Origin of the sequence: Streptosporangium sp. NPDC049644 (assembly GCF_040675205.1) — a bacterium.
Taxonomy (GTDB): domain Bacteria; phylum Actinomycetota; class Actinomycetes; order Streptosporangiales; family Streptosporangiaceae; genus Streptosporangium; species Streptosporangium fukuiense.
This window is the reverse complement of record NZ_JBFAOJ010000070.1, coordinates 1-52,245: the sequence shown is the minus strand read 5'-3', so window position 1 is coordinate 52,245 and position 52,245 is coordinate 1. Positions and strand designations below refer to the sequence as shown.

The window sequence follows — 52,245 nt, the reverse complement described above, 5'->3', positions numbered from 1 at the left end:
CCGGTAGACGACCGGGTTGATAGGCTGGAAGTGGAAGCGCAGTAATGTGTGGAGCTGACCAGTACTAATAGGCCGAGGACTTGACCACAAAGCAACATGCTTGGTCTGTGCAGCGCTCTGTCCCTTCGCCGGGTCCGGAGCAGCGCCAGATCAAGGTCTTGCTCGCGTCCACTAGGCAATTCTGAGACAGCAAACGATGGTTTGTGTGTTTCATAGTGTTACGGCGGTTATGGCGAAGGGGAAACACCCGGTTACATTCCGAACCCGGAAGTTAAGCTCTTCAGCGCCGATGGTACTGCACCGGGGACGGTGTGGGAGAGTAGGTCGCCGCCGGACAATCTTTCATGTGGGCCCTCACCTTTCGGTGGGGGCCTTCGTGTTTTCCGGAGGACTCCAGCGGGGCTTGCAGGGTTTCCTCCTGGGGTTTTCAGTGAGTTTCCATCTCAAGGGCCGGCATCGGCTCCCACCGGTTTCGTAGTGATTTCCAGAGAGCTTCCGAACAAGGGATTGCGGCTGGACCTCAAGACCTCCGATAGGCCGCTGGAGTCTTTTTGCCACCAAGGGAGAGCCTCCGCTGAGCGGCCCCCTGCTCCACCGAACCTGCGGTGGCAGGCGGGGGCCGGACTCCGCAGCACTCCGAAATCCGGCTTCGTGATCATTTGCGGGTGCGGGAGAAGGGCGTATGGAGTTTCAATGGCTTGCTAGGCTGGAGAGGCCGGGCCACCCCACCAGCGGGTGGCCTTCGTCGCGCCAGACCACGATAGGGCGGGGCAGCGATAGCGAACGGGGCGCACCCCGCGGCCGGAGACCGCCCGCACAGCGACCGTCCCATCCGATCGAGGAGATGGGACGCGCTCGCAGAGTGAGCCAACGAATGGACCAGAAGTGAACAGTGACAACCGGCCTGAAGGCGCGGGTCGACGCGAAGAGGGCGAGAACCGCGGATCTGGCGGTCAGGGAGGTCACCGCGGCGATCGCGCAGGTGGCTACAGGGGACGTCCGGGAGACGGCCCCCGATATGGTGAGCGCCGAGAAGGGCGCCCGGGCGGTTCTTACGGCTCTCGTGACCGCGGCGACAGGCCGTCCTACAACCGTGACGACCGTGGTTCCGGTCGTCCTCCCTTCAATCGCGACGACCGGCCGGGCGGTGGGCAGAGGTCTTCGGGACCGCGTGCTGACAACCAGCGTTCCTACGGTGATCGCGACCAGTCCCGAGGCGGTTCCTACGGAGCCCGTGACCGCGGGGACAGGCCCTCCTACAACCGTGATGACCGTGGTGAGCGCAGGCCGTTCAACCGTGACGACCGTCCGGGTGGGGACAGGCCGTCGTTCAACCGTGACGATCGTGGTGAGCGTAGGCCGTTCAACCGTGATGACCGTCCCGGTGGGGACAGGCCGTCGTTCAACCGTGACGATCGTGGTGAGCGTAGGCCGTTCAACCGCGATGACCGTCCGGGTGGTGGTTACCGGGGAGATCGTCCGTCGTTCAACCGGGACGATCGTCCGGGTGGGGAGCGTCGTTCGTACGGTGACCGTGACCAGGCTCGTGGTCAGTACGGTTCGCGTCCCGATCGTGGTGAGCGTAGGCCGTTCAACCGTGATGACCGTCCCGGTGGGGACAGGCCGTCGTTCAACCGTGATGACCGTGGTGAGCGCAGGCCGTTCAACCGTGACGACCGTCCGGGTGGGGAGCGTCGTTCGTACGGTGACCGTGACCAGGCTCGTGGTCAGTACGGTTCGCGTCCTGACAGTGGTGAGCGTAGGCCGTTCAACCGGGACGATCGTCCGGGTGGTGGTTACCGGGGAGATCGTCCGTCGTTCAACCGGGACGATCGTGGTGAGCGTAGGCCGTTCAACCGGGACAACCGTCCCGGTGGGGACAGGCCGTCGTTCAACCGTGATGACCGTGGTGAGCGCAGGCCGTTCAACCGGGACGACCGTCCGGGTGGGGAGCGTCGTTCGTACGGTGACCGTGACCAGGCTCGTGGTCAGTACGGTTCGCGTCCTGACAGTGGTGAGCGCAGGCCGTTCAACCGCGATGACCGTCCCGGTGGGGACAGGCCGTCGTTCAACCGTGACGATCGTGGTGAGCGTAGGCCGTTCAACCGCGATGACCGTCCGGGTGGTGGTTACCGGGGAGATCGTCCGTCGTTCAACCGTGATGACCGTCCCGGTGGGGAGCGTCGTTCGTACGGTGACCGTGATCAGGCTCGTAGCCGTTACGGTTCGCGTCCTGACAGCGGTGAGCGCAGGCCGTTCAACCGTGATGACCGTCCGGGCGGGGAGCGTCGTTCGTACGGTGACCGTGATCAGGCTCGTAGCCGTTACGGTTCGCGTCCTGACAGTGGTGAGCGTAGGCCGTTCAACCGCGACGACCGTCCCGGTGGCGGTTACCGGGGAGACCGCGATGGCGAGGGGTCACGCACCCGTTATGGCCGGGATGACCGGCCCGGTGGCCGTGACGAGGCTCCCAGTCGCCAGCGTGAGGAATTGCCGGAGCTCGCCCCGGACATCACCGCGGAGGAGCTCGACAAGGAGATTCGCGAGGAGCTCCGTTCCCTCCCGCTCGACCTCGCGGAGCTGATCTCCCGCCACCTCGTGGCAGCCGAGAGGGCTCTGGGCGAGGGCGACGCGGAGCGGGCATACGAGCACACCAAGGTCGCCCGCCGCTTCGCGGCCAGGATCGGAGTGATCCGCGAGGCGGTCGGCATCGCGGCCTACCATGCCGGCCACTTCTCCGAAGCACTCAGCGACCTGCGCGCGGCCCGCCGGATGACGGGTTCTGACTCGTTCCTGCCGATCATGGCGGACTGTGAGCGTGGCCTCGGCCGCCCCGAGCGCGCCCTCGATCTGGTCCGCTCCAAGGAGGCCGAGCGGCTCGACCGTGTCGGCAAGATCGAGCTCGCCATCGTGGAGTCCGGCGCCCGGCGTGATCTCGGTCAGCACGATGCCGCGGTCATCACCCTCCAGCGCCTGCCCGAGCTGCGCGACACGCGTCCCCAGCCCTGGTCGGCCCGTCTCGCCTTCGCCTACGCCGACGCGCTGTTCGAGGCGGGTCACGAGGGGCCCGCCACCGAGTGGTTCGGCCGGGCGATGGCTTTCGACGAGGACGGTGAGACCGATGCGGCCGAGCGTTACGCGGAGCTGACCGGGGCCGTCATCGAGGATCTCGAAGAGGACGACGATTTCGAGGACGAGGAAGCCGACGACGACCGCTTCCTGGACGACGCCGACGCCGACGCCGACGACGAGATCGACGACGTGGCGACTCTGGACGCGGACATCGAGGACGAAGACGATCTCTACGAGGAGGCGTTCGGCACGGGAAAGCCCGTGATCGGTGATGCCCTGGACAACGGCACCGCTGACCCGAACGGAACGGCCGGTACCGAGCGGAAGATCCAGGAGGCTGTCGAGCCGGCCTTCATCGAACCTGACTTCGGCGACATCCTCCGGGACGCCCCCGACGATCGGGACGAGGACGACGAGCAGGGCCAGAATCGCCGGAGCAAGCCCGAGGAGAAGTAGTTCCCCGGGGGACTTCGCGGTATTTCGGGGGAGCGGGCAAACGGCCCGTTCCCCTGAAACGGCGATTCCAGCGCGGTCCTGGGCCGTAAGGACGCGTCCTTACGACTCCGTCCGGTCCAGCCAGTGCAGGATGCCGGCCACGTTGGACGGGGCGCCGCTCAGCAGTTCGAACTGCTCGGCGGTGGCCTCGTCCGCCTTCAGCGCCGCATAGCGGTCGCGGGTCCGCTCCCTGACCATGGCCACCGCGTGGTCCAGGTCCATGGCCTGTGAGCGGGCCTGACGGGTCAGGTCTACCCAGACGCGCAACTCCTCGGCGGAGCGTCCCAGAATCTCCTCCACGTCCGTGACCGGTCCGTAGTGGCTGAAGAGCAGCCGTTGCGGGCCCAGCGCCCTGAACAGGGCGATCGAGTCCAGCGCGGTCTGCAGGTCGAAGTCCGGCGGGGGCGTGGCGGGGCGTAGGTCGCCCGTCTCCGGAAGGTAGACCCCGGCCGCGTCGCCGACATAGAGGTCACCGGTACCGGAGTCGATGAGCCCCACGTGATGTTTGGCGTGTCCCGGGGAGTAGTGACTGCTCAGCGTGCGTCCGTTGCCGAGGTCGATGGTGCCTGTGTCGCCCAGCGCGCGAATTCGCGAGGCTTCGGTGGGGGAGAGCTCGCCGAACAGGATGTCCAGCTTGTCACCCCAGACCATTCGCGCGCTGGCCATCAGCTTGGCCGGGTCGGCGAGATGCCGGGCGCCTTTCTCGTGAACCACGATCTCCGCGTCCGGGTAGAAACCGGCGAGGTCCCCGACTCCGCCCGCGTGGTCCAGGTGGATGTGCGTGACAGCGATCGTCGCGAGATCCGCCGGGCCGACGCCCAGCGAGGTCAGGGCGTCGCGTACCACGGGGGCCGAGGTGGAGGTGCCCGTCTCCACCAGGCAGGGCCGATCTCCGAGGATCAGGTATCCGGCCGTGATACTGGAGTATCCGGCCATCCTCGTGTCGATCTCATAGACGTCTCCGCCGAGGGCGGTGATGTTGTCCACAGGTCACCTCATATCTGGAACCGGCGTCCCCAGAACGGTATTCGGCCATTCCGGCGCAGCTCACATCGTAGAGAGTCGTCCTCGTCCGCTCACTTCCGTACGTGAAGAAAGGCGTCGTCTCGGAGGTGAACGCGTGAACCCGGTCACTGTTCGGACCCCCAGGAGCCAGAGACCTCAGAGTCGCTCAAAGCCCCGGCCTGCTGAGGGGCCGGGCCGCTCGTGAGCAGACGCAGCACCAGGCCGGTGCGGGGTTTGGGGCCGAAGGAGGTGGACTTGCGGGGCACCCGTTCCCCCCGGGCCGCGATCGCGAGCACGTCCTCGACCGCCAGCGGGCGCAGCAGCACCGCAGTCCCGCCGGAGGCCCGCGCGAGCTGTACGGCGGCCTCCGGATCGTGGTGGACGACGCGCACCGAACGCTCGTCGTCCCGCATCCCCCACACCTTCGGCAGGAGGAACTCCGCGAGGATGGAGGTGTTCAGCGCCCGCCACCCGGCCGAGCGGTCGATCGGCATGGCGTGCGCGAGCCGGTCGGGGTCGGGGTCGGTGAGCAGGTAGGCGGGACCCCCGCCGGACAGCAGGTAGGCCGGTCCGGTGCTCTCCTCCAGCGCGGCCAGCCCCTCGGTCAGGCCCGCGTGCTCCCGTACCTGCCAGGAGCTCCTGGCCTTGGCCAGTGCCTCCCCGAGCGGCAGTTCGGGAATGACCCGGTGGATGGCCTTCAGGTGCGGGGGATAGGCGCTGGAGTCCACCAGGAGCGCGAGACCGAAGTCCCAGGGCCCGGGCTCGGGCCTCGCGGCGTGGTGTTCCTGCTGGAGTTCGAGGTAGGTGGCGTAGCGGTGGTGCCCGTCGGCGATCAGAGCCTGGCGAGGGCGGAGATCGGCGTTGATGGAGGCGAGCTCACCGGTGTCGGTGACGGCCCACAACCGGTGCCTGACCCCGTCGCCGGTCACCGCCTCCGCCAGCGGAGGCCGGGAGGCGGCGATCCGGTCGACGAGGCGGGTGGCGGCGCCGCCCGCGCCGTCGTAGAGCAGGAAGATCGGCTCCAGGTTGGCCTCCGTGGTGCGCATCAGCGCCAGCCGGTTGGCGACCGGTCCTGGCATCACGTTCTCGTGAGGCAGGACGATGTGCTGTTCCGGCCCCGCCAGGCCCACGTCGCCGATGAGTCCGCGCTGCAGGATCCCGGGCCCGGACTGCTCGTAGACGTAGATCGCGGGTGTCTCGTCGGCGGCCAGCACCCCGGAGGAGAGCCACTCCTGAAGTCTCTCCCGTGCCTCGGCGTACCTGGGCTGGTCGATGCCGGGAAGGATCAAACGCACCACGTTGTTGGGGTGGGTGTCGAGCAGTTCCCGTACGCCTGCCTTGTCGATGAGATCGTAAGGCGGCGAGGTGACCCCGGCCAGATCGTCGACCGTGAACCGTACGCCGTGGAACGGGCGTAGCACCAGCCCGTCGGGCACCGGCAGTTCAGGATTCGCCATAGAGGGCATGCTGCCATAAAGGCCTGAAACGGCCGGGCGCCGCCTCGAGGCTGCGGTGGTGCCCGGTCCCGTCAGGGAGTCGGCCAGATCTGTCGTCTGTCGATGAAGGAGGCCTCACACAATGGTCCAAGGACGTAGCGGTCCGTCTGATTCCCCCAACCCCGAGACGGGCGCTCCGGTCGGGGACGTCTACGAATGGTTTCAACGAGGGATGAGGCTGCTGGCCGAGGGGAGCCCGGCGGCGGCCGCCGCGCTGCTGGAGCGGGCGGCCTACGCGGAGCCGGAGTCCCGGAGCATCCGTGAGGCTCTCGCCCGGGCGCAGTTCAACTCCCGGCAGTACGCCGACGCGGTCGACAGCTTTCGCTGGATCATCGATGCGAATCCAGCCGAGGACTACGCGTATTTCGGTCTCGGGCTCGCCCTGTGGCGGACCGGGGACATGGAAGGAGCCCAGGAGCCGCTGGCCATTGCCGTCGCGATGCGGCCCGACCAGCGGCACTACGTCTCCGCTTTGAAAAGCGTGCGCGCCACGTTACGGGCCCGCCGGATGTGATCCGTATGTGATCTGTGCGAGCAATGGAACGTGGGTGATGAAATAGGTCGGTGGACACCGACGCGCTGATCGACCTGTATGACACCCTCCTCCTTGATCTCGATGGGGTGGTGTATCTCGGACGCGACGCCGTACCCGGGGCGCCCGAGGCGCTACGCCGGGCGGCGGAGCGCGGTGTGCGTCTCGCCTACGTCACCAACAACGCCTCACGCACCCCCGGCGCCATCGCCCAGCACCTGAGCGCGCTGGGTGCTCCGGCGATCCCCGACGACGTCGTCACCTCCGCCCAGGCAGCCGCACGGCTCGTGGCCGAGCGGGTCGCGCCGGGTGCCGCGGTGCTGGTGGTCGGCGGGATGGGACTGCGCACCGCGTTGCGCGCCCATGGTCTGCGTCCGGTCAGCACCGCCCTGGACAGCCCGGTCGCGGTCGTCCAGGGCATAGCCCCCGACCTCTCCTACGGCCTACTGGCCGAGGGGACACTCGCGGTGCGTGAGGGAGCGCTTTTCGTGGCCGCGAACGCCGACTCGACCATGCCGACCGGCAGAGGCGAGTTTCCCGGTAACGGCGCGATGGTCAGGGTCATCGCCACGGCGACCGGGGTGGAGCCGATCGTCGCGGGCAAGCCCGAGCCGCCCCTGCACCGGGAGTCGATGCTCCGTACCGGGTCACGGCGGCCCCTGGTGGTCGGTGACCGGCTCGACACCGACATCGAGGGGGCGACCAACGCCGGAGTCGACAGCCTGCTGGTCCTGACGGGGGTGGCGAACGCGCTCGACGTGCTGACCGCCGCTCCCCGGCACCGGCCGACCTATGTCGCCGACGATCTGTCCGCACTGCACCGGCCCTATCCCGAGGTACGGCGGGTCCGGGACGGGTGGACCTGCGACGGGTGGACGGCCCGCTGGCAGGAGGGAGCCCTCACCCTTGAGGGAGGAGGCGAGCCGCTCGACGGTCTCCGCGCCGCCTCGGCCGCGACCTGGGAGGCCGCGGGGGAGGGGCGGGCGGACGAGGACGCGGTGAAGGCGGCACTCGACTCCGCGTTCTCGCCCGCAGGCTGAGAGAGTGCCGTCCTCGTCCAGACGGACTCCCCCTCAGGTGATCCCGCCCTCGGGCGGGCCTCTCAGAGAAGCTTGCGCAGGCGGAGAAGGTCGCCGAAGCTGGCGTCGACCCTGACCCGGCCGCCGAACACGGCCCGCCCCATGTCGAGTTCCCCGTTGACCAGGGCGACGAGATCATCGCTGCCGATGGTCAGTTTCACCTCCGCCTCCCTGCCGTCGTCCGAGGGCAGATCCTCGAAGGGGCCGAGACCGCCGTGGTGGATGCGGCCGTAGAAGGTCACGCCGAGATCCTTGATGTGGCAGCTGATGCTGCGCTCGACCACGTGCTTGGCGCGGCTTGCCTGGTCAACCTCGTCGAACTGCTCGCCGAGTTTGCGCAGTGCCGCCCGGCACTCGTCGACGGTCGCCATCGCGTGGCGCTCCCTTCTCTTCCGGACCGGCCTTAATCCCTTTCAGGTACGGACGGTAGCGTTCCACATGGGTACGGCATGCAATCCGGCGCGGGGTGTGCCGGGAAAGAGGCGTACGCCGCGGCGCACGAAACCCTGAGGAGGGTGTGCCTGGGCGGCCGCCGATCTTAATGAGATGACAACGCGCGAGCCCCCGCGATAGTTCGCGCTTTGCCCAGCTTTGAAGAAACCGCACTCCCGGCCCACGCCGGGGCGGCGGGAGGCGGGAGACGACGGAACCGGGGAGGCCCGCCGGGGCGACGGGGGGCGCGGGTTCCGATACGGTCGGGGAATTCACGGGCACGGGACCGGTGAGCGTCGCGTCCGTGCGGCGGCAAGGGGCACCGGGACGGCCACGACGGCCGAGGCGGCCAGGAGAGGATCCGGAGGGGGCGCATGACGGACCTGCTTGAGGAGACGGGCGACGAGCGGGCGGACGACGCGCTGGGCGGGCTCGCCCGGCTCGGCGTCCTGCCCGTCTCCGCGCACGCGGACGTCTTCGAGGAGGTGCTCACCGGACTGGAGCAGGCGCTCGCCTCGGTGGACGACGCCCCGGACCGGCACCCGTGAGCCGGCGGGTACGCCTCGACAGCGAACTCGTCCGCAGGAGGCTGGCGCGCTCCAGGGAACAGGCGGCCCAGCTCATCGAGGCCGGCCGGGTCAGCGTCGGCGGCCGGGTGGCGGCCAAGCCGGCGACCCAGGTCGACACCGCCTCGGCCATCGTGGTGGTGGAGGAGACCGGGGGCCCGGACTACGTCTCGCGAGGGGCGCACAAGCTCCTGGGCGCGCTGGAGGCATTCGGTCCCCTCGGACTCACGGTCGCCGGGCGCCGCTGCCTGGACGCCGGCGCCTCCACCGGAGGCTTCACAGACGTGCTGCTGCGCGGCGGTGCGGCCCACGTGCTGGCCGTCGACGTCGGCTACGGCCAGCTCGCGTGGTCGCTGCGGACCGACGACAGGGTCACGGTCATGGAGCGGGTCAACGTCAGGGACCTGACGCCGGACCAGGTCGGCGAGGCGCCCACCCTGGTCGTCGGGGACCTCTCCTTCATCTCGCTGCGCCTGGTGCTGCCCGCCCTGGTGCGCTGCGCCGCCGAGCGGGCCGATTTCGCGATGCTGGTCAAGCCCCAGTTCGAGGTCGGCAGGGAGCGGGTCGGCGCGGGCGGCGTCGTCCGTGATCCCGCGCTCCGCGCGGAGGCCGTCCGGGACGTGGCCGAAACCGCGCGGGCGCTCGGCCTGGCCGTGCGAGGGGTCACCGCGAGCCCGCTGCCCGGCCCGTCGGGCAACGTCGAGTACGTCATCTGGCTGGGTAAGGGGGAGGGGGCTCCGCCGGTCGCCGACCTCGGCGCCGAGATCGAGCGAGCGGTGGCGGAGGGCCCCCGGTAGCGGGCGACCCGGAAGAACACGACCTGACATCCTGCCCGGAGCCGAAACTCGGGGCACCCACACTGGAAGAGCTGAGTTGGACTTCCTCCCCAGAGCCAGGGCTCGGGGTCTCCACGCTCGAGGAGATGAGATGACTGCCAAGCGCGTCGTGCTGGTCACCGCGCACACCGGCCGGCCGGCGGCCGTCGACAGCGCCCGGATGGTGATCCAGCGGTTCCTGGACGCCGGATTGACCGTGCGCGTCCTCAGCGCCGAGGCCGACGAGATCGCCTGCGCCGGGGCCGACGTGGTGCCCGCCGGTTCGGCGGCGGTCGACGACGCCGAGATGATGATCGTGCTCGGCGGCGACGGGAGCCTCCTGCGGGCGGCCGAGTTCGCCCGCCCGGCCGGCGTGCCGCTGCTGGGGGTGAACCTCGGGCACGTGGGCTTTCTGGCGGAGGCCGAGGTGGAGAACCTGGCGGTCGCGGTCGACAGTGTGGTGGAAGGTCGCTACGACGTCGAGGAGCGGATGACCATCGAGGTCACCGCCCGCCTCAACGGCAAGTTGCTGGCCGACAGCTGGGCGCTGAACGAGGCCACCGTCGAGAAGAGCGAGAGGATGCTCGAGGTGGTCGCCGAGATCGACGGGCGCCCGCTGTCGCGCTGGGGATGTGACGGGGTGATCTGCGCCACGCCGACCGGTTCCACCGCGTACGCCTTCTCCGCGGGAGGGCCGGTCGTCTGGCCCGAGGTGGAGGCGTTGCTGCTGGTGCCGATCAGCGCCCACGCGCTGTTCTCCCGGCCCCTGGTGGTCTCGCCCCGCTCCAGGCTCGCGCTGGAGGTCCAGACGGAGACCGCGGGAGCGGTGCTGTGGTGCGACGGGCGCCGCAGGTTCGACCTGCCCGCCGGGGCGAGGGTGGAACTGCGACGGGCCGAGCTACCGGTACGACTGGCTCGGCTGCACGGTCTGGAGGACACGGGCGCGCCGTTCACCGACAGGTTGGTCGCCAAGTTCGATCTCCCTGTACAGGGGTGGCGCGGACGTGTGAGGCCCTAGTACGGCAGGGCGGGTGACGTCTCAAGCGCGTAGGATCGTGCCCGCGCACCGCACTGATGTTCGGTGAATTCGATGTGACGGGAGGGACCAGTGCGACCCAGGGTCGAGGAGGTCCGCATCCAGGGGCTCGGCGTGATCGACGAGGCCGTCCTGGTGCTATCGCCGGGATTCACCGTGGTCACGGGCGAGACGGGTGCGGGCAAGACCATGGTGGTGACCGGTCTGGGGCTGCTGTTCGGCGGCCGGGCCGATCCCGCCCGGGTCCGTCCCGGCTCCGAGCGGGCCACCATCGAGGGCACACTGATCGTCGACCCGGCGGGACGGGTCGCGCAGCAGGTCCAGGACGTGGGCGGCGAGGTCGAGGACGGCGAGTTGATCATCTCGCGGACCGTCTCCGTCGAGGGGCGCAGCCGTGCCTGGCTGGGCGGGCGTACCGTCCCCGTCGGCACGCTCACCTACCTGGCAGAGGACCTGGTGGCCGTGCACGGCCAGATGGACCAGCAGCGGCTGCTGCAGCCCGGCCGCCAGCGCGCCGCGCTGGACCGCTACGCGGGCGAGGAACTGGTCAAGCCGTTGCGCGCCTACGAGCAGGCGTACAAGCGGCACAGGAAGATCGCGGAACAGCTGGCCGAGCTGACCACCAGAGCCAGGGAGCGCGCCCAGGAGGCCGACCAGCTCAGGTTCGGGCTCGGTGAGATCGAGAGGGTCGACCCCAAGGCCGGCGAGGAGACCGAGCTGCGCGAGGAGGAGGAACGGCTCTCCCACGCGGACTCCCTCCGGAGCGCCGCCGAGACGGCGCACCGGGCGCTGCTCGGTGACCCGATGTCCGGTGAGCAGGCCATGCCGGACGCCATCGCGCTGGTCGGCGAGGCCCGCACGGCGGTCGAGGCGGTGCGCGACTTCGACCCGGCGCTCGCCGGAATCGCCGAAAGGCTCGCCGAGGCGGGCTACCTGATCTCCGACGTCGCCACCGAGCTGGCCGCGTACGCCGAGTCGATCGACGCGGATCCGGGCCGGCTCGCGGCGGTGCAGGAGCGGCGGGCCGCGCTCATCCACGTCATCCGCAGGTACGGCCAGGACAGCGCCGAGGTGCTCGCCTGGGCCGCTCGGGCCGCCGCGCGTGTCGCGGAGCTCGACGGTGACGACGACCGCATCGGTGAGCTCACCCGCGAGCACGAGGAGCTCACCGGGCGCCTCACCGAGCTGGCCGCCGACCTGACCCGGGTCAGGTCGGTGGCCGCGGAGCGCTTCGGGCAGGCCGTGACCGAGGAGCTCACCGCGCTGGCCATGCCGCACGCCAGGGTGGTGGTCACCATCGTCGCCGCCCCCGAGTTCGGCCCGCACGGTGTCGACGAGGTCGAGCTGCGGCTGTCGCCGCACCCCGCCTCGCCGCCCCTGCCGCTGAACAAGGGCGCCTCGGGCGGCGAGCTGAGCCGGGTGATGCTCGCCATCGAGGTGGTGTTCGCCGGCGCCGACCCGGTCCCGACGTTCGTCTTCGACGAGGTCGACGCGGGCGTGGGCGGCAAGGCCGCGGTGGAGATCGGCCGCAGGCTGGCGCGGCTGGCCAGGACCTCCCAGGTGATCGTCGTCACCCACCTTCCGCAGGTGGCGGCCTTCGCCGACCAGCATCTCGTCGTGGAGAAGGCCGATGACGGGAGCGTGGTGCGGAGCGGCGTGATCGCCCTCGACAAGGACGGCAGGGCGCGGGAACTGTCCCGCATGCTCGCCGGGCTTGAGAACTCCGAGCTGGGCCGCGCGCACGCGGAGGAGCTCCTGTCGATCGCGGCCGCCGACAAGGCGTGACCGGACATCCCCGGGAGGGACGAGGGAGTAAGTAGCGGTTTGAAGGAGTAATCCGTATGTTCCGGGGGAGCGGGTGGCGGGGGTCACTGGTGACGTACCTGACACGCTGCCGACTGTTTGGCTCTCCTGGTCGTTCACTCTGGCAGGATGGTCGTGATGAAGGTGCCGATTGACGGGCTTCAAGACAGGCTCACCGGGTACCTCCGCCGCAGGAAGGTCACGGACCTTCCCGGGGTGACGGCAGTGGCGAGAATCGATCGGCGGACCAAGAGGCTGACCAAGCGCCTCAGGGCCGGGGAAATCGCGATTATCGATCACGTTGACGTTGACCGGGTCAGCGCGGAGGCGCTTGTCGCGTGCGGTGCGGCAGGCGTTGTCAACGTCGCCGCGGGCATCAGCGGCCGTTACCCCAACCTGGGCCCGCAGATCATCGTTGACGCCGGAGTGCCGTTCGTGGACAACGCCACCTCCGAGCTGTTCGAACGGATCAAGGACGGAGACCTGGTCCGGCTGCACGAGGGCGTCGTCTACCTCGACGATGAGGCGGTCGGCAAGGGCGACGTGCAGACCCCCGAGTCCGTCGAGGCCGCGATGACCGAGGCGCGGGCCGGGCTGACCGTGCAGATCGAGGCGTTCGCGGTCAACACCATGGAGTACGTCCGCCGCGAGCGTGACCTCCTCATCGACGGGATCGGCGTTCCCGACATCCGGACCGTCATGGAGGGCCGGCACGTCCTCATCGTGGTGCGCGGCTACCACTACAAGGAGGACATCGCCGCCCTCCGCCCCTACATCCGTGAGTACCGCCCGGTCATGATCGGGGTGGACGGCGGGGCCGACGCGCTGCTGGAGGCCGGCTACCTGCCGGACATCATCGTCGGCGACTTCGACTCGGTCTCCACCAAGGCGCTCACCACCGGTGCCGAGCTGGTCGTGCACGCCTACCGCGACGGCAGGGCGCCGGGACTGGAACGGGTCCAGCAGCTCGGCCGCAGCGCGGTGCTCTTCCCGGCGATCGGCACCAGCGAGGACATCGCCATGCTGCTCGCCGACGACAAGGGCGCCGACCTCATCGTCGCCGTCGGCACCCACGCGACGCTGGTGGAGTTCCTCGACAAGGGGCGCTCCGGCATGGCCAGCACCTTCCTCACCCGCCTGCGGGTGGGCAGCAAGCTCGTCGACGCAAAAGGCGTCAGCCGGCTCTACCGCAGCCGGATCTCCACCCCGTCCCTGCTCCTGCTCGTCGCCACCACGCTGATCACCATGGGAGTGGCGATCGTCGTCTCTCCGGTGGGCAAGATCTGGCTGGACAGCGTCCGCGACGTCTGGAGCGGCTTCATCTTCTGGCTGGTCGGACTCTTCTCGTGATCGATTTCCGCTATCACCTCGTCTCCATCGTCGCGATCTTCCTCGCGCTGTCGGTGGGCATCGTGCTGGGCACCACCCTCCTCGAAGACCCCGTCATCAAGGCGAGCGAGGGCCTGGCCAACCAGCTTCGCGAGGGCAACAACGAGCTCCGCACCCAGGTGGAGGCCCTGCAGCGGCGCGAGGCGGGCAACGACGCCTTCGTGGCCGCCGACACCCCCCGGCTGGTCCAGGACGCGCTCGTGGGCAGGCGCGTCGTGGTCGTCGAGGCGCCGGGCGCCACGGTGAGCGTGCGTGAGTCGGCGCAGCAGGTGATCGAGGAGGCCGGGGCGATCGTGACCGGCCGGATCACCCTCACCGAGAGGTACATCGACCCCGCCCAGACAGGTTTCGTCGACAAGCTGGCCGTCGGGGCCAAGGCCGCCGAGACCGTCTTCCCCGTCGAGGACACGGCATACGACAAGGCGGCCCAGGTGCTCGCCGACGCGATCGTGACCAGCGACCCCGTCCAGGCGGGCAAGGAGCATCCGGCCGGAGTGGGCATCCTCGACGCCTTCCAGCGTGCGGGCCTGCTCACCGTCACCGACGACCCCGCCAAGCGCGCGGAACTGGCCCTGGTGATCGCCCCCGCGGAGGCGTACACCGGAGAGACCGCCGCCGGGCGGGCAGGCGCGCTGGTGGCACTGGCGCTGGGCCTCGACGAGGTGGGCCAGGGCACGGTGGTGGCCGGTACGCAGACCTCCGCCGCGGCCGGTGGGATCATCACCGCGCTCCGCGAGGACACCTCCTTCACGGAGAAGGTCTCCAGTGTCGACACCGCGGATATGCCCGCGGGGCGGGTCGTGGTGGTCTACGCTCTCCGAGAGCAACTGGCCGGGCTCGCCGGCCAGTACGGCATAGGCTCCGGCGTCTCTGGTATCAAGCCCAGCGCGACGCCCACCCCCACGGCCGTCACGGCCACCTCCGGAGGATGACCCGATGGCTCGTCGTGCTTTTCTCGGTGCCCTCACCGGTGCGCTCCTCGGCGCGGTCGCCGCGCGTGCCGCGTACGCGGCCTTCACCCGCAGGCCTCCGGTCGGCGATGTGGAGACCTGGGCGCGCACGAACCACAGGGGCGAACCGATCACCCTGCTGGAGGGCCCGGCGTTCGTCGCCGGTGCCGGTGCCGCGGCGGCCGTGATCCCCGGTCTGACCGGCAGGGCCCGGGTGGCGGCGCTGCTGGCCGCCGTGGGGGCCGGCGGCCTCGGTGCCTACGACGACCTGTACGGCGCGACCTCCTCCAAGGGATTCAAGGGGCATCTGAGCGCCCTGGCCAAGGGGGAGGTCACCAGCGGGGCCGTGAAGATCCTCGGTATCGGCGCGACCGGCCTGGCCGCCGCAACCGCCGTCTCCCGCGCGCCCCTCGACGTCGCCGTCAACGGCACGCTGATCGCCGGGAGCGCCAACCTGGCCAACCTCTTCGACCTGCGTCCCGGGCGTGCCGTCAAGGTGGGGCTGCTCGCCGGCGCACCCCTGCTCGCCGCGGCTCTGTTCAGGGGCGACCCGGTCCCGGCAACCCTGGCCGCGCTTCCCATGGGCGCCGCCGCCGCGCTGCTGCCCGAGGACCTCGGCGAGCGGGCCATGCTCGGCGACGCGGGGGCCAACGCGCTGGGCGCGCTTGTCGGCTTGGCCGCCGCCGCCACCCTGGGCCGTCCGGGACGCCTGGCCGTGCTCGGCACGGTGGTCGCGCTGACCGCCGCCTCGGAGAAGGTCAGTTTCACCAAGGTGATCGCGGGCAACCCCGTCCTGCACCGCTTCGACATGCTCGGCCGTCGTCCCATGGAGCAGGCACCCGCCACCCGATGAGCAGCAGGATCGCCCGGGGGGTCGCGGGAGCGGCACTTCTCATCGGGATCGTGACCGTCCTGGCCCGGCTCGTCGGGTTCGGCCGCTATCTCGTCCAGTCGCAGACCGTCGGCAACCTCTGCCTGAGCACCGCCTACAACACCGCCAACTACGTGCCCAACATCGTCTTCGAGCTGGTGGCGGGCGGCGCGCTGGCCGGGATGGTGGTGCCGGTGCTGGCCTCGGCGGCCTCCCGGGCCGACGACGATCCCGAGGCCAGGGCGGAGGCCGGCCAGATCACCTCGGCGCTGCTCACCTGGGTGATGCTCGTCATGGTGCCGCTGGCGCTGCTCATCGTGGCGTTCGCCGGGCCGGTCGTCGCGCTGCTGGTGGGCGCTCCGGGCGGCTGCGACCTGGCGGAGGTCGTCGAGGTCGGCACCGGCATGCTCGTCGTCTTCGCCCCCCGCATGATCTTCTTCGGGCTGGCAGTGGTCCTGTACGGCGTGCTCCAGGCACACCGGCGGTTCATGGGCCCGGCCCTGGCTCCGCTGGTCTCCAGCCTGCTCATCGTCGGCTCCATGCTGCTGTTCGAGGTGCTCAACGGGACGGCCGCCGGGGACCTGGCGGACCTGACCGCCGCGGGGCAGCTCTCGCTCTCCCTGGGTGCGACCGTCGCCGCCGCGGCGATGGTGCTCACCGTGGTCGTCCCGGTGGCCAGGCTCAAGCTCCGGCTGCGGCCCTCGCTGTCGTTCCCACCCGGGGTCGCGGCCCGGGCGCGCGGGCTCGCCACCGCCGGTATCGCCGTGCTGATCGCGCAGCAGATCGCGCTGCTCGTCGTCATCCTCCTGGCCAACAGCCTGGGCGGCAAGGGCGCGATCGGTGTCTACACCTACGCCTGGGCGCTGTACCAGCTGCCGTACGCGGTGCTCGTGATGCCGATCGCCACCAGTTCCTTCCCGGTGCTGTCCACCCGCGCCGAAGAGGGGGACCTGCCCGGGTTCAACGCTTTGACCTCCTCCACCACGCGGATCGTGCTGCTGGTGACGGGGCTCGCGGCCGGAGTGATGGCGGCGGTCGCGCTGCCGGTGTCGCGGGTCTTCCTGGAGGAGACCCCGGGCGGGGAGCCCGCCGAGATGGCCAGGGCCGTCGCGCTGTTCGCGCCCGGCCTGGCCGGGTACGCGCTCATGCTGCACCTGGCCCGCATCCTGTACGCCTGCGGTCTGGGGCGGTCGGCGGCGGTCGCCTCGGTGGCCGGGTGGTCCGTCGCACTGGCGGCACAGGTCGTGCTCGCCCACGCCGCGGCGGGTCCGGCCGACGTGGTCGGGCAACTGGCGCTGGGCAGCACGATCGGCATGACCGTCGGCGGGCTGCTGCTGGTCCTCGCGGTACTCCGGGCCAGGGGGGCGGCCGCGTTGGAGGGAACGCCGCGCACCTTCCTGGCCGCCCTGGTCGGCGGCGTCGCGGCCTGGGGGGCGGGGTTGACCCTGGTCGACGCCTTCGGAGCGGTGTCCAGGTGGGAGTCCGTGGCGGTCGGACTGGCCGCCGCGATCGCCGGGACGGCCGTGTTCGCGGCCGTGGCGATGATGATCGACAGGCGGGACGCCCGGGCGCTGCTGGCACGACTGCGCGGGGGACCGGTGAAGGAGGGGAGCGGTTTCGATGGCTGACCAGGGGACGCGGGTGGCGTTCGTGCTGGGCACGAGCGAGGGAGGGGTCGGCAGGCACGTCGCCATGCTGGCCGGAGGGCTGGTGCGCGGCGGCCACCGGGTGGTCGTGGCGGGTCCCCCGAGCACGGAGCGGGCCTTCGGGTTCGCCGCACTCGGCGCGCGCTTCGTGCCGGTGCCGATCTCCGATCGACCCCGCCCGCTCGACGATCTACGGGCGGTCACGGCGCTCAGGACGCTGCGCGGGGCGCACGCCGTGCACGCCCACGGGCTGAGAGCCGGGGCGCTGGCGGCGATCGCGCTGGCCGGAACCGGGACCGGCCTGGTGGTGACCCTGCACAACGCCGCGACGGCGGGTGGCGTGGTCGGCGCGGTCTACGGCCTCCTGGAACGGATCGTGGCCCGCCGCGCCGACCGGATCCTGGTCGTCTCCCCCGATCTGGGGGAGCGGATGGCCCACCTGGGGGCCGGGCACGTCGAGGCCGCCGTGGTCCCGGCGCCCGCGCTGCTCCCTTCCGGGCGTGAGGCCGGGGACATCCGGCGGGAGCTCGGTACGGGAGAGCGGGTGATCTTCCTGACGGTCGCCAGGCTCGCCCAGCAGAAGGGCCTGGAGACCCTGCTCGATGTCGCGAAGGCACTGCCGGAGGTTCGCCGGGACGCGGGGCACGCGCCGGGGCCGGTGTTCCTGGTGGCGGGGGAGGGGCCGCTGCGGGCGGAGTTGCAGGAGCGGATCGACCGGGAGAACCTGCCGGTGCGGCTGCTCGGTGCCCGTACCGACGTGGCGGATCTGCTCGGGGTGGCCAGGGCACTGCTGGTGCCGAGCCGCTGGGAGGGGCAGCCGCTCACCGTGCAGGAGGCCCTGCGGGCGGGTACGGCGGTCGTCGCCACCGCGGTGGGGGGCATCCCGGCGATGGTGGGTGAGGCGGGGCTGCTGGTGCCGTACGGGGATGTCGCGGCGATGCGCGACGCGGTCGCGAGGGTGCTCGCCGACGACGGTCTCGCGGCGGAACTGGCCGCCGCCGCCGCCAGGCGAGGGCGTGGGATGCCGGGTGAACCGGAGGCGCTGGAGGCGGTGCTCACGGTCTACGCCGGGCTTTCCCCAAGGGGCTGAAGGGGCCCGCTCGGGGTCCGCGCCAGGTCTCCGGAGGGGGTTGGAGCCTGGCGGCGGGCGAGGCGGGAAGCCCGGCGGAACAGGCGGAGAGGCCGTGATGTTGGATTAGGTGCCACCATGCCGGAGACCTATACTGGCGTGTTTAGGGGGGGAGTATCCCTTCGCGGCAGTCTCGTCATCACGGTGTTGCCTCGCTCCACGAGGCCCCCGGGGCTGTCGGTCCGCACTTCGACTGGCTCAGTTGATGCCTCATGCGGGCGGGAGAGACCTCCGGCAGTCTGTCGTGCGCGCCGCCGGAGGTTTATCAGTTGTGATTGTTCCTGTCTGGGCATGGTTGGCCGTTATCGGCGGTCTGCTCGTGGTTCTCGCCTTCGACCTGTGGATCGTCGACCGGGGTGAGCCGCGGGAGTTCTCCCTCAAGCAGGCCGGGTTCTGGGTCAGCTTCTACGTCACCCTCGCGGTGATCTTCGGTATCGTGCTGTGGATCTCCGCGGGCCCCACCTCCGCGGGACAGTTCTTCGCCGGCTACATCACCGAGTACAGCCTGAGCGTCGACAACCTTTTCGTCTTCTACATCATCATGACCCGCTTCGCGGTGCCGAGGGTCTACCAGCACAAGGTGCTGCTGGTCGGCATCCTGATGGCGCTGGTCATGCGCAGCATCTTCATCGCCCTCGGCGCCGCCGCCCTGGCCAACTTCGGCTGGCTGTTCTACGTCTTCGGCCTGTTCCTGATCTACACCGCGGTCCAGCTCGTCCGCCAGTTCGGTCAGGAGGAGGACCTTCCGGAGAACGCGGTCCTGCGCTGGGCCCGGCGGGTGCTGCCGCACACCGACGACTACGTGGGTTCCAAGGTCGTCGTCAAGGTCAACGGCAGGCGCATGGTCACCCCGCTGCTGATCGTCATGATCGCCATCGGCACCACCGACCTGCTGTTCGCGCTCGACTCGATTCCGGCGATTTTCGGCCTGACCACCGACGCCTTCATCGTCTTCACCGCGAACGCGTTCGCGCTGATGGGTCTGCGCCAGCTCTACTTCCTGCTGGGAGGTCTGCTCCAGCGGCTGGTCTACCTCAGCTACGGTCTCGCGTTCATCCTCGGTTTCATCGGGGTTAAGCTGATCCTCGAGGCGCTGCACTCCAGTGGCGTCTCCTGGGCTCCCGAGGTGCCGATCTGGGTGTCACTGTCGGTCATCGTCGTCACGATGGCCGTCACCACCGTGATCAGCCTCGTGAAGGTCCGGCGTGATGCTCGCGCAGGCAAGGAAAACACCACCCCGGCGAGTGTCGAGCAGGGCTAGCGAATCGGCGTGTGAGGCGCTTTGCTTGTCTCATTGCGCCTTATAAGGGCTAAGAGATGGGTAACATCCTGCCCCAGAGCGGGTAGACATACCGGTCTAATGCCGCAAGACATCACAAAAGGTTCCCTGTGTCCCACGATTCAGCAAGCCACCGGCCAGGTCCGCTGGGCCTGGCACGTGGCGTCTCCCCGTGGTTGCTTCCGACCGTGGCCGCCGCCACCGTGACCTCCCTGCTCAGCCGCCGTGACCGGCGCTGGGCGCTGGCGGCGGTTCCGCTGACCGCGCTCACCGGTGGGATGCTCTGGTTCTTCCGCGATCCGGATCGGACTCCGGGCACCGGGCGGATCCTGTCGCCCGCGGACGGTGTGGTGCAGAGCATCGATCCATGGCCGGACGGCCGGACCAGGGTGGCGATCTTCATGAGCCCACTGGACGTGCACGTCAACCGGGCGCCGCTGGCCGGCACGGTCACCTCGGTGAAGCACGTCTCCGGGGGGTACCTGCCCGCGTTCAACAAGGACAGCGACACCAACGAGCGGGTCGTCTGGCACCTGGACACCGCGCTCGGCGACATCGAGTTCGTCCAGATCGCCGGCGCGGTCGCCCGCCGCATCGTGCCCTACGTGGCCGAGGGGGCGAAGGTCGCCAGAGCCGAGCGGATCGGCCTGATCAGGCTTGGCTCGCGGGTCGACGTCTATCTCCCCGAGGGGATCGCCCCGGCCGTCTCGGTGGGCCAGCGGACCGTCGCGGGGGTGACCGGTCTTGACCACGGCTGACGCGAGCTGGCCGATGGACGAGACGGACGACGAGCCGCGAGGACCCGTGGGCAAGGCGTTCCGCCTGTCGGCCGCCGACTCCCTCTCGCTGGGCAACGCCCTCTGTGGCTTCCTGGCGGTCTGCGTGCTCTCCTGGTCGGCCATCAACGCGCTGCAGGAGGGCAAGCCCTTCGCGGCCGACCCCCGGTTCTTCGGCACCGCCGTGGTGCTCCTGCTGATCGGTGCCACCTGTGACCTGTTCGACGGCCTGGTGGCCAGGAAGTTCCGCGCCTCGGCCATGGGGGCCGAGCTGGACAACCTCGCCGACGTGATCAGCTTCGGCTTCGCCCCCGCCTTCATGGTGGTCATCTGGGCGGGGTTCAATCAGCAGATCCCGTTCCTGCTGGTGATGACCGCGGCGGCGTCCGTGCTGCTGGCCGGGGTCATCCGGCTGGCGCGTTTCGCCTGTGTGAAGACCAAGAGCGGCGACTTCATGGGCCTGCCCATCCCGATGGGCGCCATGACCGTGGTCTCGGTCGTACTGCTGTTCCCCCCGTCGATCTGGACGATCCTGCCCATCTTCGGTGTGGCGTATCTCATGGTGAGCCGGATCGAGTACCCCAAACCCAAGGGCAACGTGGCCGCCGGGGTACTCGCCTGGATGATGATCAATGTTGCCTGCCTGACCATCTGGGTCGCGGGCCTGGCCGGTGGCGACACGCTGATCAAGGTCGGGGCCGTCATGCAGATGACGATCGTGGCGGCCATCCCGCTGCGTGTCCTGATGTTCAAGCGGGAGAAGCGCAAGGAGCAGCGCAGGGCGTCCGCCGAAGTCGGCTGACCGCCGGAACCGCCCGCCGGGACCGGCGGTCCCCGCGGGCGGTGCGATCCCGCGCCGCGAGCGTCACCAGCCCCGCTCGCGCCACTCGGGCAGGTGGGGGCGTTCGGCGCCGAGCGTGGTGTCCTTGCCGTGGCCCGGATAGACCCAGGTGTCGTCCGGCAGCCGGTCGAAGATCCGCTCCGACACGTCGGCGAAGAGCCGGGCGAACCGCTCGGGATCCTTGTTGGTGTTGCCGACGCCGCCGGGGAAGAGCGAGTCGCCGGTGAACAGGTGGCCGGGGTGGTACAGGGCGATCGAACCCGGGGTGTGCCCGCGCAGGTGGATCACCTCCAGGCCGACCTCGCCGACGGTGATCTCCTCGCCGTGCTCCACCTCCAGGTCCACCGGCACCGGCAGCCCCGGCGCGTCGAGCGGGTGGGCGATCACCGAGGCACCGGTCGCCCCGGCGACCTCCGCCAGGGCCTGCCAGTGGTCGCCGTGCTGGTGGGTGGTGATGATCTTGCTGATCGGCCGGTCACCGATGAGTTCCAGCAGCCGGTCGGGCTCGGCGGCCGCGTCGATGAGCGCGCCGTCACCGGTCCGGGTGCACCGGAGCAGGTAGGCGTTGTTGTCGAACGGGCCGACGGCCAGCTTGGCGATCGTCAGGCCGGGCAGTTCACGCAGGTCTGCGGGGCCGCCGACCTGTACATCACCGGTGTACGTCACGGATTCTCCTCGGATGCTGTCACGGCAGGGCGGGGCGCGGATGGTGCCCGTCCCCACCCTCATCATCGCCGTCCGGCGGGCGGGGCGGGGCATAAGGGGGGTGTTCACACTGTTGAAACCGGGGACGACCTGCCACATCCAAGGGAAGACCGTAGTCTGGAGAGGGCGGGGAACCCCTGAGCTCCGGACGCCGGCCCGGAAAATTGTCGGTCCCTCTCGCTAGTCTTCCCGCGACCGCTTCCAACCCTCTAAATCGACGTCGGGACTACCGTGGCTGACCGCCTCATCGTGCGTGGTGCACGCGAACACAACCTCAAGGACGTCTCGCTGGACCTCCCGCGAGACTCTCTGATCGTCTTCACCGGGCTGTCCGGCTCGGGCAAGTCCAGTCTGGCCTTCGACACGATCTTCGCCGAGGGGCAGCGCCGCTATGTCGAGTCGCTGTCGGCCTACGCGCGGCAGTTCCTCGGGCAGATGGACAAGCCCGACGTGGACTTCATCGAGGGTCTCTCACCCGCGGTGTCGATCGACCAGAAGTCGACGAGCCGCAACCCGCGCTCCACGGTCGGCACGATCACCGAGGTCTACGACTACCTGCGCCTGCTCTGGGCGCGCATCGGCAAGCCGCACTGTCCCCGGTGCGGGCGGGCGATCGCCAGGCAGAGTCCCGAGCAGATCGTCGACCGGGTGATGGAGCTTCCCGAGGGCACCCGCTTCCAGGTGCTCGCCCCGGTGGTCCGCGGCCGCAAGGGCGAGTACGCCGAGCTTTTCAGCCAGTTGCAGGCCAAGGGCTTCGCCCGGGCCCGCGTCGACGGCACGGTGGTCCGGCTGGACGAGCCGCCGACGCTGAAGAAGCAGGAGAAGCACGACATCGAGGTGATCGTCGACCGCCTGGCGGTGAAGGAGGGCGCGAGCAGCCGCCTGACCGGCTCGGTGGAGACCGCCCTGCAGCTGTCGGGCGGGACGATCACCCTGGAGTTCGTCGACCTGCCCGAGGACGACCCGAACCGTGAGCGCTTCTACTCGGAGCACCTCTACTGCCCCTACGACGACCTGTCGTTCGAGGAGCTGGAGCCCCGCTCGTTCTCCTTCAACTCGCCCTTCGGCGCCTGCCCGGAGTGCACGGGCCTGGGCGTCCGCATGGAGGTCGACCCCGACCTGATCGTGCCCGACCCGGAGAAGCCGCTGGGCGAGGGGGCGATCTCCCCGTGGGCCGGGGGTCACACCAGCGACTACTTCGTCCGCCTCGTCGAGGCGCTCGGCCTGAACATGGGATTCAGCCTCGACACCCCGTGGGAGCGGCTGCCGAAGAAGGCGCAGAAGGCCCTGCTCCACGGTCACGACGAGCAGGTCCACGTCCGCTACAGCAACCGCTACGGCCGAGAGCGCTCCTACTACACCACCTTCGAGGGAGCCATCCCCTGGGTGCAGCGTCGCCACGGTGAGTCCGACAGCGACGGCATGCGGGAGAAGTACGAAGGCTACATGCGGGAGATCCCGTGCCCGGCCTGCGAGGGAGCCAGGCTCAAGCCGGTCTCGCTGGCCGTCACGGTCGACGGCCGCTCGATCGCCGAGGTCTCGGCGATGTCGATCGGCGACTGCGCGACGTTCCTGGCGGGGCTGAAACTGTCGGACCGTGACATGCACATCGCCGAGCGGGTGGTCAAGGAGATCAACGCCCGGATGGGCTTCCTGCTCGACGTGGGCCTCGACTACCTGACCATGGACCGGGCCTCAGGCACCCTCGCGGGTGGTGAGGCACAGCGCATCCGGCTCGCCACCCAGATCGGCTCCGGCCTGGTCGGTGTGCTGTACGTGCTGGACGAGCCCTCCATCGGCCTGCACCAGCGCGACAACCAGCGGCTGCTGGAGACTCTGATCAGGCTGCGCGACATGGGCAACACGCTCATCGTGGTCGAGCACGACGAGGACACCATCGCCGCCGCCGACTGGGTGGTCGACATCGGCCCGGGAGCGGGCGAGCACGGCGGCCAGGTCGTCGTCTCCGGCACCGTGGCCGACCTGCTGGCCTCGGAGGAGTCGATGACCGGCGCCTACCTGTCCGGCCGCAGGACCATCGCCATCCCCCCCGTACGCCGCAAGCGCGACAGGAAGCGGCAGCTCACCGTGAAGGGCGCCCGCGAGCACAACCTCAAGGGCGTCGACGTGGAGTTCCCCCTCGGGTTGCTGACCGCGGTCACCGGGGTCTCGGGGTCCGGCAAGTCCACCCTGGTCAACGACATCCTCTACAACGCGCTGGCCAAGGAGTTGAACGGCGCCCGTACCGTCCCCGGCCGGCACGCGCGGGTCAACGGGATGGACCTGGTCGACAAGGTCGTGCACGTGGACCAGTCGCCGATCGGCCGCACGCCCCGTTCCAACCCGGCGACCTACACCGGCGTCTTCGACAAGGTCCGTGACCTGTTCGCGCAGACCACGGAGGCCAAGGTCCGCGGCTACCAGAAGGGGCGCTTCAGCTTCAACGTCAAGGGCGGCCGGTGTGAGGCGTGCTCGGGAGACGGCACTCTCAAGATCGAGATGAACTTCCTGCCGGACGTCTACGTGCCCTGCGAGGTCTGTCACGGGGCGCGCTACAACCGGGAGACCCTGGAGGTCCACTACAAGGGCAAGACGATCTCCGAGGTGCTCGACATGCCGATCGAGGAGGCCCTGGGCTTCTTCGACTCCATCCCGTCCATCAAGCGCTACCTGCAGACGCTTTACGACGTCGGCCTGGGGTACGTCAGGCTCGGCCAGCCCGCCACGACCCTGTCCGGCGGTGAGGCCCAGCGCGTCAAGCTCGCCTCCGAACTGCAGCGCCGCTCCACCGGCCGGACGATCTACGTGCTCGACGAGCCCACCACCGGCCTGCACTTCGAGGACATCCGCAGGCTGCTGGGCGTGCTGGGCAAGCTCGTCGACGGCGGTAACACGGTCATCGTCATCGAGCACAACCTCGACGTGATCAAGACCGCGGACTGGCTGATCGACATGGGCCCGGAGGGCGGCTCCAGGGGAGGCACCGTGCTCGCCGTCGGCACGCCCGAGGACGTCGCCCTGGTCGACGAGAGTCACACCGGCCGCTTCCTGCGCAAGATCCTCGGCACCTGAAGGCCGGATTCAGAACCGGGCTCCCACGTCAATACCCTTGACGCGAGAGCCCGGTTCTGACGGGGATGACGTTGCGAGAAGGGCCGCAATGAGCATGCAGGAAACCTCCGCCATGCCCGCGCGCAGGCAGGTGATCGCCGCCGCGGGGGCCGTGGCGTGCGGGGCGGCGCTGGCCGGGTGCGGCAGCGGGGAGCCCGCCGCCGCCATCGTGCCGCCGGGAATCAAGGGGAAGGTCATCGCGAGGACCGCCGACATCCCGGTCGGCGGCGGCAAGGTGATCACCAAGTGGAAGATCGTGATCACCCAGCCGACCTCCGGACTGTTCAGGGCGTTCACGGCGAGCTGCCCGCACCGGGGATGCGCGGTCGGGAGAGTCGGGGACGGCGTCATCCACTGCCCCTGCCACGGCAGCGAGTTCGCCGCCGACTCCGGCAAATGCCTCAAGGGCCCGGCGGAGGCACCGCTGGTCCAGTACGCGCTGAAGCTCGAAGGCGACGGGATCATCGTGGTCTGACGGTTCGCGCAGCCATCTCCTCCAGAGGGCGGATTCGTCGAGCTCGCCGGGGTCGAAATCCGCGATGAGGGGTACCGGGGGATTCTCCGAATGATCCAGAAAGAGCGCCAAGGGCTTGATTCTTCACAGTCTCCTGACACGGCGTACGGCATGCTGAACCGTCATCGGGGTGCCAGCCGTACCTGAAGATGATGATCCTGGAGGAGATACATGACTGAGACGACACGTCGCACGGTGATACTGGGTGCCGGAGGGGCCGGGGTGGCCGCGGTGCTGACCGCGTGCGGTAGCTCGGAAGAGCCCGCGGCGAGCGGCGGCGACACCTCGTCGACCGCGTCCTCGCAGGCGCCGGAGGCCGGCGCGGGCGACTCCGGGGCGAACGTTCTGGCCAAGACCGCGGACATCCCCGAGGGGGGCGGCAAGGTCTTCAAGGACCAGAAGATTGTGATCACCCAGCCGACCGCGGGCCAGTTCAAGGCGTTCAGCTCCGTCTGCACCCACCAGGGATGCGACGTGGACAAGGTCGCGGACGGCACCATCGACTGCCCGTGCCACAGCAGCAAGTTCAAGATCGCTGATGGTTCCGTGGCGGACGGCCCGGCCTCGAAGCCACTGGAGGAGAAGGCGATCAAGGTGGACGGTGACTCCATCAGCCTCGCCTGAATCCGGTCCTGACCCCGCCGCCGGGAGAACTCGCCCCGGCGGCGGGGTCGCGGTCACCGGTTCTCCGGGTGCGGAGGCCGTGCCGGGAAAAGTGGCAAGGAAACCTGTCGGTCCGGGCCGATAGGCTTTCCGTGTGGCGAGATCTGTGGGTGGTCCGGCGAGTTTCCGGCCGAAGCCGGGGTCGATCCCCGAGTCCCCCGGCGTCTACCGGTTCAAGGACGCCGGAGGCCGGGTCGTCTACGTCGGCAAGGCCAAGAGCCTGCGCCAGCGGCTCAACTCCTACTTTGCGGACTTCGCGAGCCTGCATCCGCGCACCCAGACCATGCTCACGACCGCCGTGGACGTCGACTGGACCGTCGTCGGCACCGAGGTCGAGGCGCTCCAGCTCGAATACTCCTGGATCAAGGAGTACGACCCGCGGTTCAACGTCAAATACCGCGACGACAAGTCCTATCCCTACCTCGCGGTCTCCATGGGAGAGGAGTTTCCCCGGGTCCAGGTGCTACGCGGGGCCAAGCGCAAGGGCATCCGCTACTTCGGCCCCTACTCCCACGCCTGGGCGATCAGGGAGACCGTTGACCTGCTGCTCCGGGTGTTCCCGATCAGGAGCTGCTCGACGGGGGTGTTCCGGCGGGCCGCGCAGGTCGGGCGCCCCTGCCTGCTGGGTTACATCGACAAGTGCTCCGCCCCCTGCGTCGGCCGGGTCACCGCCGAGGAGCACCGGAAGCTGGCCGACGACTTCTGCGAGTTCATGGCCGGCAACACCGGCCGGTTCGTCAAGCGGCTGGAGCGCGAGATGCGCGAGGCCGCCGCCGCGCAGGAGTACGAGCGGGCGGCCAGGCTACGCGACGACATCGGAGCCCTGCAGCGGGCGATGGAGAAGCAGGCGGTGGTCCTGGGCGACAACACCGACTGCGACGTGATCGCCCTGGCGGAGGATCCGCTGGAGGCCGCCGTCCAGGTCTTCTACGTCCGTGACGGGCGGATCAGGGGCCAGCGCGGCTGGGTGGTGGACAAGGTCGAGGAGGCCACGCCCGGCGAGCTGGTCGAGCAGTTCCTGCTGCAGATGTACGGTGACGCGGCCGCCGAGGCGCTGCCCAGGGAGGTGCTGGTCCCCGTCCTGCCACCCGACACGGAGGCGGTCTCCGAGCTGCTCGGCGAGCAGCGCGGGGCCAGGGTGGAGATCAGGGTTCCGCAGCGGGGCGACAAGAGGTCGCTGATGGAGACCGTCGAGCGCAACGCCGTGGAGTCCCTGAAACAGCACAAGCTCAGGCGGGCCAGCGACCTGACCGCGCGGAGCAGGGCGCTGCAGGAGGTCGCCGACGCCCTCGGCCTGGACCAGGTGCCGCTCCGCATCGAGTGCTACGACGTCTCCCACATGCAGGGCACCGACGTGGTGGCCTCCATGGTGGTGTTCGAGGACGGTCTGGCCCGCAAGAGCGAGTACCGCAGGTTCTCGGTGCGCTCCACCGAGGGCGACGTCGCCTCCATCTACGAGGTGATCTCCCGCCGCTTCAAGCGCTACCTGGAGGAACGCTCGGCCACCGGGGACCTCGACGCCGACGCCATGGCAGAGCCGGGCGAGGGGCCGGGCGAGGGGCTGCGGACGCCGGGCATCGACCCGGAGACCGGCAAGCCGCGCAAGTTCGCCTACCCGCCCAACCTGGTCGTCGTCGACGGCGGTCCCGCGCAGGCCGCGGCGGCCCGCAGGGCGCTCGACGAACTGGGCGTCGACGACGTGGCGGTGTGCGGCCTGGCCAAACGGCTGGAGGAGGTATGGCTGCCCGGTGAGGACCTGCCGGTGATCCTCGCCCGCTCCAGCGAGGCCCTTTACCTTCTTCAGCGAGTGCGCGACGAGGCTCACCGCTTCGCCATCACCTACCATCGATCCAAGCGGTCGAAGAGCGTCAAGGAAAGCGCTCTGGACGAGGTTCCCGGACTCGGCCCGGCCCGCAGGCAGGCGTTGATCAAGCATTTCGGATCGGTGAGACGGCTGCGGGAGGCGACCGCGGCGCAGATCTGCGAGGTTCCCGGGATCGGCCCCTCGACGGCCGAGACGATCGTGTCGGTCTTGAAGGGGCAGAACCCATGAGCGAAAGAGAGTCCGCGTTCGTCCTCGTCACCGGAATGTCGGGGGCGGGGCGGAGCACCGCCGCCAAGGCTCTGGAGGATCTGGGGTGGTTCGTCATCGACAACCTGCCGCCGGGGCTGCTGTTCGCCATGGCCGAGGAGGCGGGACGGGCCAAGCTGGCCGCCGACAAGGTGGCCGCGGTGGTCGACGTGCGCAGCCTGGCCTTCACCAGCGACCTCAACAGCGCCATCGAGGAGCTGGAGGGGCGCGGCGTCGGCGTGCGCGTGGTGTTCCTTGAGGCCAGTGACGAGGAACTGGTCCGCAGGTTCGAGAACGTCCGCCGCCCGCACCCGCTGCAGAGCGACGGTCGGCTGGTCGACGGGATCGCCCGCGAGCGCGGCATCCTGCGTGAGGTCCGGGCCAACGCCGACCTGGTGATCGACACCTCCAACCTCAACGTCCACGAGCTCAGGGGGAAGATCGTCGCCTTCTTCGGCGGCGAGGACCGTCCTGGCCTGCGGGTCAACGTCGTCTCCTTCGGCTACAAGTACGGCCTGCCGGTGGACGCGGACATGGTCGTCGACTGCCGGTTCCTGCCCAACCCCCACTGGGTTCCCGAACTTCGCCCCATGAACGGTCTGGACACCCCCGTACGGGAGTACGTTCTCAACCAGGCGGGGGCGAAGGAACTCCTTGACGCCTACGACGAGGTGTTCGCCATCATCGCCTCCGGCTACACCCGCGAGGGCAAGAGCTACGCCACGCTCGCGGTCGGCTGCACCGGTGGCAAGCACCGCAGCGTCGCCATGGCCGAGCAGATCGGCGGCCGGCTGCGTGATCGGGGCGGCATGGAGGTGCAGGTAAGCCATCGGGATGTGGGCCGGGAGTGAATGAAGGTCTCAAGGTCGTCGCGCTGGGTGGAGGACACGGGCTGTACGCCTCGCTGTCGGCACTGCGGAGGGTCACCTCCCGGCTGACGGCGGTGGTCACCGTGGCCGACGACGGAGGCTCCAGCGGCCGCCTCCGCCGCGAGTTCGGCGTGCTGCCCCCGGGAGACCTGAGGATGGCGCTGGCCGCCCTGTGCGGTGACGACGAGTGGGGCCACACCTGGAGCGAGGTCGTCCAGCATCGCTTCCGCAGCGACGGTGACCTGGACGGCCACGCGATCGGCAACCTGCTGATCGTGGCGCTCTGGGAGCGCCTGGGCGACACGGTCGCCGGGCTCGACTGGCTCGGGCGGTTGCTCGGCGCGCACGGGCGGGTGCTGCCGATGTCCTCGGTGCCACTCGACATCGCCGCCGAGGTGGAGTTGGACGGCCTGGTGAGCACGGTGCGCGGCCAGGTGGCCTGCGCGCTCACCCCGGGCAGGGTCCGGGCCATCTCGCTGGTCCCCGAGGACCCACCGGCGTGCCCCGAGGCCGTCGAGGCGGTCCTCGACGCCGACTGGGTGGTGTTCGGCCCCGGTTCCTGGTTCACCAGCGTGCTGCCGCACCTGAAGGTGCCCGAGCTGGCCGAGGCGTTGCACACCACCCGCGCGCGGCGCCTGGTCGCGCTGAACCTCGCTCCCCAGACGGGGGAGACCGACGGTTTCTCCCCCCAGAAACACCTGGAGGTGCTGCGCCAGCACGCGCCCTCCCTGGAGGTGGACGTGGTCGTCGCGGACACCGGCGTGACCGACGACGGAGAGGAGCTGGAGAAGGCCGTGGCCGGCCTGGGCGGGCGGCTGGTCCTGGCCTCCGTGGCGGATGAGGACGGCTCGCCGCGACACGATGCACAACGTCTTGCCTCCGTCCTGGACGAGATTTTCCGTGCGAAGCGTTGATCCTGGTCAGCGGTGCTCAGGAGTGCGAGAAACTGCTGTGAGCCCGGTTCATCTCGGGCCGCATGGGTCTGTATGGGGGAGGACGAACGCGCATGGCGATGACAGGTGTGGTCAAGGACGAGCTGAGCAGGCTGACGGTCCTGAAGCCTTGCTGCCGTAAGGCCGAGGTGTCGACGCTGCTGCGGTTCGCGAGCGGGTTGCACCTGGTGAGCGGCCGGATCGTGATCGAGGCCGAGTTGGACACCAATGTCACCGCCCGGCGGCTTATCAAAGACATCGGTGAAGTTTTCGGGCACAAGGCGGAGGTGCTCGTGCTGGCCCCGGCGGGGTTGCGCAAGGGATCGCGCTACCTCGTGCGGGTCTACCGCGACGGGGAGGCGCTGGCCCGCCAGACCGGCCTGATCGACAACCACGGGCGCCCGGTCCGTGGCCTGCCCCGCCAGGTCGTCGCCGGGGCGGCCTGCGATGCCGAGGCGGCCTGGCGGGGGGCGTTCCTGGCGCACGGCTCGCTCACCGAGCCCGGGCGCTCGATGTCGCTGGAGGTCACCTGCCCGGGGCCCGAGGCGGCGCTCGCGCTGGTCGGGTCGGCGCGGCGGCTGAAGATCCATGCCAAGGCCCGAGAGGTGCGCGGCGTCGACCGGGTGGTGGTCCGTGACGGTGACGCCATCGGCGCGCTGCTGACCAGGCTGGGCGCCCACGACAGCGTGCTGGCCTGGGAGGAGCGGCGGATGCGCCGCGAGGTCCGGGCGACGGCCAACCGGCTGGCCAACTTCGACGACGCCAACCTGCGCCGTTCGGCCCGCGCCGCGGTCGCCGCCGGAGCCAGGGTCCAGCGGGCGCTGGAGATCCTCGGGGAGGAGGCCCCGGAGCACCTGGTGATCGCCGGCCGCCTGCGGGTGGAGCACAAGCAGGCCTCCCTGGAGGAGCTGGGCCAGCTGGCCGACCCGCCCCTGACCAAGGACGCCATCGCCGGTCGCATCCGCCGGCTGCTGGCCATGGCCGACAAGCGCGCTCAGGACATCGGCATCCCCAACACCGAGGCCAATCTCACCGTCGACATGCTGGCCCCCTGACGGGCTCCCCGATCTGGCAGGGCGGCGCCGCGTTCCCGGTGACCGCGCCGGGAGCGCGGCGCCGACACGCGCCGTTCAAGGCCCGCTCAGGGCTGCTTCCTGGGAGCGAAGTAGTCCACGTGGTCGGCCTCGCCCGGCTGCGGGACGGACGAGGCGGCGTGGGCTTCGCGGGCGGCCTTGACTCTTCTGCTCACGAAGCCGAAGCCCGCGTAGGCGGCGATCGCCCAGAACAGCAGTGACTTGGGGTCGCGCCTGAGATCCTCGGGGAAGGTGTTGAGGACCTGGGTGAGCGCCGAGCCGTAGTCGTCGCCGGAGGCTCGTACCCAGACGATCACGTATCCGGCGACCTGGCCGAGCGCGGCGCCGATCAGGGAGAAGAGGGCGGCCAGCGGCGGCAGCACCGGGCTCGTCGGCCTGACCGCCATCATGGCGAGGCCGACGAGGAGACCGACGCCGATGGCGGCGAAGCCGATCTCGTACCCGCTGAAGCCGATGAGCGCGCCGTAGGCCGCGGCGCCGACCAGGGTGGCGCCGAGACCGGTAAAAATACCTGGTAGAAGCCCGTTTGCCAGATGTGGATCGTTATCCGTCATGGCAGCTCCTCGTGGGGCCGAAGGGGTTTACGGTGACGAGTCGGGCACTTTACTTGAATGGTGCGATACCTGTTCATGGGTTAAGGAATAACGGACCTCCCCCCTCCAGTGGTCTACACCAATTTAGGTCCGATAAGGTTCGTGGTTGAGGTTTCAGCCAGCCCCAAGTCGCCGGTCCTCATGACCGGCGCACCGACGTACGAGGAGATCGGCACCGTGACCATCCGCGTAGGCGTCAATGGATTCGGCCGCATCGGCCGCAACTTCTGGCGCGCGGTCGCTGCCAGCGGCAAGGACATCGAGATCGTGGCGGTCAACGACCTGACCGACAACGCCACGCTCGCCCACCTGCTGAAGTACGACAGCATTCTCGGCCGCCTGCCGTACGAGGTGAAGAGCACCGCCGACGAGATCATCGTGGACGGCAAGGCCATCAAGGCCTTCGCCGAGCGCGACCCCGCCAAGCTGCCCTGGGGCGACCTGGGCGTGGACGTCGTGGTGGAGTCGACCGGCTTCTTCACCGATGCGAACAAGGCCCGAGTGCACGCCGAGAACGGTGCCAAGAAGGTCATCATCTCGGCCCCGGCCAAGAACGAGGACGTCACCGTCGTGATGGGCGTCAACCACGACAAGTACGACCCGGCCAAGCACACGGTCATCTCCAACGCCTCCTGCACCACCAACTGCCTGGCGCCGATGGCCAAGGTCATCAACGACACCTTCGGTATCGAGAAGGGTCTGATGACCACCATCCACGCCTACACGCAGGACCAGAACCTGCAGGACGCCCCGCACAGCGACCTGCGCCGCGCCCGCGCCGCCGCGATCAACATCGTGCCGACCTCGACCGGCGCGGCCAAGGCCATCGGCCTGGTACTGCCCGAGCTCAAGGGCAAGCTCGACGGTTACGCGTTGCGGGTGCCGATCCCCACCGGCTCGGCCACCGACCTGACCGTCGAGGTCGGTCGCGAGACCACGGTCGAGGAGGTCAACGCCGCGCTCAAGGCCGCGGCCGAGGGCGAGCTCAAGGGCTACCTCACCTACACCGAGGACCCGATCGTCTCCTCCGACATCGTCACCGACCCCTCGTCCTGCATCTTCGACTCCGCCCTCACCAAGGTGATCGGCAACCAGGTCAAGGTCGTCGGCTGGTACGACAACGAGTGGGGCTACTCCAACCGTCTCGCCGACCTCATCGAGCTGGTCGGCGCCGACCTCTGATGAAGGACATCTCCGAGTTCGACGTGGACGGTCGGCGCGTCCTGGTACGCGCCGACCTCAACGTCCCCCTGGAGGGGGACGTCATCACCGACGACGGCCGCATCCGTGCCTCGGTGCCGACGATCGAGGAACTCGCCCGCAGGGGCGCCCGCGTGATCGTCGTCGCGCACCTGGGGCGCCCCAAGGGCAAGCCGAACCCGGACTACTCCCTGGCCCCCGTCGCCAAGCGGCTGGGCGAGCTCCTGGGCGCGGACGTCGCCTTCGCGACCGACGTGGTCGGGAAGTCGGCGCAGGAGGTCGTGGAGGCGCTTCAGGACGGCCAGGTGGCCCTGCTGGAGAACCTGCGCTTCGAGCCCGGCGAGGAGTCCAAGGACGACGCCGAGCGGGCCGAGTTCGCGGCCAGGCTGGCCGCCCTCGCCGACCTCTACGTGGGCGACGGCTTCGGCGCGGTGCACCGCAAGCACGCCAGCGTCTACGACGTGCCCGCCCTGCTGCCGCACGCCGCGGGCCGACTGGTCCTGGCCGAGGTCGAGGTGCTCAAACGGCTGACCGAGACCACCGAACGGCCGTACGCCGTGGTGCTGGGCGGTGCGAAGGTCTCCGACAAGCTCGGGGTCATCGGCAACCTGCTCACCAAGGTCGACAGGCTCCTCATCGGCGGCGGCATGGCCTACACCTTCCTGAAGGCACAGGGCTACGAGGTGGGCCGGTCGCTGCTCCAGGAGGACCAGCTCGACCAGGTGCGGGGCTTCCTGAACGAGGCGGCCAAGCGCGGCGTGCAGCTCGTCCTGCCGGTCGACGTGCTGGCGGCCACCGAGTTCGCCGAGGACGCCGAGTACGAGGTGGTCGACGCCACCGCGATCCCGGCCGACCGCCAGGGCCTCGACATCGGCCCGCGCACCCGCGAGCTTTTCGCGAGCAAGCTGGCCGACGCCAGGACCGTGTTCTGGAACGGCCCGATGGGCGTCTTCGAGTTCGAGGCGTTCTCCGGCGGAACCCGCGCGGTCGCCGAGGCGTTGATCGGTTCGGAGGCCTTCACGGTCGTCGGCGGGGGAGACTCGGCCGCCGCCGTGCGCAGGCTCGGCCTGCCCGAGGACGGGTTCTCGCACATCTCCACCGGTGGCGGGGCCAGCCTGGAATACCTGGAGGGCAAGACCCTCCCCGGACTCGTGGCGCTGGAGAGGTAGAGGTCAGATGAGCACCGCTCGCAAGCCGCTCATAGCCGGCAACTGGAAGATGAACCTCAACCACCTTGAGGCCATCGCCCACACCCAGAAGCTCGCCTTCGCGCTGGGCGACAAGGACTTCGACCGGGCCGACGTGGCCGTGCTGCCGCCCTTCACCGATCTGCGCAGCGTGCAGACCCTGGTGGACGGCGACAAGCTGCGGATCCTCTACGGTGCCCAGGACCTGTCGCAGCACGACGGCGGTGCCTACACCGGTGAGATCTCCGGGGCCATGCTCGCCAAGCTCGGCTGCACCTTCGCCACGATCGGGCACTCCGAGCGCCGCCAGTACCACCACGAGGACGACGACGTCGTCAACGTCAAGGTGCAGGCGGCCTACCGGCACTCGCTCACCCCCATCCTGTGTGTGGGGGAGGGGCTGCCGGTGCGCCAGGCGGGCGGCCAGGTGGCCTACAGCGTCGCGCAGCTCGAAGGGGCGCTTCGCAAGGTCACCGCCGAGCAGGTCGCCTCAATCGTGCTCGCCTACGAGCCGGTTTGGGCGATCGGCACCGGCGAGGTGGCCACCCCCGACGACGCGCAGGAGGTCTGCGGGGCCCTCCGGGAGCGACTCGCCGAACTGTACGACGCCGATGTGGCCGCGGGTGTCCGTATCCTTTACGGTGGGTCGGTCAAGTCTGACAACATCGCGGGCATCATGGCACAGCCCGATGTCGACGGTGCCCTGGTCGGCGGCGCGAGCCTCGATGCCGGGGAATTCGTCAAAATTTGCCGTCTTGGCGAATTGTCGAGTTGACTGGTCCGTTTGGGGGGTGTGATTTGACAGCACGTCATACCCTCTTAGAGCAGGTTTGAATCGTCACGCCTCTGGCGTACACAAGGGTCGTGCCCGGACGCGGGACACGCGCACATAGGGAACAGGTCAACGGTGACAATCGGAATCTCCATCGCCCTCATCCTGTCGAGCTTGCTGATGATGCTGCTCGTCCTGCTCCACAAGGGCAAGGGCGGTGGTCTCTCGGATCTGTTCGGTGGCGGTTTCTCGTCGTCGTTCGGAGGCTCCTCCGTGGTGGAGCGTAACCTTGACAGGCTCACCGTCATCACCGGTGTGGTCTGGTTCGTCTGCATCATCGCGCTGGGCCTGCTCCTGAGGCCCTGACCTGGCTTCGACAGGCGTGACAGTGGTTCAGTCCCCGCATCCCCAAGCGGCGGGGCCATCGAGCAAGGAGTTCATCCGTGGGTAGTGGCAACGCGATCCGTGGCAGCCGTGTCGGTGCCGGCCCGATGGGGGAGGCGGAGCGTGGCGAGGCGGCCCCCCGTGTGCGGGTCCCTTTCTGGTGCGCGAACATGCATGAGACGCGCCCCAGTTTCGCCAGCGACGCGGCCGTTCCCGAGTTCTGGGACTGCCCCCGGTGTGGTCTCCCCGCAGGTCAGGACGAGGCCAACCCGCCCGCGCCGCCGCGTAACGAGCCTTACAAGACGCACCTCGCGTATGTGAAGGAGCGCCGCAGCGACAAGGACGGCGCGCAGATCCTGGCCGAGGCCCTGGAGCGGCTGCGCTCCTCCTCGCGCCCGATCTACTAGCCGGGCCGCTTGCGCGTGGTCCGCCGGTGAGCACGCCGAAGACCCCCGTGGGATCGCCCACGGGGGTCTTTCGCGTCTTCCGGGCCCGGTCGAGGCGCCTTTCGTCCATCGGCACGGCGGCCACCGAGCCCCCTCCGCGCCGGTCGCGGGTCAGCCCGCGGACTCGAAGAACAGGGCGACCGCGACGGCCCCGGGGTCGGGCGCTCCCAGGGCGGCCTCGCCGACATAGCTGGCCCGGCCCCGGCGGGCGATGATCGAGGAGGTGGAGTCGGCTCCGGCGCGGGCCGCCTCCGCCGCCAGCCGCAGAGCCCGCGCGGCGGGGACGTCGTCCTCCACGGCCTCGGCCAGGGCGTCGGCCGCCGGGGCCATGGCGTCGACCATCGTCCGGTCGCCCACCGAGGCGGAGCCCAGCCTGCGGACCGTGGCCACCCCGTTCCTGGCGGCGTCGGCGAGCAGGGCCGTGCTGAAGGCGGGACTGCCCTCCCCGGCCAGCGCGAACTCGCGGAACCACATGCCGAACAGCGGCCCGCTGGTGCCGCCGGAGTGTTCGAGGAAGGCCGTCGAGAGGCTGGAGAACGGCGCCCCGGCGTCGGCGGGTGCGGGCGAGAACTTCGCCTTGGCCCTGCTGAGCGCGGTGACCATGTTGGTGCCGAAGTCGCCGTCACCGCTGCGGCGGTCCAGCTCGGTCAACTCCTGGACCTGATCGTCGATCCGGGTGATGAACCGCTCGACCCACGACAGCACGGCCTGGGGTTCGAGGTCGTTCATGGATTTCTCCTTCGAGTACCGGGACGGGACGCGAGGCCGGTCGATCCGGTCTTACCCGGTGGCTGACCCGTGACGATGCTCATATGCGCTCATATGCGCTCATATGCGCTCATGTGCGGAGAACCGGGCCGGTCGGGTGACCGTCGCCGATCGCCGGAGCCGTGGGCGGGTCACCAGGTGAGGGCGGCGGTGCGCACCGGGTCGTCCCACAGGCCGACGAGCTCCTCGTCCGCGCGGATCAGGGTGACCGAGCAGCCCGCCATGTCCAGGGCGGTGACATAGGAGCCCACCAGCTGCCGGGCGACCGTCACACCTCGCGCGTCGAGGAGCCGGGTCACCTGCCGGTAGGCCGCGAGCAGCTCCAGCTGGTGGGTGGAGCCGAGGCCGTTGACGATCACGAAGACCGCGTCGCCCCTGTTCAGCCCGAGGTCGTCGGCGACCGGCCCGGTCAGCGCGGCCACCAGCTCGTCGGCGGGGGCGACGGGGATCTTCCGGACTCCCCGCTCGCCGTGGATGCCGACGCCGAACTCGACCTGGCCCACTTCCAGGTCGAACGAGGGTACGGACTGGCCGGGGTGGGTGCAGGCCCGCAGGGCCAGGGACATGGTCCGGGCGTTGCCCGCGACACGGCGGCCGAGTGCGGCCACCGTGGACAGGTCGGCGCCCCGCTCGGCGGCGGCGCCGCAGATCTTCTCGACGGCGACGACGGCGGCGGTGCCCCGCCGCCCGGGGCCGCCCTCGACGGAGGTGTCGGTGGCCAGGTCGTCGTCGACGAGCACGGTCTCGGTCCGGATGGCGCCGGAGATCTCGGCGGCGATGGTGAAGTTCAGCACGTCGCCGGTGTAGTTCTTGACCACGTGGACGACCCCCCGGCCGTCGTCGACCGCCTCGGTGGCCGCCTGGATCTGGATCGCGGTGGGGCTGGCGAAGACCGCTCCCGGCACCGCGGCGTCCAGCATGCCGTACCCCACGAAACCGGTGTGCAGGGGCTCGTGCCCGGAGCCGCCGCCGGACAGCACGCCGACCTTGTACGGCCGCCGGTCATCGGCTCTGATGACGAAGCTGGGGTCGCGGTTCCACCGCAGCCGCCCCCTCTGGCTGAGCTCCAGCCCTTCGAGCGCCTCGCCGACGAGCTCCTGCGGGTCGTTGACCAGCTGATGTGCGGCCACCTGGCCCCTCCTTGCCTCGCGAACGCTCTGTTCCTACCCGGTTTCGGACCCCTGACGTCCCCGGAGATCAGTCTCTGCTGCCCGCCGTGTCCAGCCTGGTGCGTACCCGAGCCCCGAAACATGTGATCGACCAGGCATGTTTTGTCGGTGGGGTTCATTACCTTTGCTGGCATGTTCCGGCAAAACTATGGGGTGTACCCACGCCACGTGCTCTGCGTGCTCGGCTCGGGCCTGGATTTCGACGTGGTGGAGAAGGTCGTCGCAGAGGTCGGAGGGCCCGGCTTCAGCGTCGACCCGGAGGGTTTTCAGCAGGCTCACGACCCGCGGATGCCCCGGTCGTTTGACGCCTCCCTGGCGAACGTCTCCTTCACCGAATCCGACTGGGGGGCGGTGGAGAGACACGATTCAGTGGTGTACGTGCTGTCGCCGCCGATGAGGCAGAACAACGCGTTCGATCTCCATCGAAGAGTGATGGCCGGTCATGGTGACGGGGTTTTCGAGGAGGTGTGGGACAGAACGTTCGACGTCTCACGGCGGATGCTGGCGGTGACGGCCGCGCTGTTGCGCTCCGGCGCCACGGCCGCGAAGGGCGAGAGCAGCGGCCTCGCGCACGGCCGGGAGCGGTGGCTCACCCTGGCCGATCGGGCGGCCGAGGCTAGGGATCGGGAAATGCTGGCCGTGATCCTCTTCCACGCCTGGGTCAAACGGCCGCTTCTGGACGGCAGCCTGTTGAAGAGCTGCGGTATGCATCTGCTGGGCGCACCCGATGTGCAGATCGACATCGGGTCGCCCGCGGGGAAACCGCTGCCCGCGACGCTGGTCGGCGAAGTCGTGGATCTGATCGACGAGGTGGCGCTCTACCTGCTGACCGAGCGGCGGGCGCGGGAGATGAGCGACGGCGAGGGTTACCGGTCCACCCCCGACGGCCCGCGATGGATCATGGAAAGACACCCGTGCCTTGGCTACGAGGAAGACAGCTTCTTCTTCAACCCGTACGGATACTGGCGCTTCACCCCCGACGAGCCCTCCACGTCGACCCCCGCCGAACCGTGAGCCGTCTTCGGCGCGACGTCTGTACCCGGCCCCTTTTAGAGCGCTCCTGGCGGTCTCTGCCGGTCGCCGGGCTCACCGGGGCCCGTGAACGGTCGAGGATCGCCTCGTAGGGGCGATGGAGACCCAAGGTAAACGCACATGTCGGTGGCCTGGTTACCGAGGGAATCCGGCGCTGTTTTGCAGTGGACCTCCGGTAGTGCGGGAAACCTGGGAGGTCTGCTGCAAAATCGGGGTGAAGACCATGATGCCGCGGGTTATCCGGGATGTCCTGGGTAAGGGCTGGGAGATGCCCCCTTGCGCAGGTATGGGCAGGTGGGGAGATTGATATTGCCCCGGAGGTGGTCTCATGAGGGAGCAGCCGGGAACGCATGACCATCCAAAGAGCGCGCTGAACCTGCGGCTCGCTCTGGCGATCTTCGGGCTGGTGGTCTGTACGGCTCTGGCGGTCTTCGCGACACAGGCCGGGATCACCGCGCTCGCCGTGGCCCTGGCCGTGCTTGCGGCCATCGCCGTCGTGGACATCGTGGTGGTCGGGATCCGGATCGTACGGAGACGTCGGCGCGGTGAGCGGCACACCCTTTTCGAGTAGGTCATCCGCCCTGGCCGCGCTCGGCCGCGTCAGCGGGGTCCGTCAGCCGGAGACGGACTGAACGGTGCCCCAGACGCAACGGGGGCGGGCAGGTCAGGCGGCTGCCCGAACGGGTCGGCAGGGCGAAGGCGACGGCCTTGGCCGGTGCCTCGGCGGCGAAGGTCGTCATGGCGTAGGCGCGGCAGTGTCCCCGGGAGAGTCCGCGGACCAGGAGCAGCCCGCGGCCGTTCTCGGTGAACAGGTCCAGGGCGGTCTGCGGCCGGGAGTGGTCGAGGACGGCGGGGATCCAGCCCAGGTCGGGGTCACTGTCGAGGACCTCGCACCAGGCGGGGACACCGTCCAGGTGGAAGACGCGGAGTTCGTACGGCGGGCGGGCGTGCCTCTCGCAGTCGGCGGCCAGTTCGGCCACGATCATCTCCGTGTCGGCGATCTCGTCGGGTACGCCGTCTTTCCTGAGCACCTCGCGTACGACGGTGCGGGCCCTGCGGGAGGCCGAGCCCGGACGCAGGATCGCCACCAGCATGCCGACATCGGCACCGGGCTTTCCCGGCAGGGCCGTTTCGGCGGAGGTCTCCCGGTTGGGGATCGTGGGGAGTCCGGCCTGGCCGCCGGTCCAGGTCAGGGAGTTCCGGGCCTGTCCGGATCGCGAGCTCGTCTCCTGACCCGCTGCCGGCTCGAAGACGACGGAAGCCCGGCCGGGGCCGGGCTCATGCTGGGTGCGGCGCTACCATCGCTGTCTCAGATCGGACTGGGCCGCTGCCGTGGTGAGATCGTTCTCCTGGTGGAACGTGGCGGATATCGCTGGCGCTGAGCTGCGCACCCCTGACGCCCCTCGGAGGGGCGGCCGGAACGTGGGTGGCCTGAAGGCGGATGTCCCGTACAGCACCGGCGGGGCGGTCCTCCGCCGCCGCACCGATGCCACATCGACTATGGCCTGTTGGGGAAGTCCCGGTTGGGCATGTCCGGCCTGTTGGGTACATCCGTCCTGTGCGGCATGTCTCCGCGGTGGGACATGTCTCCGCGGTGGGACATGCCGGGCATTCTCTTGCTGCCCACCGCCACCGCTCCCAGTCCGAGCAGGAGGATGACGACGCCGGTGACGACGTTGTTCCAGATGTTCCCCACCGTTGCCGAGCTGGTGGCCCAGGGGGCCACGATGGTCCAGATTCCGATGATCGGCACGATCCAACTGATCCCGTACGTCCGGCCGTAGGCGGACGCGAATCCCACGGCCAGGGCGGCGAGCGCGAGGCCGGTGATGAGGTTGCTCACGGTGAGCCTGGACAGGCCGTTGAAGCCGACCACCCATGGGGAGATCGCCAGATACAGTCCCGCCAGGAGCACCAGTCCGTCGATGACCTGCGCCACCGAGCTGGATCCCGCCCGTTCGTACCTCGCCCGCATCTCCATGAGATCGGGGTGTTGCTCCAGGCTTGCGGGTCTCATCATGACCCAGCCCCCTTCCGATTCCACGCGAAATTCGTTTTCCTGCGAAAGCGAATTTATACCGGTATACCCGACATAAGCTCCAAACAGCCCAAAGAATGACAAACCTAGACAATGAAATCCTTTGGACACGACACCCGAAGGCCGCCCTGTTTCGCCGCGGCATCGCGACATGGCCCTCGTTCGCATCCGCCGCTCACCCGTCGGGCGCCGACCCCGCCTTCCTCAGGCCGACCCGTGTGTCGGATTGGCCGGGTTGCCGGTCAAGACCTCGCGCAGGCGGGCGGCGAAGGCGGTCGGATGGGTGGAGAGGCTGTGCCCACCGGGGAATTCGGTGATGTCGGTGTCGAGCAGGTCGGCCAGGGCTTGGGCGCAGTCGTGATTCCAGATCTTCCGTGAGCCGTGACCGGCGGCGGGCACGACGCGGGTGGGGCCGGCTTTGATCGTGGCGATGTGGGTGGCGGTCAGTTCGGCGGCACGGATTTGGGGCAGGTCGCGGGAAAGGAAGAAGGTCAGGTCGGCGAGACGCTCGGGGCCGGGTGGTGTGGGCGGGGCGACGTCGGGTTCGCGGTCGGAGAAGTCGGCGGCGACAAGTTCCCCAAGCCGTTTGAGGGCGGGCAGGGCGCCCTCGCGGCGGAAGATGTCGTCGAGACCGTCCAGGTCCCGTTCGGCGCGGGCGCGCGCGGCGGGCGGCAGCAACCGGATCGTGGCGGGGTCGTGGGCGACCAGGGTCTGGATCTGCCCGTGATGGGCGGCGGCCAGGGTGAGGCCGATGAGGGCGCCGAAGCTGGAGCCGAGCATGAGCGCGGGCTCATCGGTGAGGGAGGTCAGGAGGTGGTGGGCGTCGTCGGCATGTGTCGCGATCGTCACCGGCGCCGCAGGGTCGTCCAGCGTGCTGCGGGACAGGCCACGGCGGTCGTAGGTCACCACCGTGTAGTCGGCGACGAGCCGGCCGACGAGGCCGGTGGTGCGTTCGGTGTTGCCGTCGCCGCCCTGGGCGATGAGCAGCAGCGGACCCGAGCCGCTGACCTCGTAGTAGAGGGATGCGCCCGGCACCGGCAAGGTGCCGCTCTTCGTGCCGGTGTTGATGGTCTTCATCGGCTGGATCCTTTTGGTCCGAGGGAGTATGCCTCGACCGTAAAGCATCAATATTGATACATCAAGTCAGATGTATCTTGCTTGATGTATTGTGGCGGTCGTGAACGGGATAGAGCTGTTCCTGTTGGGCCGCACCCTGATGAAGATCGCCGAGGAGGCGATGCCGACCGAAGGGCTCGGCGAATACTCCACCAGCGTCCGGTCGGTCATGATCGTGGCCAGCGACATCTTCGAGCACCCCGGCAGCTCCGTCGGGCAGATCGCCGCGCGGACCGGCTTTCCGCAAAGCCACGTGTCAGCCTCTGTCGCTCGGCTCCGCGAGGCGGGCGCCATCGTGACCGAACCCGACCCCAAGGACCGCCGCCGTCTCCTCATCCGGCAGGCGCCCGAGATCTCCGAGCGGACCGCCGTCGTTCGCGCAACGACAGTCAACGCCGCTCTCGCCGCAGCCCTCGCCACCGATGATCCGCAGGAGGTCGAGGAGGTCGCCGCAGTCCTGGAGGCGCTCGCTCAGCGGCTCAGTCCGGACATGCTCACCCGCATGCGCTCCCGTCGGACAACCTTCCCCTGACCTCCGTCGACGCCCTGCCGACCGAGCTCGCGCCGGCCCGTCAGAGCTGACGCCTCCGCACGCTCATCGAAGTGCTTCGGAGTCTCCGGACAGACTCTTCGTAGCGGCGATGCGGACCTGCCCCAGGCCCGATCCGCTGATGCGGCCGCTTAGCCGAAGCCCGCCGAGTCGGCCTGTTCGTCCCGGCGGTGAGGAACTCCGGTTCCGGGGGTCAGGCACCCGAGGCGGCGATCACCTCGGAGACCAGGCGTGAGGAGGTGACCAGGCGGCTGTACTCCGGCTGGCGCAGCTCCCCGCCCATGAACGGGTGAGGGTTGCGGTGGACGGCGGGGCTGGGCGCGTCGACCAGGGCGGCGAAGTGGATCTCGGTGGCTCCGGTCGCCTCGACCACGCGGTGCACGTTGCGGGGCGTGATGCCGCCACCGGGCATGACGATCAGGCCGTCGCCCGCCCGCTCGACCAGGGACGCGATCAGCGGCGCGCCCTCCAGAGCGGTGACGTCCTGGCCGGAGGTGAGAATCCGGTCGACGCCCAGGGAGGCGAGGGTGTCCAGGGCGGCGAACGGGTCGGCGGTCATGTCGAAGGCCCGGTGGAAGGTGACCGAGAGGTCTCCGGCCGCACCGATGAGGCGCTTGGCCACCTCGACGTTCACCTCGCCCGACGGCGTCAGCGCCCCGATCACCACGCCCTGCGCGCCCGCGTCCCTGATCGCGGCCACGTCGCGCTCCATGGCCGCGACCTCGTGCTCGTCGTAGATGAAGTCGCCGCCCCGGGGGCGGACGATCACGTGGACCCGGATCGTCGAGACCGCCGAGAGGGTCGCCTCGACGGTGCCGAGGGTCGGGGTCAGGCCCCCTTCGAAGAGGGCCGAGCACAGCTCGACGCGGTGCGCCCCGGCCTGCTCGGCCGCGAGCGCGCCGGCGGTGCTGTCAATGCAGATTTCATAGCTAAGACTCATTTTTCCTCCAAAGCATGGATTTCACCGACTGGTAGGCCCCCGCCCAGCACCGGAACGCTCGCGAAGCCGGCCGCCGGCGCGACGTCCCCACCGGCCGCCCCGAGCGTGGCCAGTGCGATCGCGCTCGTGGCCCGCGGGCTCCCGTCGATGACCTTCACAGCCGCCACGTGCCCGGTGGCGAGCGCGACGACGAGAACTCCCTCGGCCCCGCCCTTGGCCACCGCCCCCGGCAGCGCCCGCATCAGCGAGGTGTTCACATGCCCGGTCCCGCCGACGTACTCGGGGTGCTCGCGCATCGCGTCGGCGACCGCCCGCGACGCGGTCCCCGGCTCGGCGACGACCAGAGCCCGTACGGCCCGGGCCAGCCCGGTCAGCGACAGCCCGAACAGCGGGGCGCCGCACCCGTCGACGGCGACGTGGGCCGCCTTCTCCCCGGACAGTTCCTCGGTCACGGCACGCACCCGCCGCTGCAAGGGGTGGTCGGTGTCGAGGTAGGAGGCGGTCTCCCAGCCGGACGCGACGGACGCGGCGAGCATCGCGGCGTGCTTGCCCGAGCAGTTCATCCGCTCGCGCGAGGCGGTCAGGCCCGCCCGGATCAGCGTGTGCCGGGTGGTCTCGTCCTCCGGCCAGTCCGCGGGGCAGCCGAGGGCCTCGAAGCCGAGCCCGGCCCCGGCGAGCATCTCGGCGACCAGCCGTACGTGGAAGTCCTGGCCGGTGTGGCTGCCCGCGGCGATGGCCAGGCCGGGACCGCGCAGGTCCGCCCCGGACAGCAGGCAGGCCAGCGCCTGGAACGGCTTGGCCGAGGAGCGCGGCAGCACCGGCGCGCCGACCGCTCCCCTGGAGACGGCCACGGTGCCGTCGGGCGCGAGGGCGACGGCGCTGCCGAAGTGCACGCTCTCCACGAATCCGGAGCGCACCACCTCCGCGAGCGGGACGAGTTCAGGCACGGGCGGGTCTCTCTCTGAGTCGGCGGACCCCCGGGGTGTCACGGGCGTCGAGGGTACGGGCGAGCTTGGACAGCGAGGCGTTGACCACCAGGTAGATCAGCGCTACGACGATGTAGGTCTGGATGAGCAGGCCGTTGTAGGTCGCCAGGATCTTGCCGCTGTAGAGCAGTTCGGCATAGCTGACCACGAAGCCCAGCGAGGTGTCCTTCAGCAGGCCGACCGACTGGCTGACGATCGAGGGCAGCACCCGCCGGGCGGCCTGCGGCAGGATGATCAGGCGCATGGTCTGGCCCTGGGTGAGCCCGACCGCGAGCCCGGCCTCGCCCTGGCCGCGTTCCACGGACAGCACCCCGGCGCGGAAGATCTCCGCGAACGCCGCGGCGTTCGAGACCGCCAGCGGCACCACGAGCTTCCAGAACAGCGGCAGGTCCAGCCCGTAGCGGGGCAGCGCGAACAGCACGACGTAGACCAGCAGCAGCGCCGGGATGGTCCGCACGACCTCCACGTACGCCCCGGCGGACACGCGTACCCACCTGCGTCGCGACAGCCGCCCGAGGGCCAGCGCCAGTCCGGCGGCCATCGCCAGCGCGGCCGAGACGACGGCGGCGAGCGCGGTGGCCCACAGCCCGTTCAGCAGATAGCGCCACATCGGCCAGGTCGCGTACGGTGACCAGCGGTCGGCGTCGAGCTGGCCGCCTACGGCGAACTGGCGCACCGCCAGCGCCAGCAGGGCCAGCACCGCGACCGCCCCCACCGCGGTCGCGATCCGTATCCTGCGGCGGGCGCGCGGCCCCGGCTGGTCGAAGAGCAGGTTGCTCACCGGGCCACCGCCGGTTCGCCCGAGCCCGCGGCCTGAGCGGCGACCGGCCCGCCAGGGGCCCGGACACTCACCGCCCCGTCGGGAGAAGGCGCGCTCACCGGACCACCACCAGCCGTCGTTCGAGCCGTCCGGTGACGAACCCGGCGCAGGCGGCGATCAGCGCATAGGCCAGGCCTGCCCCGACGAAGATCGGGATGGGCTGCGCCTCCATGAGGTTCACCCGGTTGGCCGCGGCGGTCAGGTCGACCACGCCGACCGCGGCGGCGAGCGAGGTGTTCATCGTCAGCGCGATGAAGATGTTGCCGACCGGCTGGATCACCGTGCGCAGCGCCTGCGGCAGGACCACGTGGCGCAGGGACTGGCCGAAGGTCAGCCCGAGCGCGCGGGCTGCCTCGCCCTGCCCCGCGGAGACCGCGTTGACGCCGGAGCGCAGGGCCTCGGCGATGTAGGCGGCCTCGTAGAGCGCGATGACGATCATGGCCGTCACCAGCAGGTCGGCCTTGAGGCCGATCTCGGGCAGGCCGAAGACGGCGAGCACCAGCAGCACCAGCAGCGGCAGGTTCTGGAAGGTCTCCACATAGGCCGTGCCGATCCCGCGCAGGACGCCGACCGGGCTGACCCGCATGGCGGTGATCGCGAACCCCACGAGCGCGGCGCCGGCGAAGGACGCCGCGGTCAGCTGGAGGGTCACGACCAGCCCCTGCCAGAGTTCGGGCAGGTGATCCAGGAGGGCGGACATCAGGACCCCGGCACCGATCCGATCTGCGGCGGGGTGGGAGCCTCGCCCTGCACGACCGTGCCGAGAGACTGCTTCCAGGTCTTCTGCCAGAGGCCGTCGGCCTGGATCTTCTTCAGCCAGTCGTTGACGAACTTCTTGAACTGGTCGTCACCGTGCTTGAGGCCGATGCCGTACGGGTCGGTGGTGAACGGGCTGCCGACGACCTGGACCGAGGGGTCCTTCTGCGCGTTGGCGACCAGGAGCGTCTCATCCTGGACGTAGGCGTCGCCGCGTTCCTGCTTGAGGGCCTGCATGCACTCGGGGTCGCTGCCGAACGTCACGATCTTGGCCTGCGGGGCGAGCTTCTTGATCGCCGGGATGGCCGGGGTGTTGGCTCCGGCGATGACGGTCTTGCCGTTCAGGTCCTCGGGCCTGGTGATGCCCGTGGTGCCCTTCCTGACCGCGAGGCTCAGTCCGGAGGAGTAGTACGGCCCGGCGAAGGAGACCTGCTCGGCCCGCTCCGGGGTGATCGTGTAGGTCTGGAAGACGACGTCCACGGTGCCGTTGCCGAGCAGCGCCTCGCGGGTCTCCGAGGCGGAGTTGACGATCTTCACCTTGGGCTCGCCGATGATGTACTTGGCGAGCGCCTTGCCCATGTCCGCGTCGAACCCCTCGACCTCGCCGGTCGTCGGGTTCTGCTGCGACAGCAGCGGCGCGTCGAGCGACCCGCCGACGATCAGCTCGCCGCGCTGCTTGATCTTCTCCATCGTGGAGCCGGGCAGGATGTCCGCGGCGGCCGCGACCGGCATCGAGGCGATCAGGTCGCCGCCCTTGACCTCACCCGGTACGGCCGGGCTTCCCGAGTCCGTGCCGGCGCAGGCCGAGAGGCCGAGCACGGACACAGCGGCGACAGCGGCCAGCCGCTTCATGGACACCATCGGGCCCACCATCCTTTTCGATCAGTGCGTGAGAACTTTGGCCAGGAAGTCCCTGGCCCTGTCTGTCCGAGGAGCCTCGAAGAAGGCGCCGGGCTCGCCCGTCTCGACGATCTGGCCGGCGTCCATGAAGACCACGCGGTCGGCGGCCCTGCGGGCGAAGCCCATCTCGTGGGTGACGACGACCATGGTCATGCCGTCGGCGGCGAGACGGACCATCACGTCCAGCACCTCACCGACCATCTCCGGGTCGAGTGCGGAGGTGGGCTCGTCGAAGAGCATCACCTTGGGCCGCATGGCCAGCGCGCGGGCGATGGCGGCCCGCTGCTGCTGCCCACCGGACAGCTGTGCGGGCAGTTTTCCCGCCTGCTCGGCGATGCCGACGCGCGCCAGCAGTTCCCGCGCCGACGCCTCGGCCTCGGCGCGGGATTCGCCCCGGACCTTCATCGGCGCGAGCACGATGTTCTCCAGCACGGTCTTGTGCTGGAAGAGGTTGAACGATTGGAACACCATGCCGACGTCGGCCCGGAGCCTGGCCAGTTCCCGGCCCTCCACGGGGGCGGGTACACCGTCGACGAGGATGTCTCCGGACCCGGCGGGCTCCAGCCTGTTGAGGCAGCGGCACAGCGTGGACTTGCCCGACCCCGAGGGGCCGACCACCACGACGACCTCGCCCCGCGCCACATCAAGGTCGATGTCGCGCAGCACGTGATGTTCACCGAACCACTTGTTCAACCCTTTGACCTGAATCATTGCCATCTTCCTTCGAAATCGAAGACAAAGCGGAAGGTAATAGATGATTCTTACGGAAGTCAACACGTTGCCGTAGTAAGTACAGACGTGGTATTCCTCTAGTCCATGTCAGGCAAAGAGCGGCTGCCGGTGCGGGGAGCGCAGGGCGATCTTCTGCGTCTCGTCGCCACCGGCCATGCCGAGTCGCGCGCCCAGCTGGCCCGCATCTCCGGCCTGGCGGCGTCGAGCGTCTCCCTGCGCGTCGAGGAGCTGATCGACGCCGGGCTTCTCGTCGAGGAGGGGTCGGGCACCTCCAGGGGTGGGCGCCGGCCCCGGCGGCTGCGGGTCAGCCCGACCGCCGGCCTGCTCGCGGTGGCCGACCTCGGGGCGCACCACGCGCGCCTCGGCCTGCTCGACCTCAGCGGCGCCCCCCTCGTCGTCGAGGAGCGCGCCTGCGACATAGCGCTCGGCCCCGAGGCGACCCTCGACTGGATGGCCGCCTCGTTCGACGAGCTACTGCTGACCCACGGCCCGCCCGGCGTCCCGCTGCGCGGCGTCGGCACCGGCATGCCCGGCCCCGTCGATCCCGCCAGCGGCCGGGTGGTGTCCCCCTCGCGCATGCCCGGCTGGCACAACTTCCCCGTCGCCGAGCATCTCGGCGCGCACTATGACCTGCCGGTGCTCGTCGAGAACGACGCCAACCTCCTGGCCGTCGGTGAGGCCCGCTCGTGGCCAGGGTGCGACAACCTCATGGTGCTGAAGGCCGGCAGCGGCATAGGGTGCGGCGTGATCGTCGACGGCCGCCTGCACCGGGGCAGGGGGGCGGCCGGCGACATCAGCCACGTCCGGGTCAGGGCCGACTCCTCCACCATGTGCTCGTGCGGCCACCCCGACTGCCTGGAGGCCTACGCGAGCGGTGCCGCGCTCATGGGCGCTCTGTCCGAGTTCGGCATCGCGACGCGACGCCCGGGTGACGTCGTCGCCCTGGTCGAGGACGGCGTGCCCGAGGCCACCGCCCTGGTCAGGAACGCGGGCCGCCTCATCGGCGAGGTGCTCACCGTCCTGGTCAACTTCCTCAATCCCGACGCCATCGTCGTCGGCGGCAGCCTCTCCACCGCCGAGCCGCTGATCTCCTCCATCCGCGCCGCCGTCTACGAGCGCTGCCTCCCGCTGGCCACCCGCGACCTGGAGATCGCCGTCACCCGTGGCGGCCCCGATGCCGCCCTCCTCGGCGCGGGCTCCCTCCTGCTGGACGCCGTCCTCGGCTGAGGGGCGGTACCGGCGAGGTGCGGCAGGCGTACGACCGGCCCTCTCGGCCGGGTCCGCGGCGAACTCGGCTCCAGCCCTCGAACGCATCTCGCTGCGCCGTTCCGCCGAGCCGTACCGGCTCCAGGCGAACCGATCCGCGTTCGCGCGGATGAGCGTGGCGAGCACGGCGGGACCGTGCGCGTAGCGGCCGTCTCCCGGCGCGGTCGGCCCGTCACTCGTGCTCGCGGAGGGACCTCGGCGACCGGCTCGGTGAACGCCCTGCCCGAAGGCCTCGGCACGCTCACCTCGGGGACCGGCCACCTCGGGTGAACCGGGCGCTCAGAAAGGTCGACCGGGCGCTCCGAAAGAAGCCGGTGCTATTGACCCCTGACTTCTCTTTTCATAGTGTCTGTCGTCACATCATCAGTTCCATGCCAAGGGGAGACCCGATGACCCCTCGAAGGCTCCATCCGCCGAGCCGTGTCGACCACTACACGCGGTCCGGGCTCTGGACCGACGACACCGTCGACGCGCTGCTGCGTGGTCAGGTGGCGGCGCGTCCGGACGCGCTCGCCGTCGTCGACGCGCCCAACAAAGCCGAGCTGACCGGCGGGAGACCACGCAGGCTCACCTGGCGCGAGCTCGACGCCGAGGTCGACCGGGTGGCGGCGGTGTTGCTGGAGCGGGGCCTTCGCCACGGCGACGTGCTGGCCGTCCAGATACCCAACACGGTCGAGTTGTGCGTCACCTTCTTCGCGGCCTTCCGGATCGGCGTCGTCGTCACGCCCTTCCCCGTCCAGTACCGCGAGTACGAGCTGTCCCAGCTGCTGCGGCTGGCCGGCGCCCGCGCCTTCGTCACCGCGACCCGCATCGGCGACAGACCCAACGCCGAGATCGTCCGCGACATGGCCGCCGACCTCGACGGGCTGCACACGGTGGCCGCCTGGGGCGACGGTGTCGCCGACGGCCTGGTCCCGCTGGAGGAGGCGCGCGGCGACGCGGACGCGCTGGCGGCGTACCTCGCGGAGCTGACCGTCGACCCGGGCGAATGCCTGACGATCTGCTGGACCTCCGGTACCGAGGCCACCCCGAAGGGGGTGCCTCGCTGCCACCACGACTGGCTGGCCACCGCCCGGATCTGCACCGCCGCGCCGAAGCTCACCGGCGACGACATCGTGCTCAACCCCTTCCCGATGGTGAACATGGCGGGCATCGCCGGCGTCCTCCTGCCCTGGCTGATCTCCGGCTGCACCCTGGTGCAGCACCAGCCGTTCGACCTGCCGGTCTTCCTCGGCCAGATCGCCGCGGAGAAGGTCACCTACACCCTGGTGCCGCCGGCGCTGCTGACCATGCTGCTGCAGCGCAAGGAGGTGCTGGCGGCCACCGACATCTCGTCGCTGACCCGCGTCGGCTCCGGCTCCGCGCCGCTCCCGCCGTCGATGGTGCAGGGCTGGCAGGAGCAGTACGGCATCGCCGTCATCAACTTCTTCGGCTCCAACGAGGGCGTCGCGATGCTGTCGGACCCGGTGTCGATCCCCGACCCGGTCGAGCGCGCCCGCTTCTTCCCGCGCCCCGGGCTGCCCGGCGTGGACTACCCCAGCCCGGTGCTCGCCGGGACCCGGACCCGGCTGGTCGACGTCGCCACCAGGGAGGAGATCACCGAGCCCGGCCGGCCCGGGGAACTGCTGATGCGCGGTCCGACGGTGTTCTCCGCCTACCTGGCCGGCACGGCCACCCGCGAGTCGGTCGACGAGGACGGCTGGCTGCACACCGGTGACGTGTTCGAACTGGCCGGGGACGCCGGGCAGTACCTGCGCTATGTGGACCGTGCCAAGGACGTGATCATCCGGGGCGGCATGAACATCGCGCCGGCCGAGATCGAGTCGCTGCTGGCCGGGCACCCCAAGGTGGCCGACGTCGCCTGCGTGGGCTACCCCGACGCGGTTCTCGGCGAGAAGGCCTGCGTGTTCGTCGTCCCCCGCCCGGGCGAGCAGGTCACCCTGGAGGAACTGGTGGACTACCTCAAGGAGCGCCGCATCGCCTCCTACAAGCTGCCCGAGCGGCTGGAGGTGGCCGAATCGCTGCCCCGCAACCCGGTCGGTAAGTTGCTCAAGCGCGACCTGCGCTCGGCCTGGGAGACGGCCTGATGACCGTCCACGTGCTCGGCGGACACCAGACCGACTTCGCCCGCAACTGGACGAAGGAGGGGCTCGGCGTCTACGACCTGCTGCGGGAGAGCGCGCTCGGCGCGTTGGCGGACACCGGGATCGACCCGGCGGAGGTCGAGGTGGCGCACGTCGGCAACCTCGCGGCCGAGCTGTTCTGCGGTCAGGCGCAGCTCGGCGGCATGGTCGCCGCCATCGACCCGGCCTGGGCGATGCTGCCCACCTCCCGGCACGAGGCCGCGTGCGCCTCGGGCAGCGTGGCGGCCCTGGCCGCGATGGCCGACATCGAGGCGGGGCGCTACGACCTGGCCCTGGTGACCGGCGTGGAACTGATGCGCGGTGTCGGCGCCCAGGAGGCGGCCCAGCACCTGGGCTCGGCCGCCTGGGTCGGGCGTGAGGCGGTCGGCGCCGCCTTCCCCTGGCCCAGCCTGTTCGCCGAGCTCGCCGACGTGGTCGCCGAGCGGGACGGCCTCGACGGCGAGCGCCTCGGCGCGAACCTCGCCCGCATCGCCGAGATCAACCACGGCAACGGCCTGCGCAACCCGCTGGCCCAGACCCGCGGCTGGTCCTTCCCCGACGGGTGCTTCGGCCCGGACGACGTGCTCAACCCCCCGGTGGAGGGCCGGCTGCGCAAGTACGACTGCGGCCGCATCACCGACGGCGCGGCGAGTGTGCTGCTCGCCTCGCCCCGGTACGCCAGGGAGTACGCGCGCCGCCACGGCCGGTCGGCGGACGACCTGCCGAAGATCACCGGTTGGGGGCACCGCAGCGCGCCCATGCTGCTGGCCGACAAGCTCGCACTCGCCGAAGGGCGGCCCTACCTCTTCCCGCACCTGCGGCAGGCGGCCCTCGACGCCTACCGGCGCGCGGGCGTCGCCGGCCCGGACGACCTCGACGTGATCGAGACGCACGACTGCTTCACGATCACCGAGTACGCGGCGCTGGACCACCTCGGGCTGACCCCGCCGGGCCAGGCACACCGGGCGATCGAGGAGGGCGTGATCGAGCGCGACGGGCCGCTGCCGGTCAACCCCTCCGGCGGGCTCATCGGCCTCGGCCACCCCGTCGGCGCGACGGGCGCCCGCATGCTCCTGGACGCCGCCCACCAGGTCACCGGAGAGGCGGGGGAGTGCCAGGTGGAGGGGGCGCGCACCGCTCTCACCCTCAACATCGGCGGAAGCTGCACCACCGTCGCGATCTTCGTCGTCTCCCGCTGAGCCGCTGGGGCGCGGGCCGGCGTAACCCGGTACGGACCTCAATACCGGCCATGTCAGCTTCCGGGCAGCCGACTTGGCAAAGCTCAAACCGGGCCAG

General features: G+C 70.0%; 50 protein-coding genes and 2 rRNA genes. 36 read left to right on the top strand and 16 right to left on the bottom strand.

All coding sequences use genetic code 11. The features are described 5' to 3' along the window. The 4 genes from AB0J58_RS31150 to AB0J58_RS31135 all read left to right on the top strand — a co-directional run. A 23S ribosomal RNA gene (locus AB0J58_RS31150) occupies positions 1–88 on the top strand; the annotation flags it as partial. A gap of 131 nt (positions 89–219) precedes the next feature. Then, a 5S ribosomal RNA gene (rrf, locus tag AB0J58_RS31145) occupies positions 220–336 on the top strand. Between the two features lie 556 nt (positions 337–892). Continuing rightward, complete coding sequence (locus AB0J58_RS31140) at positions 893–2,584, top strand: hypothetical protein (RefSeq protein WP_364222447.1); 1,692 nt, start codon at positions 893–895, stop codon at positions 2,582–2,584. Further along, positions 2,491–3,528 carry a hypothetical protein gene (locus tag AB0J58_RS31135; protein WP_364222444.1) on the top strand — a complete coding sequence of 346 codons (1,038 nt, stop codon included), beginning with the start codon at positions 2,491–2,493 and terminating at the stop codon, positions 3,526–3,528. Before AB0J58_RS31140 ends, AB0J58_RS31135 begins: the two co-directional genes overlap by 94 nt. A 99-nt stretch (positions 3,529–3,627) precedes the next feature. On the opposite strand, the gene AB0J58_RS31130 is transcribed toward AB0J58_RS31135, so the two are convergent. Both AB0J58_RS31130 and AB0J58_RS31125 read right to left on the bottom strand, forming a co-directional pair. Then, complete coding sequence (locus tag AB0J58_RS31130) at positions 3,628–4,554, bottom strand: MBL fold metallo-hydrolase (RefSeq protein ID WP_364222441.1); 927 nt, start codon at positions 4,552–4,554, stop codon at positions 3,628–3,630. 143 nt (positions 4,555–4,697) lie between these two features. Continuing rightward, the gene (locus AB0J58_RS31125; protein ID WP_364222438.1) at positions 4,698–6,029 is read right to left on the bottom strand and encodes a DUF1015 domain-containing protein; all 1,332 of its coding nucleotides are present in this window, start codon (positions 6,027–6,029) and stop codon (positions 4,698–4,700) included. A gap of 121 nt (positions 6,030–6,150) precedes the next feature. Between AB0J58_RS31125 and AB0J58_RS31120 the strand changes: the two genes are divergently transcribed. Together AB0J58_RS31120 and AB0J58_RS31115 are read left to right on the top strand one after the other, a co-directional pair. Beyond that, complete coding sequence (locus AB0J58_RS31120; protein ID WP_343968972.1) at positions 6,151–6,582, top strand: tetratricopeptide repeat protein; 432 nt, start codon at positions 6,151–6,153, stop codon at positions 6,580–6,582. Between the two features lie 50 nt (positions 6,583–6,632). After that, positions 6,633–7,640 carry an HAD-IIA family hydrolase gene (locus AB0J58_RS31115; protein WP_364222435.1) on the top strand — a complete coding sequence of 336 codons (1,008 nt, stop codon included), beginning with the start codon at positions 6,633–6,635 and terminating at the stop codon, positions 7,638–7,640. Between the two features lie 62 nt (positions 7,641–7,702). Here AB0J58_RS31115 and AB0J58_RS31110 read toward each other — a convergent pair whose 3' ends face one another. Next, entirely contained in the window at positions 7,703–8,050 is a 348-nt protein-coding gene (locus AB0J58_RS31110; protein ID WP_030905074.1) for an SCP2 sterol-binding domain-containing protein, read from the bottom strand. A 435-nt stretch (positions 8,051–8,485) separates the two neighbouring features. On the opposite strand from AB0J58_RS31110, the gene AB0J58_RS31105 reads away from it, so the two are divergent. From AB0J58_RS31105 to pssA, 12 genes are all read left to right on the top strand, one after another. After that, positions 8,486–8,659, top strand: coding sequence for a hypothetical protein (locus AB0J58_RS31105; protein WP_364222432.1), 174 nt, complete (start codon positions 8,486–8,488; stop codon positions 8,657–8,659). After that, entirely contained in the window at positions 8,656–9,474 is an 819-nt protein-coding gene (locus AB0J58_RS31100) for a TlyA family RNA methyltransferase (protein ID WP_364222429.1), read from the top strand. The genes AB0J58_RS31105 and AB0J58_RS31100 overlap by 4 nt, the downstream gene beginning before the upstream one ends. 130 nt (positions 9,475–9,604) lie before the next feature. Next, on the top strand, positions 9,605–10,510 hold the full coding sequence (locus AB0J58_RS31095) for an NAD kinase (protein WP_343968981.1): 906 nt from the start codon (positions 9,605–9,607) through the stop codon (positions 10,508–10,510). Positions 10,511–10,600: 90 nt separating this feature from the next. Further along, the gene (recN, locus tag AB0J58_RS31090) at positions 10,601–12,313 is read left to right on the top strand and encodes a DNA repair protein RecN (RefSeq protein WP_364222426.1); all 1,713 of its coding nucleotides are present in this window, start codon (positions 10,601–10,603) and stop codon (positions 12,311–12,313) included. 156 nt (positions 12,314–12,469) lie between these two features. Further along, positions 12,470–13,681, top strand: a complete 1,212-nt coding sequence (gene steA / locus AB0J58_RS31085) for a putative cytokinetic ring protein SteA (RefSeq protein WP_364222423.1) — start codon at positions 12,470–12,472, stop codon at positions 13,679–13,681. Beyond that, on the top strand, positions 13,678–14,652 hold the full coding sequence (locus AB0J58_RS31080) for a copper transporter (RefSeq protein WP_364222420.1): 975 nt from the start codon (positions 13,678–13,680) through the stop codon (positions 14,650–14,652). The genes steA and AB0J58_RS31080 overlap by 4 nt, the downstream gene beginning before the upstream one ends. 4 nt (positions 14,653–14,656) lie before the next feature. Beyond that, the gene (locus AB0J58_RS31075; protein WP_364222417.1) at positions 14,657–15,523 is read left to right on the top strand and encodes a hypothetical protein; all 867 of its coding nucleotides are present in this window, start codon (positions 14,657–14,659) and stop codon (positions 15,521–15,523) included. Further along, positions 15,520–17,169: a lipid II flippase MurJ gene (locus tag AB0J58_RS31070; RefSeq protein WP_364222414.1), complete on the top strand. Its 1,650-nt coding sequence runs from the start codon at positions 15,520–15,522 to the stop codon at positions 17,167–17,169. The genes AB0J58_RS31075 and AB0J58_RS31070 overlap by 4 nt, the downstream gene beginning before the upstream one ends. Continuing rightward, positions 17,162–18,277 (top strand): glycosyltransferase family 4 protein, encoded by a 1,116-nt coding sequence (locus AB0J58_RS31065; RefSeq protein ID WP_364222411.1) that lies wholly within the window; start codon positions 17,162–17,164, stop codon positions 18,275–18,277. Before AB0J58_RS31070 ends, AB0J58_RS31065 begins: the two co-directional genes overlap by 8 nt. 310 nt (positions 18,278–18,587) lie before the next feature. After that, a complete protein-coding gene (locus AB0J58_RS31060) occupies positions 18,588–19,577 on the top strand; it encodes a TerC family protein (protein ID WP_364222408.1) in 990 nt (329 codons plus the stop codon). Between the two features lie 128 nt (positions 19,578–19,705). Beyond that, on the top strand, positions 19,706–20,353 hold the full coding sequence (locus tag AB0J58_RS31055; protein WP_343968997.1) for a phosphatidylserine decarboxylase: 648 nt from the start codon (positions 19,706–19,708) through the stop codon (positions 20,351–20,353). Continuing rightward, positions 20,340–21,173 carry a CDP-diacylglycerol--serine O-phosphatidyltransferase gene (gene pssA, locus AB0J58_RS31050; RefSeq protein ID WP_343968999.1) on the top strand — a complete coding sequence of 278 codons (834 nt, stop codon included), beginning with the start codon at positions 20,340–20,342 and terminating at the stop codon, positions 21,171–21,173. The genes AB0J58_RS31055 and pssA overlap by 14 nt, the downstream gene beginning before the upstream one ends. Before the next feature lie 63 nt (positions 21,174–21,236). Here the strand turns inward: pssA and AB0J58_RS31045 are convergent, their stop codons facing one another. Next, positions 21,237–21,878 carry an MBL fold metallo-hydrolase gene (locus AB0J58_RS31045; RefSeq protein WP_343969001.1) on the bottom strand — a complete coding sequence of 214 codons (642 nt, stop codon included), beginning with the start codon at positions 21,876–21,878 and terminating at the stop codon, positions 21,237–21,239. Between the two features lie 270 nt (positions 21,879–22,148). Between AB0J58_RS31045 and uvrA the strand changes: the two genes are divergently transcribed. From uvrA to whiA, 7 genes are all read left to right on the top strand, one after another. Continuing rightward, a complete protein-coding gene (uvrA, locus tag AB0J58_RS31040; RefSeq protein ID WP_364222404.1) occupies positions 22,149–24,989 on the top strand; it encodes an excinuclease ABC subunit UvrA in 2,841 nt (946 codons plus the stop codon). A gap of 88 nt (positions 24,990–25,077) precedes the next feature. Further along, positions 25,078–25,503: a Rieske (2Fe-2S) protein gene (locus tag AB0J58_RS31035; protein WP_364151275.1), complete on the top strand. Its 426-nt coding sequence runs from the start codon at positions 25,078–25,080 to the stop codon at positions 25,501–25,503. Positions 25,504–25,713: 210 nt separating this feature from the next. Further along, positions 25,714–26,166, top strand: a complete 453-nt coding sequence (locus AB0J58_RS31030; RefSeq protein ID WP_364222401.1) for a Rieske (2Fe-2S) protein — start codon at positions 25,714–25,716, stop codon at positions 26,164–26,166. A gap of 145 nt (positions 26,167–26,311) precedes the next feature. Further along, positions 26,312–28,258 carry an excinuclease ABC subunit UvrC gene (gene uvrC / locus AB0J58_RS31025; protein WP_343969063.1) on the top strand — a complete coding sequence of 649 codons (1,947 nt, stop codon included), beginning with the start codon at positions 26,312–26,314 and terminating at the stop codon, positions 28,256–28,258. After that, positions 28,255–29,127 carry an RNase adapter RapZ gene (gene rapZ / locus AB0J58_RS31020; RefSeq protein ID WP_343969009.1) on the top strand — a complete coding sequence of 291 codons (873 nt, stop codon included), beginning with the start codon at positions 28,255–28,257 and terminating at the stop codon, positions 29,125–29,127. The genes uvrC and rapZ overlap by 4 nt, the downstream gene beginning before the upstream one ends. Beyond that, a complete protein-coding gene (gene yvcK, locus AB0J58_RS31015) occupies positions 29,124–30,059 on the top strand; it encodes a uridine diphosphate-N-acetylglucosamine-binding protein YvcK (protein WP_364222398.1) in 936 nt (311 codons plus the stop codon). Before rapZ ends, yvcK begins: the two co-directional genes overlap by 4 nt. A 92-nt stretch (positions 30,060–30,151) precedes the next feature. Further along, positions 30,152–31,132, top strand: a complete 981-nt coding sequence (gene whiA / locus AB0J58_RS31010; RefSeq protein ID WP_030905033.1) for a DNA-binding protein WhiA — start codon at positions 30,152–30,154, stop codon at positions 31,130–31,132. 86 nt (positions 31,133–31,218) lie between these two features. Here whiA and AB0J58_RS31005 read toward each other — a convergent pair whose 3' ends face one another. Beyond that, positions 31,219–31,725 (bottom strand): hypothetical protein, encoded by a 507-nt coding sequence (locus AB0J58_RS31005; RefSeq protein ID WP_343969014.1) that lies wholly within the window; start codon positions 31,723–31,725, stop codon positions 31,219–31,221. A 216-nt stretch (positions 31,726–31,941) separates the two neighbouring features. On the opposite strand from AB0J58_RS31005, the gene gap reads away from it, so the two are divergent. The 5 genes from gap (at position 31,942) to AB0J58_RS30980 (ending at position 35,714) form a co-directional block, all read left to right on the top strand. Further along, the gene (gene gap / locus AB0J58_RS31000) at positions 31,942–32,946 is read left to right on the top strand and encodes a type I glyceraldehyde-3-phosphate dehydrogenase (RefSeq protein WP_030905029.1); all 1,005 of its coding nucleotides are present in this window, start codon (positions 31,942–31,944) and stop codon (positions 32,944–32,946) included. Next, positions 32,946–34,133 carry a phosphoglycerate kinase gene (locus AB0J58_RS30995; protein WP_343969016.1) on the top strand — a complete coding sequence of 396 codons (1,188 nt, stop codon included), beginning with the start codon at positions 32,946–32,948 and terminating at the stop codon, positions 34,131–34,133. The genes gap and AB0J58_RS30995 overlap by 1 nt, the downstream gene beginning before the upstream one ends. Before the next feature lie 7 nt (positions 34,134–34,140). Continuing rightward, positions 34,141–34,926 carry a triose-phosphate isomerase gene (gene tpiA / locus AB0J58_RS30990; RefSeq protein ID WP_343969018.1) on the top strand — a complete coding sequence of 262 codons (786 nt, stop codon included), beginning with the start codon at positions 34,141–34,143 and terminating at the stop codon, positions 34,924–34,926. Positions 34,927–35,058: 132 nt separating this feature from the next. Further along, on the top strand, positions 35,059–35,289 hold the full coding sequence (gene secG, locus AB0J58_RS30985; protein WP_030905020.1) for a preprotein translocase subunit SecG: 231 nt from the start codon (positions 35,059–35,061) through the stop codon (positions 35,287–35,289). 77 nt (positions 35,290–35,366) lie between these two features. Further along, positions 35,367–35,714: an RNA polymerase-binding protein RbpA gene (locus tag AB0J58_RS30980; protein WP_012892502.1), complete on the top strand. Its 348-nt coding sequence runs from the start codon at positions 35,367–35,369 to the stop codon at positions 35,712–35,714. A 150-nt stretch (positions 35,715–35,864) separates the two neighbouring features. On the opposite strand, the gene dhaL is transcribed toward AB0J58_RS30980, so the two are convergent. Next, positions 35,865–36,482, bottom strand: coding sequence for a dihydroxyacetone kinase subunit DhaL (gene dhaL / locus AB0J58_RS30975; protein WP_343969031.1), 618 nt, complete (start codon positions 36,480–36,482; stop codon positions 35,865–35,867). Between the two features lie 170 nt (positions 36,483–36,652). Beyond that, positions 36,653–37,651 (bottom strand): dihydroxyacetone kinase subunit DhaK, encoded by a 999-nt coding sequence (locus AB0J58_RS30970; protein ID WP_364222395.1) that lies wholly within the window; start codon positions 37,649–37,651, stop codon positions 36,653–36,655. 171 nt (positions 37,652–37,822) lie between these two features. Here AB0J58_RS30970 and AB0J58_RS30965 point away from each other — a divergent pair, with 171 nt between their 5' ends. Together AB0J58_RS30965 and AB0J58_RS30960 are read left to right on the top strand one after the other, a co-directional pair. Beyond that, the gene (locus AB0J58_RS30965; RefSeq protein ID WP_364222392.1) at positions 37,823–38,704 is read left to right on the top strand and encodes a hypothetical protein; all 882 of its coding nucleotides are present in this window, start codon (positions 37,823–37,825) and stop codon (positions 38,702–38,704) included. Between the two features lie 346 nt (positions 38,705–39,050). Further along, on the top strand, positions 39,051–39,293 hold the full coding sequence (locus AB0J58_RS30960) for a DUF6343 family protein (RefSeq protein ID WP_364222389.1): 243 nt from the start codon (positions 39,051–39,053) through the stop codon (positions 39,291–39,293). A 1-nt stretch (position 39,294) separates the two neighbouring features. Here AB0J58_RS30960 and AB0J58_RS30955 read toward each other — a convergent pair whose 3' ends face one another. From AB0J58_RS30955 to AB0J58_RS30945, 3 genes are all read right to left on the bottom strand, one after another. Next, complete coding sequence (locus AB0J58_RS30955; protein ID WP_364222386.1) at positions 39,295–39,816, bottom strand: ATP-binding protein; 522 nt, start codon at positions 39,814–39,816, stop codon at positions 39,295–39,297. 404 nt (positions 39,817–40,220) lie between these two features. Then, the gene (locus AB0J58_RS30950) at positions 40,221–40,742 is read right to left on the bottom strand and encodes an SPW repeat protein (RefSeq protein ID WP_364222383.1); all 522 of its coding nucleotides are present in this window, start codon (positions 40,740–40,742) and stop codon (positions 40,221–40,223) included. 222 nt (positions 40,743–40,964) lie between these two features. Continuing rightward, positions 40,965–41,837 (bottom strand): alpha/beta hydrolase, encoded by an 873-nt coding sequence (locus tag AB0J58_RS30945; protein ID WP_364222380.1) that lies wholly within the window; start codon positions 41,835–41,837, stop codon positions 40,965–40,967. A 91-nt stretch (positions 41,838–41,928) separates the two neighbouring features. On the opposite strand from AB0J58_RS30945, the gene AB0J58_RS30940 reads away from it, so the two are divergent. After that, positions 41,929–42,408: a helix-turn-helix domain-containing protein gene (locus tag AB0J58_RS30940; protein WP_364222377.1), complete on the top strand. Its 480-nt coding sequence runs from the start codon at positions 41,929–41,931 to the stop codon at positions 42,406–42,408. A gap of 211 nt (positions 42,409–42,619) precedes the next feature. Here AB0J58_RS30940 and AB0J58_RS30935 read toward each other — a convergent pair whose 3' ends face one another. From AB0J58_RS30935 to AB0J58_RS30910, 6 genes are all read right to left on the bottom strand, one after another. Continuing rightward, positions 42,620–43,366, bottom strand: a complete 747-nt coding sequence (locus tag AB0J58_RS30935) for a copper homeostasis protein CutC (RefSeq protein WP_364222374.1) — start codon at positions 43,364–43,366, stop codon at positions 42,620–42,622. Further along, positions 43,363–44,313, bottom strand: coding sequence for an asparaginase (locus AB0J58_RS30930; RefSeq protein WP_364222371.1), 951 nt, complete (start codon positions 44,311–44,313; stop codon positions 43,363–43,365). Before AB0J58_RS30930 ends, AB0J58_RS30935 begins: the two co-directional genes overlap by 4 nt. After that, positions 44,306–45,133 carry an amino acid ABC transporter permease gene (locus AB0J58_RS30925; protein ID WP_364222368.1) on the bottom strand — a complete coding sequence of 276 codons (828 nt, stop codon included), beginning with the start codon at positions 45,131–45,133 and terminating at the stop codon, positions 44,306–44,308. Before AB0J58_RS30925 ends, AB0J58_RS30930 begins: the two co-directional genes overlap by 8 nt. Before the next feature lie 94 nt (positions 45,134–45,227). Continuing rightward, positions 45,228–45,872: an amino acid ABC transporter permease gene (locus AB0J58_RS30920; protein WP_364222365.1), complete on the bottom strand. Its 645-nt coding sequence runs from the start codon at positions 45,870–45,872 to the stop codon at positions 45,228–45,230. Then, entirely contained in the window at positions 45,872–46,789 is a 918-nt protein-coding gene (locus AB0J58_RS30915) for a glutamate ABC transporter substrate-binding protein (protein ID WP_343969053.1), read from the bottom strand. Before AB0J58_RS30915 ends, AB0J58_RS30920 begins: the two co-directional genes overlap by 1 nt. A gap of 21 nt (positions 46,790–46,810) precedes the next feature. Continuing rightward, positions 46,811–47,539, bottom strand: a complete 729-nt coding sequence (locus AB0J58_RS30910; RefSeq protein ID WP_343969055.1) for an amino acid ABC transporter ATP-binding protein — start codon at positions 47,537–47,539, stop codon at positions 46,811–46,813. Positions 47,540–47,644: 105 nt separating this feature from the next. Here AB0J58_RS30910 and AB0J58_RS30905 point away from each other — a divergent pair, with 105 nt between their 5' ends. The 3 genes from AB0J58_RS30905 (at position 47,645) to AB0J58_RS30895 (ending at position 52,148) form a co-directional block, all read left to right on the top strand. Then, on the top strand, positions 47,645–48,787 hold the full coding sequence (locus tag AB0J58_RS30905) for an ROK family transcriptional regulator (RefSeq protein WP_364222362.1): 1,143 nt from the start codon (positions 47,645–47,647) through the stop codon (positions 48,785–48,787). A gap of 428 nt (positions 48,788–49,215) precedes the next feature. After that, on the top strand, positions 49,216–50,913 hold the full coding sequence (locus AB0J58_RS30900) for a class I adenylate-forming enzyme family protein (RefSeq protein WP_364222359.1): 1,698 nt from the start codon (positions 49,216–49,218) through the stop codon (positions 50,911–50,913). Then, positions 50,913–52,148 (top strand): acetyl-CoA acetyltransferase, encoded by a 1,236-nt coding sequence (locus AB0J58_RS30895; protein ID WP_364222356.1) that lies wholly within the window; start codon positions 50,913–50,915, stop codon positions 52,146–52,148. The genes AB0J58_RS30900 and AB0J58_RS30895 overlap by 1 nt, the downstream gene beginning before the upstream one ends. Positions 52,149–52,245: the final 97 nt, after the last annotated feature.

Bases quoted from the DNA above. Each gene is read 5' to 3' on its own strand.
- AB0J58_RS31125 (WP_364222438.1), bottom strand. From the start codon at position 6,029: ATGGCGAATCCTGAACTGCCGGTGCCCGACGGGCTGGTGCTACGCCCG.
- AB0J58_RS31120 (WP_343968972.1), top strand. From the start codon at position 6,151: ATGGTCCAAGGACGTAGCGGTCCGTCTGATTCCCCCAACCCCGAGACG.
- AB0J58_RS31110 (WP_030905074.1), bottom strand. From the start codon at position 8,050: ATGGCGACCGTCGACGAGTGCCGGGCGGCACTGCGCAAACTCGGCGAG.
- AB0J58_RS31105 (WP_364222432.1), top strand. From the start codon at position 8,486: ATGACGGACCTGCTTGAGGAGACGGGCGACGAGCGGGCGGACGACGCG.
- AB0J58_RS31095 (WP_343968981.1), top strand. From the start codon at position 9,605: ATGACTGCCAAGCGCGTCGTGCTGGTCACCGCGCACACCGGCCGGCCG.
- steA (WP_364222423.1), top strand. From the start codon at position 12,470: ATGAAGGTGCCGATTGACGGGCTTCAAGACAGGCTCACCGGGTACCTC.
- AB0J58_RS31075 (WP_364222417.1), top strand. From the start codon at position 14,657: ATGGCTCGTCGTGCTTTTCTCGGTGCCCTCACCGGTGCGCTCCTCGGC.
- AB0J58_RS31070 (WP_364222414.1), top strand. From the start codon at position 15,520: ATGAGCAGCAGGATCGCCCGGGGGGTCGCGGGAGCGGCACTTCTCATC.
- AB0J58_RS31065 (WP_364222411.1), top strand. From the start codon at position 17,162: ATGGCTGACCAGGGGACGCGGGTGGCGTTCGTGCTGGGCACGAGCGAG.
- AB0J58_RS31035 (WP_364151275.1), top strand. From the start codon at position 25,078: ATGAGCATGCAGGAAACCTCCGCCATGCCCGCGCGCAGGCAGGTGATC.
- AB0J58_RS31030 (WP_364222401.1), top strand. From the start codon at position 25,714: ATGACTGAGACGACACGTCGCACGGTGATACTGGGTGCCGGAGGGGCC.
- rapZ (WP_343969009.1), top strand. From the start codon at position 28,255: ATGAGCGAAAGAGAGTCCGCGTTCGTCCTCGTCACCGGAATGTCGGGG.
- whiA (WP_030905033.1), top strand. From the start codon at position 30,152: ATGGCGATGACAGGTGTGGTCAAGGACGAGCTGAGCAGGCTGACGGTC.
- AB0J58_RS31005 (WP_343969014.1), bottom strand. From the start codon at position 31,725: ATGACGGATAACGATCCACATCTGGCAAACGGGCTTCTACCAGGTATT.
- AB0J58_RS30995 (WP_343969016.1), top strand. From the start codon at position 32,946: ATGAAGGACATCTCCGAGTTCGACGTGGACGGTCGGCGCGTCCTGGTA.
- tpiA (WP_343969018.1), top strand. From the start codon at position 34,141: ATGAGCACCGCTCGCAAGCCGCTCATAGCCGGCAACTGGAAGATGAAC.
- dhaL (WP_343969031.1), bottom strand. From the start codon at position 36,482: ATGAACGACCTCGAACCCCAGGCCGTGCTGTCGTGGGTCGAGCGGTTC.
- AB0J58_RS30965 (WP_364222392.1), top strand. From the start codon at position 37,823: ATGTTCCGGCAAAACTATGGGGTGTACCCACGCCACGTGCTCTGCGTG.
- AB0J58_RS30960 (WP_364222389.1), top strand. From the start codon at position 39,051: ATGAGGGAGCAGCCGGGAACGCATGACCATCCAAAGAGCGCGCTGAAC.
- AB0J58_RS30955 (WP_364222386.1), bottom strand. From the start codon at position 39,816: ATGCTGGTGGCGATCCTGCGTCCGGGCTCGGCCTCCCGCAGGGCCCGC.
- AB0J58_RS30950 (WP_364222383.1), bottom strand. From the start codon at position 40,742: ATGATGAGACCCGCAAGCCTGGAGCAACACCCCGATCTCATGGAGATG.
- AB0J58_RS30945 (WP_364222380.1), bottom strand. From the start codon at position 41,837: ATGAAGACCATCAACACCGGCACGAAGAGCGGCACCTTGCCGGTGCCG.
- AB0J58_RS30935 (WP_364222374.1), bottom strand. From the start codon at position 43,366: ATGAGTCTTAGCTATGAAATCTGCATTGACAGCACCGCCGGCGCGCTC.
- AB0J58_RS30920 (WP_364222365.1), bottom strand. From the start codon at position 45,872: ATGTCCGCCCTCCTGGATCACCTGCCCGAACTCTGGCAGGGGCTGGTC.
- AB0J58_RS30915 (WP_343969053.1), bottom strand. From the start codon at position 46,789: ATGGTGTCCATGAAGCGGCTGGCCGCTGTCGCCGCTGTGTCCGTGCTC.
- AB0J58_RS30910 (WP_343969055.1), bottom strand. From the start codon at position 47,539: ATGATTCAGGTCAAAGGGTTGAACAAGTGGTTCGGTGAACATCACGTG.
- AB0J58_RS30905 (WP_364222362.1), top strand. From the start codon at position 47,645: ATGTCAGGCAAAGAGCGGCTGCCGGTGCGGGGAGCGCAGGGCGATCTT.
- AB0J58_RS30900 (WP_364222359.1), top strand. From the start codon at position 49,216: ATGACCCCTCGAAGGCTCCATCCGCCGAGCCGTGTCGACCACTACACG.
- AB0J58_RS30895 (WP_364222356.1), top strand. From the start codon at position 50,913: ATGACCGTCCACGTGCTCGGCGGACACCAGACCGACTTCGCCCGCAAC.